The organism is Kitasatospora sp. NPDC002522 (assembly GCF_053595195.1).
Map to the genome: position 1 here is coordinate 56079 of NZ_JBSFXE010000009.1, position 56193 is coordinate 112271.

Genomic DNA, 56193 nt, shown 5'->3' on the forward strand with positions numbered 1-56193 from the left:
GTGGTCCACGTACCGCCGCACGGTGCGCCCGTCGACGCCGAGCCGGTCGGCGAGTTCGGCCGCCGTCCTGGTGCCGCCGGACTGCAGGAGTTCCAGGAGGGTGAGCACGCGGCTGGTGGGTCGAGCCATGTCCACGAGCCTAGCGTCGATACCGGACCGATTCTGTCCACTATCTGCTCTAACGTCCGAGGTGCAACGACTCCACCAACCCGAGGAGAGCACCATGGACTTCGTTTCGACGCGGATCATCACCGGCGACATCGCGCGCCTCGTCGACTTCTACGAGCGAGCCACCGGAGTGCGGGCGGACTGGTCCACCGAGGACTTCGCCGAACTGCGGACCGCCGGCGCGACCCTCGCGATCGGCAGCACCCGCACCGTGGCCCTGTTCGCACCCGGCTCCGCCCGCCCGGCCGACAACCACTCCGTGATCATCGAGTTCCTCGTCGCCGACGTGGACGACGTCCACCGGAACCTGACCGGTCTCGTCGCCGACTTCGTCACCGAGCCCACCACCATGCCCTGGGGCAACCGCTCGCTCCTGCTCCGCGACCCCGACGGCAACCTCGTCAACTTCTTCACCCCCGTCACGCCGGAGGCCATCGAGAAATTCGCCCGCTGAACGATCAGCCGCACGGCCGAGCGGGCGGGGACGGGGTCGTGCTTGGCGGGATCTTGGCGGTCTCAGGCGGTTACGCCACTCGCCGGGGTGGGGTCGGTGATCAGAGGATGAGGTCATCGGCGGCGGCCGGGGGAACCCGGGGCCGTTCGCCGGATTCCGTTCCGCCCAGTACGAACGCGAGGCCTCCGCATGTCTGTTGCCGCTTCCACCGAGATCACCAGCGCCGTCCTGAGCGTGCCCGCCGCCGCCCCGGCCGAGGCCGCTGCGCACTACGCCGCCCGGCTCGCCTTCGAGGCTGACGTCTCGGACGTGCACACCGACCTCGCGTCCGGCGTGCCCGGCATCGTGGTGGTCGACACCCGCAGTGAGGTCGCCTGGGAGCAGGGTCGCATCCCCGGAGCGCTGCACATCCCGACTGCGCGGATCGCCGAGCTGGCACCGGAGTTGATCGAGCCGAGCCAGACGGTGGTCACCTACTGCTGGGGCCCCGGCTGCAACGGTGCCACCCGTGCGGCGCTGGTCTTCGCCCGGCTCGGCTACCAGGTCAAGGAGATGCTCGGCGGCTTCGAGTACTGGGTCCGCGAGGGCTTCGCGTACGACTCGGCCGCCGGCACCCAGCAGCGTCCGATCGACGACCTGACCGCGCCGCGCTCGGGCATCTCCTGCGCCTGCTGAACTCGCCCGGGGATAAGGGGCGTGGGCCGCGGCCGAGGGGACCCGGAGTGATCCGGCCCGCTCGCGTCCTCGTATCGTGGGCGCCATGGCGCAGGAACCAGGCGTGGATCTCGCTGCGCGTCGCCACCGACGTCCTGCCGCTCCTGGTCAACGCCTGCTCGGCGGCCTGCCTGCAGGCCCTGCCCCGGCCGCCCGAGGGCTACGTCCCGTCACCGCACGCCGGTGGCCCGGGACTCGCCCAGCCCGTCGCGGACTACGCCTAGAGTCCAGTCCGCACGGGTCGTCAGGGGTGGAAGCTGATCTCCGGGTTGCTCGCGGTCGGGCCGTCGAGGATCGGTTGCGGAATGCCCTTCAGGTGCAGGTCGAAGAAGGCCGCGACGTACGTGCGGGTGAGCTGCACCGAGCGCTGGGCGGTGAGCGTGCTGCCGGGAGGGACGGGGAGGTCGAACTTCTCCGCGAACACCGGGATGTCGGTGAAGGTCCCGTGGTTGGAGCCGGCGACCGTCAACCAGCGCTTCCAGCCGTCGAGGTGGGCCCAGCTGTCCGTCCAGGTGGGGTCCTCGTCGCCGCCCAGCGGGTGGCCGATCATCATGAACGGCTTGCCGTCGAGCCCGGAGGCGGGCACCTCGTAGTCCATGGTGCCGTCCAGGTCCACACCGGCCAGGATCCGGTCGTCGGTGAGCATGGCCGGGACGGCCGCCGCGCCGCCGAGCGAGTGCCCGGCCATGCCGATCCGGTCGTCGTCGATCATCCGGGAATAGCGCCAGGCGGGGTGGGGGTGGGCGGTCAGCCGGTCGAGGACGAAGGACATGTCCTTCGCGCGGCTCGCGGACACGGCCGCGGGACCGCCCTCGGGGAACCGGCCGCAGATGACGCAGGGGAGCGTCGTCCCGTCGGGGAAGGTGGTCCCGGTGTTCTCGTAGGTGTGGTCGACGAGCGCGACGACGTACCCCCGGCTGGCCAGGTCCTCGGCGAGGCTGGTCAGTTCGGTGCGCGGCATGGTGAAGCCGGGGGAGAGCAGCACGAGCGGGAACCGGCCGTGCTCCGGGCGCGCGCCGGACTCCGACCAGGTCCGGGTCGCGGTGACCGCCTCGGTGGGGATGGTGTTGCCCGGCAGCTTTCCGTCCAGCATGAGGCGGGCGGCCTCGGGGGTCATGTACGGGGCCGGCCCGCCCGTCCCGGCCTTCGCGGGGTAGTACATCGACACCATCAGCTGGCGCGGGCCCGCCGACGGGACCCACGGGTCGGGCCGGTCCTGGTCGACGAGGTGGAGGATCTCCCGGCCGACGGCGTAGCGGCCGGTCGGGCGCGGCAGGTCGGCGTGGTCGACCTCCGGCGCGGTGGCCGTGCTCGATGCGGTGGCCGTGCTCGGCGCGGTGGCGACGGCGCCGGGCGAAGGCGCGGCCAGCGCCGGAGTGGTGGCGACGACGGACAGGGGCAGGGCCAGCAGCAGGGCTGCGGCGGCGGCAGTGCGACGCATACCGGTCATGCCCACGACGGTAGGTCGGGAGAACGGGAGTTGACGTCGCCTCAGGGGTGTAGGGGCTTCGCCGGAGCGGGCGGCGTTGCCGCCTCCGGGACGCCATCGGGTTCACCCCTACTGGGCCTCCGCAAATCGCCGGACCCGGCTCGACGGGCTCCGGTGGGAAGGGGGTTGCCGATGCGGGAGCGGGCGGGGCGGTTTCGGGTGGGGGGTGGGTGGATAGACTCCGTGCCATGACTGTGCGTCAGCTGGAGCCGGTGGTGATGGAGGCCGGCCTTGCGGCCTGGGTCGAGGCCACCGCCGCGAAGGCGGGCATGAGCACGGCCGAGTACCTGGCCGCGCTGGCCGAGGCGGACCGGCGGAGCAGCGCGGCGGAGCGGGCCGGGCGGCTGGCTGCGCCCGTGTACCAGCAGTGGGTGGCCGAGGGGCGGCCGATGGACGGCGGGCTGGGCCTGGACGAGGTCTTCGGCCGGTGAGCGTCCGGTACGAGGTGCGGATCGCCAAACAGGTGGCCGAGGTGATCGCCGAACTGCCGGTCGCGGCGCGCGAGGAACTGCGGGCCGCCCTGCTGCGGGCCCAGGACAACCCGGCGGCGTGGCCGCAGGCGGACCGGTACGACCTGGACGACACGGTGCGGGTGGTCACCACGGAGACGGTGATCGCGCACTACGCGGTGGTCCAACCGGCCCGCCACCTCTGGGTGTTCGCGGTCACCACGCTCTGACGCTCGCCGCGCGCCCGCCGTCCGTCGTCCGTCGTCCGACCCGAGCCCGGACGGCGACCGCACGGCGACCGCACGGCTACCGGACGTCGGCTCAGACGCTCGGCTTGCGGACCTCGAACAGGGTGCGGGACATGGTGGAGACGAAGGCGCCGTCGCGCTCGATGAGTTCGTGCAGGTCGCGCAGGCGGTCGCGGTAGGCGTCGACGGTGAAGCCCGGTACCGACCAGATCACCTTGCGCAGGAAGTAGACCATCGCGCCGACGTCGAAGAACTCCAGGCGCAGCCGCTCGTTGCGGCACTGCACCACCTCCAGCCCCGCGGCGCGGGCGGCGGCCGCCTCCACCTCGTGGTCGCGGACGTCGGGGACGTCGAACGGGCCGAGGAAGAACTCACTGGTCTCGACGTTGGTGCGGTCGCCGACGTGCTGGGCGAAGTAGGTGCCGCCCGGGGCGAGGACGCGGGCGAGCTCCGGCCAGTCGACGATCGCGGGATGACGGCTGGTGACCAGGTCGAAGGCGCCGTCCGCGAAGGGGAGCGGCGCGTCCTCCGCGTTGGCGACCACGACCGCGCCGAGCGGGTGGAGCAGTGCGGTGGCCTTCGCGATGTTCGGCGGCCAGCCCTCGGTGGCGACCATCACCTGCGGGAAGCGCTCCGGGCGAGCGCCCGCCAGCACCTCGCCCCCGCCGGTCTGCACGTCCAGCGCGGCCGTGGCGCCGGCGAGGCGCTGACGCAGCAACCGCTGGTACCCCCAGGACGGGCGCTGCTCGGTGGCCCGGCCGTCGAGCCAGGAGAAGTCCCAGCCGTCCACCGAGACCGCCGCGGCCTCGTCCAGCAGTTCGTCGAAGGTGTGTCCCATGACCCGCATGAAAGCACGTCAGGACCGGGTGACACGAACGGTTTTACCGCCCCGCCCGCCGGTCAGGGGGCGCAGTGTCAGCTTCGTTCGGCGGCCCGCCGAGCGGGGGATTCGCGGTCCTGGAGGGTGATCCGGCGAGACGCGCGACATGGACGCCGTGCGCCCGGGAACGGCATCGGTGGGAACCGGACGATCTGCCCGATCAGGAGGAACGCGATGCACCTCACCATGGTTCTGCTGCTCACGCCCTTGGTGCTGGCCGCCGCCGTGGCCACTGCCCGGCCCAGCCCCCGCCGCGGCCGCCACCGCGCCGGGCCGCGCCGCGAGGAGAACTGACGCGGGTACGGTCGTCTGACCTGCGCGAGACGCATCCTGACGGGCCGTCAGTCGGCGTGGCCAGTGCTTTGCCTCCAGTAGCGGGATCAGCCGGAACGCCGCGTCCGAGACCCCGCCGAAGGTGTGGCGGTGCCGCCCGGACGGGGCGTGGCCGGTGGCGCAGCCGGACAGGTTCCAGGTGTGGACCGGGACGTGCTCGGGCACCACGGCGAACGCGTCCGGGCCCGGTGCGTCGTCAGATGGAAGTGACCGGAGAACCCCGCGCATCGGGAGGCGTCCGGGGACACCGTGGAGCCGGACCGTCGCGCCGTCGCGTGAGTGAGGGGACGGCGGGGGAGCGGCCGCCTCAGCCGGGGCGCAGTGCCGTGCAGACGCAGGCCCGGTTGCCGTCGGGGTCGGCCAGGACGGTGAAGGAGGGCGCGTGGGAGGCGTCCACCACGGTTCCGCCGGCGGCGATCGCCGCGGCGATGCGGGCGTCGGCGACTTCGGGGGCCAGCCACAGGTCGATGTGCCAGCGCTGGCGCGGTGGGTGGTGCGGTTCGGTGGCCTGGAACCAGACCGGGGGGACGCGATTGCCGGGGTCGAGCACGGCGTCGTCCGCGGGGTGGTGGTGTGCGGCGTCGCCGGTGAGCAGGGCGGCCCAGAACGGGCCGACGGTCGTCTGGTCGGCGGTGTCCAGGGCGAACTCCACCTGCGCCAACTCGCCCGGTACGGCGGTGAGTCGGTGGTCGGCGGCGATCCGGCTGACCTCGCGGGCCAGCGCCAGGTCGGCGGCGGTGACGGCCCGGACGCCGGTGGCCGCGTCCACGGTGGACAGCGCCACCTCCGCGTAGCCGGCGCCGAGCCGCAGCTCGGGCTGGAGTCCGGCGGCCTCGGCCGCCGCCGCGACGGCGGCGACGAACGCCGCCCCGGCCACCGCGCCGGGCACCCGGTACCGGGCGGCAAGGGGCTGGGCGAGCTTGCGCCAGTCGGCCAACCCGCCGTCGGCGATGGCCGCCAGGACCTCCTCGGTGCTGACCGTGCCGCTGACCTTCGTCACGCCGACCTCGTCCACGCCGACCTCGTCCACGCGCGCTCGACACCTTCCGTGCTCCGGGGCTCCGGCCTGCTGCACGGAGGGCCGTGCAGGCTCGTCGCCCAACGTACCGCCGGACCGGCTGCCGCCGCGGCACCACCGCGGGGATCGCCCGGCGCGGCGGCGCCGGACCCTCGTGGTGCGGTGGCCGGAGAGTCGGCGTTTCAGCGAGTCGGGCCGAGGTCCGGGGGGAGGGCGGCGAGGAGGCGGGCCACCGCCGTGGCGGCGTCGGCGACCTCCTCGGCCTCGTCCTCGGTGGAGCGCGAGTGGAGCCGGTAGCGGCCGTCGGGCAGCGGCTCGGCGGTGAGGCCGACGTGCCGGTAGGGGTGGTCGGCGGTGTTGGAGAACCAGAGCGAGAAGTGGCTGTGCACGGGTCTCAGTTGACGCAGCGTCGGCTCGGCGAAGGCGGCCTCCAGCAGGGCGCGGGCGGCCGGGAAGCGGTCCCAGCCGCTGCCGACCACCTCGCAGCGGGTGAGGTCCTGGCGCCAGGCCAGTTCGACCGGGTCGAGCCGTTCGCGCTCGTGGGCCCGGGCCCAGTCGGGGATGCGCAGGAACGGGGCGGCCCGGCCGGTCCGGTCGAGGTCGGCGCCCGAGGTCCAGGCGGCCACCGCGGCGGTGATCGCGGCCAGATCGGGGGTGGTGCCGTGGGCGAGCATCGCGCCGTGCCGGGAGAGCCGGACGTGGTAACTGCCGGTGCGGTGACGGCCGATCACCACGGCCCGGGAGCGGTCGGTGTCGTGTTCGGCGGGGGCGTCGCCGAAGGTGTCGGCGGGGTCGTCGCCGAAGGTGACGATCCGGTCCGCCGCCGCCGAGGACGGTTCGGGCAGGCGCAGGCCCGAAGCGGCGGCGGTGGCGGCGAGTTCGGCGGCGAGCGAGCTTGCGGCGACGGCCTCGGGATCGGCGGGCATGACGGTCAGTCTGCCGTACGGGGAGCGGCTCGAGCCGGGCGCGGTGGACCTTCGCCCCGGCAGCGGGCACGGGCTGCCGGCGGGATCCGAACGGAGCCGGTCGGTGACGGAGCGTTAGGGAATGGAAACGCAAAGAACTGGTATAGGTCCGTGATCGAACAGGTGAAGGAAGGGGAAATTCCGCATGAGAGCATGTGTCGGTCCGGGCACGCACCAGTGCCGGATCCAGGGAGGACTCGCACAGCATGGCGCTCAGTGACGACATGGCGGCCGACGTCCGGCCGCGCCGCCGCCGGGGCAGGAAGATCCTGCTGACCGGTGTGGCCGTGGTGGCGGCGCTCGGGCTGGCCGGCGGCGGCGCCGCGCTGTGGACGTACCGGCACCTGGAGGGCAACCTCGACACCGTCGACCTGCACCAGGCGCTGGGCGAGGACCGGCCGGCGCCGCTGCCGGCCGGGGCGCAGGACATCCTGGTGCTCGGCTCGGACTCCCGCTCCGGCGACAACGGCGACCTGGCCGGCGGCGACGTCGGCGGCACCGCGCGCTCGGACACCGCGATGGTGGTGCACATACCCCAGGGCCGGGCCGAGGCCACCGTGGTGAGCATCCCGCGCGACACCATGGTCGCCCGCCCGGCCTGCACCTCCGGCACCGGCAGGCAACTGCCGGCCGCGCCCCGGGTGATGTTCAACTCGATCTACACCGGCGGCGGCCCCGCCTGCGTGGTGAAGACCGTCGAGTCGATGACCGGGCTGCGGATGAACCACTACGTGGAGATCGACTTCGCCGGGTTCAAGGAACTCGTCGACGCGATGGGTGGGGTGGACGTCACCGTCGACAAGCCGATCGACGACAAGTACAGCGGGCTGCACCTGGCGGCCGGCACCCACACCCTGGACGGCACCCAGGCGCTCGCGTTCGTGCGCACCCGCCACGGCATAGGCGACGGCAGCGACCTGGGCCGGATCGGGCTGCAGCAGAAGTTCCTGCTCGCGGTGCTCTCCCAACTCCAGCGGCAGGGCACCCTGTCCAGCCCGACCAAGCTCTACGGGGTGGTGGACGCCGCCACCAAGGCGCTGACCACCGACTCCGACCTGGGCTCGCTGCCGAGCCTGGCGACCTTCGCACAGAGCATGAAGGGCCTTCGCGCGGACCGCATGCAGACCCTGATGCTGCCCGTGGTCGCCGACCGGATCGACCCGAACCGGGTGGTGGCCGACGAGCCCGCCGCCAGACGGCTGTGGCAGGCGCTGCGGGAGAACGGGCCGATCCCGGCGGCGGCGAAGCGCGGCTGACGCACCTTCACGCCGCGTTCACACCAGGCCGAACCAAGCAGGCCGGACCAAGTAGGCCGGACCAAGCAGGGAGGATCCGTTGCAGGCGCACCGTCCGCGGCTCAGCGTCGTCGTGCCGTTCCAGGACGTCGAGACCTATCTCGAGGAATGCCTGGAGTCCATCGCCCGGCAGTCCTTCCGCGACTTCGAGGTGATCCTGGTCGACGACGGCTCGACCGACCGGTCCACCGAGATCGCCCGCGCCCGGTGCGAACGCGACCCGCGGTTCCGGCTGATCCGCCAGCAGCCCCACGGCCCCGGCCACGCCCGCAACACCGGGCTGCGCGCCATGCACCCGCGGGGCGAGTTCCTGGCGTTCGTCGACGGCGACGACGTCCTCCCGGAGCACGCCTACGAGATCCTGCTGCAGAGCCTGGAGGAGTCCGGCTCGGACTTCGTCTCCGGCAACGTGCAGATGATGAACTCCACCAAGAAGTGGCAGTCCCCGCTGCACCGGGGGCCGATGCGGGCCAACCGGCGCGGCACCCACATCACCGACTTCGCGGAACTCATCTACGACCGCACGGTGTGGAACAAGCTGTTCCGGCGCACCTTCTGGGACCACCACTACATCGAGTTCCCGGAAGGCGTCCTCTACGAGGACTCCTGGGTCAACATGTTCGCGCACTTCCGGGCCGCCAAGGTCGATGTCCTCACCGACGTCGTCTACTACTGGCGGCGCCGCGAGGCCGGCGCCGCGCCCTCCATCACCCAGCGCCACCACGAACTCGAAAACCTGCGCGACCGGGTCGCCGCCGTGCAGTCGGTCAGCCGCTTCCTCGGCTCGCACCGCTCCAAGCGCTTCGCCGACTCCAAGCGCCAGTACGACCTGGCCTGCCTCAAGTCCGACCTGATGCTCCACCTGAAGGTGCTGCCCGACGCCGAGGAGGAGTACCACCACGCCTTCCTGGAGTGGGCCAACGACTTCCTCGACGAGGCCGGCGACGACCTGATCGGCGAACTGCCCGCCGAAGCCCGGGTCAAGTGGCTGCTGGTGCGGGGCCGGCGGCTCAAGGAACTCCTCGAAGTGCTCGAGTTCGAACGCCGCGGCGGCCCGATCCCGGTCCAGCGCCGACTGCGCCGGTACCTCAAGTACCCGCACCTCGGCGACCGCGCCGTCGGCATCGGCCGCAAGGCGTACCGGCTCGGCAAGGAGCTGTCCCTGCACGGCTCGGTCGGCGAAGTGCACTGGGACGGCGAGCAGTTGACGATCAGCGGGAACGCCTACATCCGGTTCATCAACGTCCACAAGCGGCACATGTCGGTCAAGGCGCTGGCCCTGCGCAACAAGAAGCAGGACCGGATGCTGCTGGTCCCCGCCCGGACCGTCTACGCCCCGCACGCCACCGAGCACTCCAACCAGAACCGGTACTGCTACGACTGGGCCGGCTTCACCGCCGCCATCGACACCAACCGCCTCAAGCAGAAGGGCGAATGGGTCGAGGGCACCTGGGACGTCGCGGCCGGCGTGCTCAGCCGCGGCCTGTTCCGCTACCGCGGCCTCGACCGCGGCAGCGTCGGCACCGCCGCCAACCCGCCCTACCGGTACGTCGCCAAGAACACCCGGGTGCTGCCGCTGTTCGTGCAGAACCGGCTCAAGCTGCGGGTCGAGGTGGTCCGCTGCCGGATCACCGGACACCGCGTCACCGGCGGCCACCTCGAACTGCGCGGCGTCTACCTCGGGCCCACCGTCCCCGAATCCGGCCGGCTGCAACTGGTCAGCCTCGGCGGCGGCGGCCGACAGCAGGCCCCCGTCCAGTTCACCGCGGGCGGCGAGGGCTGGTGCACCTTCACCAGCCGGGTGCCGCTGCGCGCCCTCGTCCCCGCCCACCGGGCCGCGCCAGCCGACGACCCCGACGGCGCGGTGCCCAGCTCCTGGGAACTCGGCGCCAACGGCTGGAAGACCACCTTCCACGTCGCCGGACGCAGCATGACGATGTACCCGGTGATGGCCGAGGACACCCCCGACGGCCACCACCGGATGCCCGACGCGCTGCAGACCGCCGACGGCGACCGCGAACTCGTGGTCCACCGCAACGGCTCCGGCTACCTGGTGCTGTTCGAACGCGCCGCGCTCCCGCTGGTCACCCGCTCCGGCTGGGACGAGGACGGCACCCTGGAGATCGTCGGCCGCCACCCCGCCGTCCGCCTGATGCCGCCCGCCCAGCGCCGCGAAGCCCACCTGATGCTGCGCTCCCGTGCCCAGGGCGCCGAGCGCGCCGTCCCGCTGGAGTGGCGCGGCGAGTACTTCCGTGCCGCGTTCGCCCCCGCCCGGATCCGCACCCTGGCCGGCACCGTCCCGCTCGCCGCCGGACGCTGGGACCTCTACCTGCGCCGCCAGGACCCCGCCCCGGTCGCCCCCGCCGACCGGCTCCCCGACCTGATGCTCAAACTCGACCAGGCCGCCGTCCCGACCCTGCCGCAGGACCACGAAGCCGACCAACGGCGCTATGAACTCCAGGCCGAGAGCTACGACCGGCTCTCCCTCCAGGTGCACTCCGCGATGCCCGATCACGCCCGCGGCCCCTACCGGCAGAAGCTGCTGCGCACCAAGGCGTACCCCGCCGCCCGGCAGCGCCCGGTCCGCCCCACCGTGCTGTTCGACGCCTTCAAGGGCACCCAGTACTCGGACAGCCCGCGCGCCGTCCACGAGGAACTGATCCGGCGTCAACTCCCGCTGGAACACCTGTGGGTGGTCAAGGACGACCAGGTCGACGTGCCGCCCACCGCGCGCGCCGTGCGGATGTGGTCGCCCGAGTGGTACGAGGCGCTCGCCACCTCCCGCTACGTCGTCGCCAACAACCACCTGCCCGACTGGTTCCGCAAGCGCCCCGGCCAGGTCGTCGTGCAGACCTGGCACGGCACTCCGCTGAAGAAGATCGGCCACGACATCGAGGCCGTCCACTTCGCCGACCAGCGCTACCTGGAACGGCTGGAGACCGAGGTCGAGAACTGGGACCTGCTGGTCTCCCCGAACAGCTTCTCCACGCCCATCCTCAAGCGCGCCTTCCGCTTCCCCGGCGAACTCGTCGAGTGCGGCTACCCCCGTAACGACGTGCTGCGCCGCCCCGACACCGCCCGCCGCGCCGCCGAGATCCGCCGCCGGATCGGCGTTCCCGACGGCAAGCGCGTCGTGCTGTACGCCCCCACCTGGCGCGACGACCAGTACTACGCCCCCGGCCGGTACAAGTTCGACTTCCGGATCGACCTCGACGACGCCCGCGCCCGGCTCGGCGAGGACCACGTCCTGCTGGTCCGCCGCCACCCCAACGTGGTCGACCCCGTCCCGCGGGCCGGCGACGGCTTCGTCCACGACGTCTCCGACTACCCCGACATGGCCGACCTGTCGCTGATCACCGACGTGATGGTCACCGACTACTCGTCCCTGATGTTCGACTACGTCAACACCGGCCGCCCGATCCTGTTCTTCACCTACGACCTGGCGCACTACCGGGACACCCTGCGCGGCTTCTACTTCGACTTCGAACGCAGCGCCCCCGGCCCGCTGCTGCACGACTCCGCCGACCTGGTCACCGCGATCCGCGAGGTCGACCTGGTCCGGCGCAGCTACGCCGAGCGCTACCGCCGCTTCCAGGACGCCTTCTGCGACCTCGACGACGGCTACGCCTCCGCCCGGCTGGTCGACACCACGCTCACCGCCGGCGGCGACCTCGATCCCGTCGGACCCGTCCCCGCCCCGGCCGCGCCCGCCGCCCCGGAACCCCTCGACACCTTCGAGGGCATCCCGTGGCCGCTGCCCGCCGAACTGACCACCCCCCGCGAGTCCGACGCAGCCGCCGCCCGGCTGCGCGACCTGCAACTGATGCGCCGAGGAACGGACTGACACCATGGCCGAAGCGGCCCGCCCCGCCCGCCCCGCCCGTCCCGCCCGGACCGTGCTGGAAGGCGTCGACACCAGCGGCCCGGTCCCCGTCGAGTACCGGTTCAGCCACGCCAGGCACGGCACCCGCCACCTGGTCGTGGTGTTCGCGAACTTCTCCGCCCCGGAGGAGTACGGCTTCTCCAACGGCGTGCTCGACCGGGTCCGCGCCAACATCCTGTGGATCCGCGACCTGTTCGACGGCGGCAACGCCTACTACCTGTGCAAGGACATGGACTTCGCCGTCGAGCAGGCCGTCGCCGCGCTGATCGCCAAGGTCGCCGGGGCGCTCGGCCTCGGCCCCGAGCAGTGCACCATGTTCGGCGGCTCCAAGGGCGGCACCGCGGCGCTCCACTTCGGCCTGCGCCACGGCTACGGCAACGTGCTGTCGATCGTCCCGCAGTTCCGGATCGGTACCGCGCTGCACGAACGCCGCCCCGAGGCCGCCCAGCTGATGATGGGTCAGCCCACGCCCGAGAAGGTCGCCGTGCTCGACGCGCTGATGCCGCAGCTGGTCGCCACCAGCCCGCACCGGCAGACCCGGATCTACCTGGTCACCTCCCCGCAGGACGAGCACTACACCACCCAGGTCGCCCCATACCTCGCCGGGTTCCGCGACTACCCGCACTTCAACGTCCTCTACAACGACTCCCCGCAGATCACCGGCCACGACAAGGTCACCGCCCACACCCTGCCCGCCGTCCTCGGCCTGCTCAACCTGCTGGTGGCCGGCCTCACCCCGCAGTTCGGCCTGGCCCGGGCCGGCGGCGAGCAGCCCGACCGCGACACCGCCGGCATCGACGCCTTCCTCGCCGCCACCGAGCGCTTCCCCCGCCCGCAGGTCGTCCACCCCGCCCCCGGCCGGACCGTCCCCGGCGACGCCGTCGCGCTCGCTGGCCGGGCCCCCGGCGCGGTCCGGGTCAGCATGTGGCTGAACGGCAAGTACATGGGCTCCCCGCCGGTCGCCGCCGACGGCAGCTGGACCCGGCGGTTCAGCCAGCCCTGGGAGGCCGGCGAGTACACCTTCAAGATCTTCGGCGTCGACGCCGACGGCAACCAGAGCCCGCGCACCCAGGTCACCCTCACCGTCACCCCGCCCCGGCCGCCGCTGCCCGCCCCCGCCATCGCCGAACCCGCCGACCAGAGCCTGGTCGCCGGACCCGCGGTCGCCCTCACCGGCGCCGCGCCCGGCGCCGCCCGGGTCGAGTTCGCCGTCCAGGGCCGCTCCCTCGGCGCCACCCCCGTCACCCCCGAAGGCCACTGGACCTGGCAGCCCGCCTGGGAGTGGCGCGGCGGCGAACACACCGTCGAGGCCTACGCCGTCACCGCCGACGACCGCGCCTCCGAACCCGCCCGGGTCACCTTCACCGTCGCCGGTGTCCTCGCCCGCGACGAGCGCCTCCGCGCCCGGTACGGCACCTGACGGCCCGTCGGGAGGACGGCCCGTCAGAGCGCGGCGGATACCTCGAGCACCAGCGCCCGGTGGTCCGACACCCCGGTGTCGGCGAGCCGGCAGCCGTGCCGGGGGAGGGCCGTGAAGAGGTAGTCGAGCTTCAGTCCGTTGTCGTGGGTGGCCCGCCCGCCCGGCTGCGCCGGGTGCTGCTGGTCGCACTCCTGGACGCGGTCGAAGTAGGCGGCGGGCCAGATCCAGGCGTCCTTGTTGCCCGGCTTCGGCGGTGAGGCGTTGAAGTCCCCGCCGAAGACCGCCGGACCGTCGCCCGCCGCGGTCAGCAGGGCCGCCAACTGGTCGTCCCGGAACTCCAGGTCGCGGCGCGAGCGGTCGGACGGCGGCAGCGACAGGTGCGCCGCACACACCCGCAGGTCCGCGCCCGCCGTCGCGCACAGGACGCCGCGCTGAAGACCGGACGTCGGCTGCGCGGCCGGCACCACGACCTGACCGGACAGCTCCGCGTTCGCCAGGATCCCGAACCCGGCGTCCCCGCGCTCCGCCCCGCCGCCGCACGCCACCGGCGAGCGCCGACCGTCCGCGCCCACCTGCTCGTACGGCTGGAAGGCCAGCTGCCACGCGGTCGCGCCGAGCGCCTGCCGGGCCGCCTCCACGTCGCCCGCGCAGGCCTCCTGCAGAAGCACCACCCGTGCGCCGCGCCCGTGCACCAGCCCCACCAGGGCGGACGTCTTCGCCGCGCCGTCGCCGAACTCCGCGCAGCCCCAGTCGAGCACCCCGCACATGTTCCAGGTCGCCACCGTCAACCGCGGGCCGTCCGCCGCGTCCCGCCCGCCCGCGCGGAAGACCGGCAGCAGGGCGAGCAACAGCACCACCGCCACGACAGCCACCCACCAACGGCGCCGGCCCGGCCAGGGCAGGCGGAACGAGCGGCGTGGCAAGGGTCCCCCCGGAAGCGGCTGAGCTGTGACGACGCCCAGCATAACTTCGCCTGCGATCCGATCCGGCGGCGCCTGCGGCCCGCCCCGGGACGCCGACGGGGCGGGGGTGGCCGCCCCCCCCGCTTCGCGAGCCGCCCGCCGGTCCTGATGGACCATCAAATCTCTTCCCATTCAGGCCAGTTGACCAATCCGCGGGGCGCACGGTGCGCGACACCCGGCTGTCCGGCTGTGCGGTGTCCGGTACGCGCTGCCGGTGCGCCGGTCGGATACCGGACACCGGGCTCCCGGCCGGAAGCTCGGCCCGCACCCTGTGCGCTCCGCCAAGAGTGCGAGGCCGACCGGGTGAGCGACGGAGCCGAGCGGCCCCTGTGGTGTGCCGGTACCGCCCGCAGCGATCACCAGGAGTGATCTTCCCAGGTGAACGGCCTGATCGGGCATGCGACCGCTGTGCGCCCGCCGATTCCGGACAACCGCTCCGAATGCCCTGGCACCCCGCGCGCCGCCCACCGCAGACTCTCGGTGGGCAGCCAACCAGGCCCGGCCGGCACTCCCGGCCGCAGGCCAGGGGCACCGTCCTCCCTTCCGCGACACGCCATGGAGCGATCCGATGGACATGCGCTACGAGGCGTACTCCTACGCCGATCCGGTCTTCTACGACTCCCCGGTCCAGTGGGCGGCCCGCGACGAGTACCCCGCGGTCGCCGAACCCGTACCGGACGGCTGGACCCGCAGCCTGCGCGAGGTGTGGGCCGGATACCAGCCGACCGCCCCGCTGCCCGACCAGGGCTGGAAGATCCACGTCAGCGCCGGGCTGCACAACGCGTCGCAGATCCTCGACACAGTGCGCGCCTACTGCTTCGAACACGGCGTGCCGTTCAAGTTCCTGCGCAGCCCGGCCCTGGTGCAGACGCAGAACGCCAAGTACGCCTCGCGCGGCTCCAGCGGCAAGTTCATGACGCTCTACCCCCTCGACGACACGCAGCTGGAACGATGTCTCACCGACCTCGACACCGCCCTCGACGGCGCGCCGGGCCCGTACATCCTCAGCGACCTGCGCTGGCGCAACGGCCCGCTCCACCTGCGGTACGGCGCGTTCACCGAGCAGTTCTGCCGCAACGAGGAGGGCGAACTGGTCCTCGCCTTCCGCGAACCCACCGGACGGCTGCGCCCCGACGTGCGCCGCGCCGTGTTCGAGGTGCCGGACTGGGCACCGCGGCCCGCCGTGCTCGCCGAGGCCCTGGCCGGGGCGGGCGGGAACAGCGTCGACGCGTTCCCGTACACGGTGGAGCGCGCCCTGCACTTCTCCAACGGCGGCGGGATCTACCTGGCCCGGCCGTCCGGCGGCGGTGCGCAGGTGGTGCTCAAGGAAGCCCGCCCGTACGCCGGCCTCGACCAGCGCGGCGAGGACGCCGTGCAGCGGCTCGGCCGCGAGCGGCAGGTGCTGGAGGCGCTGGCCGGAGTCGACGCGGTGCCCGCGGTGCTCGGCGACCTGACGGCGTGGGAACACCGGTTCCTGGTGCAGGAGTACGTCGAGGGCGAGGGCCTGCACCACTGGTTCGGCCGCCGCTACCCGCTGATCCACCCCGACGTCGACGACGACGCCGTCGCGGCGTACCGCGAGGAGGCCCTCGCGGTGCTGGACGCCGTCGAACGCGGACTGCGCGCCATCCACGAGCGCGGGATCGTCTTCGGCGACCTCCACCCGCGCAACCTGATCGTCCGGCCGGACGGCACCGTCGCCTTCGTCGACTTCGAACTCTCCTCTCCCGTCACGGACTTCGTCCGCCCGGCGCTGGGCGCCGCGGGCTTCGCGGCACCCGCCGGACTGACCGGGTTCGCGGTCGACGAGCACGCGCTCGACGCCCTGCGCCTGTGGGCCTTCATGCCGCTGCTGCCACTGACCTCGCTGCACCCCGGCAAGGGCCGGAGCCTGGTCCGTGCGGCCCGCGCCCGCTTCGCCCTGCCCGCGACCTACCTGCCCGCGACCCGCCTGCCCGGCCGGACCGCGCCACTCGCCGCCACCAACGGCACGGCAGGTGCCGAGGGGAGCGGCGAGACCGCGCCGTCGGCCGTCGAGGCGCTGTTCGACGGCGACCCCGACAGCTGGCCGCGGCTGCGCGACGGGTTGGTCGGCGCGATCACCTCGACCGCCACCCCCGAACGCGCCGACCGGCTGTTCCCCGGCGACCCCGCGCAGTTCACCCACGACGGCCTCGGCCTGTCCTACGGCGCGGCCGGCGTCCTCTGGGCCCTGCACACCGTCGGCGCGACGCCCGACCCGGCGCACGTGCGCTGGCTGCTGGACGCCGTCGAACGCCAACCCTGCCGGCCCGGACTGTTCGTGGGAGCGCACGGCACCGCCGTCGTCCTGGACCGCCTCGGACACCGCCCGGCCGCCCTCGACCTGCTGGAACGGCTGGGCAAGGACGAGCAGGACGGGTACGGGGCCGACCTGTCCGCGGGACTGGCGGGCATCGGCCTGGCCCAGCTGCACTTCGCCCGGGCCACCGGCGACCGCACCCTGCTCGCCGCGGCCGCCGAGAGCGCCGACCGCGCCGTCACCCGGCTCGACCTGTACGGGACCGGCCCGGCGGGCGCCCGCACCGGACTCCTGCACGGCGCCAGCGGAACCGCCCTGCTGCTGCTCGACCTGTTCGAGCAGACCGCCGAGCCCGCGCTGCTCGACCTCGCCCGCACCGCCCTCGAACGTGACCTGGCCCGCTGCGTGGTCGCCGAGGACGGCACCCTGCAGGTCGACGACGGCACCCGGGTGCTGCCCTACCTGGAGTCCGGCAGCGCGGGCATCGCCGTCGTCCTGGCCGCCTACCTGCGCCACCGGCCCGACCCCGAACTCGCCGAACAGCTGGCCCTGATCCGCGCCGCCGCCGCACCGGAGTTCATCGTCCAGCCGGGCCTGTTCAACGGCCGCGCCGGACTGATCGCCCTGCTCGCCAGGGACTCCCGCCCCGCCGAGCACGATGCGCAGCTGATCCGCCGTCACATCCGGCGACTGGCCTGGCACGTGCTGCCCCACCACGGGCGGCCGGCCTTCCCCGGCGAACAACTGCTCCGGCTCTCCATGGACCTGGCGACCGGCACCGCCGGAGTGCTCACCGCACTCGCCGCGGTCTTCGACGGCACCTCGCCACTGCCGTTCTGGCCCGCAGGCCCGGCCTGAGCCCACCACCCCGCCCCGGCACCGAGGAGCCTCGCCGCTCCCCGACCCCCAGGGCGCCCACCGCGGCCGGGACCACCCGCCGCCCCCGAGTTCCGGCGACCGCCGGGAAACCCACCGCACCACCCGGGAAGAGAAGGAGAAAGCCATGGCGATCCTCAGCCTGCAGGCGCTGGAGACCCCCGAGGAGACCACCGAGTTCCGCTCGGTCCTCAGCTCCCTGAGCGCGGTCAACTGCACCAACAGCACCGTCAGCACCCTGCTCTGCCTCTGAGCACCCCGCCGGCCGTGCGGTCCGCCGCACGGCCGGCACCCTCATGCCCGCCCGCCGTCCGCGCCGCCGCGCATCGGCGACCGTGCCGCACCACACCTGGGAGCGCCCGTGCCCGCCGACCGTCCCGTCCCCGGCCGCCGCCCGCTGCGCGCCGTCCTCGTCCGGGGGCGGCGCTGGACCGTCGCGCTGGCCCTCGCCGTCGCGGCGAGCACCACGGCCACCCTGCTGCTGCCCGCCGTGCTCGCCCGGGCGGTCGACCGGATGCTGACCGGCGGCGGGGCGGCCGGCGTGACGCCCCTGCTGGCACTGGTCGGCCTGCTCGCCGTCGCCGAAGCCGGGGCGCAGTACGCCGGGCCGCGCGGCGCGGCCGACACGACGGCCCGGCTGCGCTCCGACCTGGTCCGCCGGGTCGTCGCCGCGGGCCCGGGCGCACCCGCCCGCCCGGCCGGAGACCTCGCCGCCCGGCTGACCGCCAGCGCCCCGCAGGCCGCGCTGGCCGGCCCCGCACTCGTCTACACCGCCGCCCAACTCGTCACGGCCGCCGCCGCGGTGACCGGGCTGGCCCTGCTGTCACCGCTGCCCGCGCTGGCCTTCGTCCTCGCCGCGCCCGCCGGATGGCTGCTGATCCGCCGTCAGAGCGCCCGGACCGCCGGCCACGGCGAGGCCTACCAGGTCGCGCAGGCGGCGATCACCACCCGGCTGGTGGAGGCGATGACCGGCGGCCGCAGCATCGCCGCCGCCGGGACCGAACGCGCCGAACTCGCCCGGATCCTGCACCCGCTGCCCGAACTGGCCCGCCACGGCCACGGACTGTGGCGCAGTCAGCGCGATGCGGCCTGGTCCGTCGGCCTGCTCGCCCCCGCCACCCAGCTGGCGGTCCTGACCGCCGCGGGCGCCGAACTCGCCGCGGGCCGGCTCAGCCCCGGCGGACTCGCCGCTGCCGCCGCGTACGCCACCCTCGGCCTGGGCGGCTTCGGTGCGGCCCAGAGCCTGCTCGACCTGGCCCGGGCACGGTCCGGCGCGGCGCGGACCGCCGCGCTGCTCGATCTGGCTGTTGCCGCGCCGGGCACGCTGCCGCTGCCGGACGGCCACGGCGGCCTGCGGTTCCACGGTGTCGGCAAGCGGACCGGCGACCGCCCGCTGCTCGACGGGCTCGACCTGACGATCCCGGCGGGCCGCTGGACGGCGGTGGTCGGCGCGGACGATGCCGCGACCGCCGCGGTGGCATCCCTCGCCGCCGGACTGGACCGCCCCGACACCGGGGAGGTGGCCCTGGACGGCGCCGACCTCGCCACGCTCCACCCGGAAGCCCTGCGAGCCGCCGTCGCCACCGCCTTCGGCGATCCCGTGCTGTTCGGCGCCACCGTCGCCGAGGCGCTGACGGCCGGTCAGGACGGCATCCCCGACGCGCGGATCGCCGACGCGGCCCGCGCCGCGGGCGCCGATACCCACCTGCGACGGCTGCCCGCCGGGTACCGCACACCGCTGGACGACGCGCCGATGTCCGGGGGAGAGCGCCAACGCGTCGGCTTGGCCCGCGCGTTGTGCCGCGACTTCCGCCTCCTGGTGCTCGACGACGCCACCGCCGCCCTCGACCGGGCCACCGAGACCGCCGTCCTGGACACCCTCGCCGCCCACACCGCCGGCCGGACCCGCCTCAGCACCACCCGCAGCGCCGCCGTCGCCGCCCACGCCGACCTGGTCGCCTGGCTCGACGGCGGACGCCTGCGCGCCGCGGCCCCGCACCACCGCCTCTGGCGTGACCCGGCCTACCGGGCGCTGTTCACCGGCGGTGCCGAATCCGGTAACGGCTGTACGGAGAGCAAGGAATGACGGCCAGTCACCCCGAACCGTCGGATGCTGCCGGGGGGCGGGCGGACGGACGCGACGGGGCAAGGACTCGGATGCGCAGGCTGGACGGTGGACGGGAGCAGGGGAGTGGCTGCGACTGTTGGGCGCCTCGGGTGAGCGGGCGCCGGTCCGGACTGCGCCTGGTGCGCTCCGCGCTCGCCGACAGCGGCCCCGCGTTGCTCGCGCTCGGCGGCTGGACCGTGCTCGCGGCCGCGCCCGCCGTCGCGTCCGGCAAGGCGCTGGCCCTGGCCGTCGACCACGGCTTCCTGGCCCACCGCCCGGACGCCGCTTGGCGCTGGCTCGTCCTGTTCGCCGCGGCGGCGGTGCTGTCCGCCTGGGCGACCCGCCGCTCGTACGGCCCGCTGGCGCGGATCGTCGAACCGGCCCGCGACCGCCTGCTCGTCGCCTCCGCTGCGGGTCTGCTGCACCGGGCCACCGCCTCCCGCGGCCGCGCCACCGGGGCGACGGCCCTCGCGGTCGCTCAGGTGACCCGCCAGGTGGAGGCGGTCCGCGACACCCTCGCGGGCCAACTCCTGCTCGTCGCCCACCTGGTGCTGACCGTCGCGGCCGTGGTCACCGGCACCGCCGTCCTCGCGCCCGCTGCCGTCCTGCCGGTGGCGGGGCCGCTGCTGCTCGCGCTGGCCGCCTTCGCGACGCTCACCCCGCGCACGGCCCGACGGCAACGCGAACTCTTCGCTACCGAGGAGGACATCGCGCGGTCCGCCCTGCACACCGTCACAGCCCTGCGCGACCTGGTCGCCTGCGGAGCCGAGCGGACGGCCCTCGCCCGCGTCCTCGCCGACGTCGCCGCCAACGAGGCGGCCGGCCGGGCCCTCGCACGCCTGGCCGCCACCCGGCACCTGCTGGTCGCCCTCGGCGTCCACGGTCCGCTCGTCGCCGTGGTGCTGGCCGCCCCGACCCTGATCGCCCACGGAATGACCACCGGAGCCCTCCTCGGCGTCCTCGCCTACCTCCTGGGCACCCTCGAACCCGCGCTCCGCCTCCTCGTCCAGGGCCTCGGCCCGTCCTGGATCCGGCTGACCGAGGCCGCCACCCGACTCGCCGCCACCGCATCCATGCCTGAAGGTCCGTCAGGAAACCGCTCGGCCAAGCCGCCACCGCCCCGCGAGCCGCACCCGGGGGAGGCGCGACCGGGGGAGTCCCGCGAGAAGTGGCAGCCCGCTGCCGCCGTCCCGCAGGTCGACCTGCGACTGCTCGGCGTGCGCTTCTCGTACGGACCGGCGGCCGAGCCCGTCCTGCGGGACTTCGACCTGGACCTCGGCGACGGCGAGAGCGTCGCCGTGGTGGGCCCGTCCGGCATCGGGAAGTCCACCCTGGCGGACCTGGCGGCGGGCGTGTTGCCGCCAGACCAGGGCCGGGTCCTGCTCGCGGGAGTCCGCGCCGACCGCCTGCCCGCCGCCGAGCTGGCCCGGCTCCGGGTGCTGCTGCCGCAGGAGCCGTACGTCTTCACCGGACCGCTGGCGGACAACCTCCGCTGGCTCGCCCCGCACCACTCGCCCGCCGCCGTCACCGACGCCCTCCACCGACTCGGCGCGGAGCACCTGACGGACCGTCGGGGCGGGCTCGACGGCGAGATCTCGGCCGCGACGCTCTCACCCGGCGAGCGCCAACTTGTCGCCCTGGTCCGCGCCTACCTCAGCCCGGCCCGGCTGGTGATCCTCGACGAGGCGACCAGTCACCTGGACGCCGTCGCCGAACGCCGGGTCGACCACGCGTTCCGGCACCGCCCCGGCTCCCTCCTCACCGTCACCCACCGCGCCGGCCCCGCCGAACACGCCGACCGGGTGGTCTACCTCGACGGCACGAGCTGGCACGTGGCCACCCACCGCGACCTGCTCGCCGAGCGCCCCGACTACCGCAGACTGCTGGGCGTCCACCCCGAGACCGCACCGAACCGCACCGGGTCGACGCGAAACCGCCGCTGACGGTCCGTCGGGGGGCGTTGGCACGGCCCGCGAGCCGCCCGTCGTGCCACGGCAGTCACCGTGACGGGGCTGCTCACGCCGGGTCCGGCAGGTTCAACTGCGCGAGCTTGGCCGGGTCGACCACTCCCGTGATGGCGGTGATCCGGCCGTCGGTGACGGTGAACGCGAGGACCGAGAGCGGAGTGCCGTCCTCGCGCCAGGAGACGACTCCGGGACGGCCGCCCACGAGCGCTGCCCGGGCCGGGGTGGCCGCGCCGGCGGCCACCGCGAGGACTACCCGTTCGGCATCCGCATCGAAGCCGTCGACCCGGACGGCAACCGCATCGCGCTGCGCCAGCGCGCAGCCTGGCAGAGCCACGGCGACAGCTGACCGTTCGTAGACCCGGCAGGGTCGACCGGCCCCGACCCGCCGCTGACGGCTCCGTCCCGGGGGTCAGACCCCGGGGCGGAGCATCAGGTCGCTGAGCGTTCCCGCCTCGCCGTGGTCCAGCGCCGTCGCGACGACCGCCGCCACCGACTCCGCGGACAGGCACACCGACGGGTCGTAGGCGAGCCCGAAGCGTTCGTGCAGGCGGCGTTGCATCGGCGTGTCGACCTCGCCGGGGAAGACCGTGGTGACCCGGACCCGGTTCGCGTGCTCCTCGGCGCGCAGCGCCTCCGCCAGTGCCTTCAGCGCGAACTTCGAGGCGGCGTACGCGGACAGTCCCGGGGGCGCGTGCAGGCCCGCGCCGGAGTTGAGGAAGACGACGTGGCCCTGCGCCGCGCGGAGGGCGGGCAGGAGCAGGCGGGTCAGTTCCGCCGGGGCGAGCAGGTTCACCGCGACGGTCTCCGCCCACACCGCGGCCGCGGTCTCCCCGACCATCCCGTACTCGGCGACTCCTGCGACGTGCACCAGCGAGTCGATCCGGGCCGGGAGCCCCTGGCCGTCCAGCACCTCGGACAGGCGGCCGGGCACCGCGAGGTCGGCGACCACCGTGCGGCTGCCCGGGAAGCGCTCGCGCAGCCGCGTCGCCGCGGCATCACTGCGCGCCAGCAGCCAGAGGCGTTCCCCCCGTCCGGCCAGCAGGCCGGCCACCGCCGCCCCGATTCCGGACCCGGCACCCGTCACGAAATGTGCTCCCATACCCGACAGATACCCCGCCGCCGGGTCCGTGGAGCGCCCGAACCGGCCAAAGCCCGTGGTCACAAGGGGGGTTGGTGGGAACGGAGGCCGCGCGAGTGACGGGGCGTGGGCGCCCACCGCCGAGGTCGTGGACGGCGGACCGGCAGCGAAGCCGTGGCTGCGGCCCGCGCGGGCTCAGCCGATGAAACGTTCAAGCCCGCCTCACGCGGCGGTGCGCGGACGTGTGCCCACCTCGGCGCGGTAGTTGACGCCATGTCAGGCCACCCGTGGCGTGTTCCGTTCCCGCAGGGCCCCTGCCGATCCGGCGAAGCGGCCGCTAGCATCGGCCGCGGCCGGTGCGGGAGCGCTCCCACGACGCCCCGGCCACCGACCCTCTCCCACCCGAGAGCCCCCACGGAGGACCCCGTGCACACCCCCACCACCCGGCGCCGCGCCGCCGTGCCGCCCGCCCGGAGCCGTTCGGCCGCCGTCCCGCTGCTGGCCGCGGCCGCCGCCGTCGCCCTGGTCACCGTCGCGCAGAGCGGTGCCGGTGCGGCCGTCCAGGGCAGCCTGCCCGCGGGCACCCAGTTCTACAAGGACCCCGCCTCCCAGGTGGTCAAGTGGGTGGCCGCCAACCCGAACGACTCCCGCACGCCGGTGATCTCCAAGCGGGTCGCCAGCCAGCCGCAGGGCATCTGGTTCGCCAACTACCGCCCTGACACCATCACTTCCGACGTCCGCACGGTCACCGGCGCCGCCGCCACGGCCGGCCAGGTGCCGGTGCTGGTGGTCTACGAGATCCCGAACCGGGACTGCGGCGGCGCCTCCGCCGGCGGCGCGCCGGACCTCGCCTCCTACGACGCCTGGGTGGGCAAGTTCGCCGCCGGGCTGGGCAGTTCGCGTTCCCTCGTGGTCCTCGAACCCGACTCGATCTCGCTCACCACCTGCCTCAGCGCCCAGCAGCAGAACGACCGCTTCGCCTCGCTGTCCCGCGCCGTCGGCACCATCCGGGCCGCCGCGCCCAACGCCAAGGTGTACCTCGACGGCGGCCACTCCGCGTGGAACGCCGCAGGCGAGCAGGCCAACCGGCTGCGCAGCGCCGGCGTCCTCGGAGCGGACGGCTTCTTCACCAACGTCTCGAACTTCAACGCCACCGGCAACGAGACCTCCTACGCCCACGCCGTCCTCTCCTCTCTGGGCAACCCCGGCAACCTGCACGCCGTCGTCGACACCAGTCGCAACGGCAACGGTGCACCAGGCGGCGGCGCCTGGTGCGACCCGTCCGGCCGGGCGATCGGCAACTACCCGACGGCCGCCACCGGCGACACCGCGATCGACGCCTTCCTGTGGATCAAGCCGCCGGGCGAGGCCGACGGCTGCGCGGGCGCGGCGGGCACCTTCCTGCCCGACATCGCCTACCAGTTGGCCGTGAACGCGGCCGACCCGAGCGCCCCGCCGTCCTCGCAGCCGCCGACGTCCCAGCCGCCCACCTCGCAGCCGCCCACCTCCAAGCCGCCGACGTCGCAGCCCCCGACCGGGAACGCCGCGTGCTCGATCGCGTACCGCGCCAACTCCTGGACGGGAGGCTTCACCGCCGACGTCACGGTGAAGAACACCGGTAGCGCCGCGATCTCCGGCTGGACGGTCGGCTGGACGTACCCCGGCGACCAGAAGATCACCAGCGGCTGGAACGCCAAGGTCACCCAGAACGGCGCCGCCGTGACCGCCGCCGACCTCGGCTACAACGGTCCGCTCGCCCCCGGCGCGTCCACCAACTTCGGCGTCCAGGGCACCTTCAGCGCCAACAACACCGCCCCGAACACCTTCACCCTGAACGGCACCGCCTGCACCACCGCCTGACCACCCTTCCCCAGCCCCGTCGGCCACCCCCACCCAGCGGCCGGCGGGGCAACCCTTCTCGGTGCCCGCGTGCACTCAGCGGCGGCCGGGTGGCGCGGGAATCCGGAGCAGCAGCTCGTGGGCGGCCCGCACGATGGCGGCCGTGATCTCGGCGTGGGGGGCCAGCGGGTCCTGAAGGGCGACCACCTGCGCGACCATGGGGGCCAACTCCGCGGTCTCGCCGAACTGTTCGGCGACCTGTTCGACGATGAGGCAGGCCCCCTCCACGGGGTCGAGCCAGCCGTCGGCGATCTCGCCGGCCCACCACCGGGCGAGGGCCAGCCGCCCGTCCCAGAAGTCCTCGGGCGGATGGAACCCGAAGCCCAGCTCGTCGGCCACCCGACCGAACAACTCCGAGGCCTGCGCCTCCTCCCCGCGGAACAGCCCGGCGAGCAGCGGCAGCGAGGGAGCGTCCACCCCGGCCACGACGGCCTCGACGGCGGCCCGTATCAACAGGCGCGGGTCGTACCGATGCCCGTCCGCCCAACTGTGGGCGATCTCCCGCAAGGCCCGCGCCGCGTCGTCCGCCGTCCCCGGGTACTCGCTTTTCGTCATGCGCGGCATGCTGCCACGCAGACGCGGGCCCTCGAGCAGCAGGTGTCCGTCGATCAACGGCGGCCGCCGCGGGGGCCCCGAATATCGGCTACCGCAGCGGCGGCTGACGGCCGATCATGGCCCGGTGGACAACGACGCGTTCAGCAGCGACCTCGACGCCCTCGCCGAGCGGTGGGAGCGGCAGTGGCCCGACGACGACGAGCACCTCCCGGGCCGGTACGCGCTCCGCGACCGGTGGGTGCGCTTCCACAGCCTCCCCGGCTCGAAGCGGTACGCCGACAACGACGCTGAGTACGCCGTGCTGCTCGGCCGGCACCACACGATCCTCGACCAACTGGGTCCGCACGAAACGGAGTTGTACGTGGTGACCCGGCACTGGGACGGCCACCCCGCGCCGGTCGACCGGCCGGCCGAACTCCGTCGGGCCGACCCGGGTGCCCGCCACTGGACGAGCCGGGTGTACGACGACTACGACCCCGCCGACGTCTGCTACGAGCACCAGTACGTCAGCCGCCTCCCGCGCACCCGCCAAGCGCTCGACCCGCTGCTGCGCCTCGTCGCGGACGACGTGATCTCCGGCGTCACCCTGGCCCCGGCCGACCTCCGCTGGCTCTACCACCCCTACGACGGCGGCGGCGACGTCTTCGCCCCCAGCACCGAGATCAGGGACGCCCTCCGCGCCGCCCACGCCGACTGGCTCTCCGCGCGCGCCGACGGCATGTGACGCCAGGAGGTTCCGGGACGGCCCGGGGGTGAGGAGGCGGAGGCCGAGTCCCGGCGACGGCCGGTCAACGCGCAGACGTGTGCTGGGCCGACCGGAGCGATGTCCCACGTCGAGAGCCGGGAAGCCGGACGCCGTGGGGTCGGCGGTGGTGCGAGCACGGGGAGGCGATGGCGGGGGGCGAGTCGGTAGCGACGGCCGGCCGATCCGCGCTGGGCTGACCGGGGCGGGGGCCTCTGTCGAGACCTGCATTCCCGGCGGAGCCGAACGCCGTGGCGCACGCGCGGGTAGGCGGTGGCGAGGAATCCGCCGAGGTCGATAGCACCTGACGGGCCTTCACATCGCTTGCACCGAGGGTCATGTGAAGGTCATGAGTTCTTCACGGGATGGTATCTACTCGCATAGACCCCTGGCTGCCACGCTGGCTCGGCACCGCTGCCCGCCCCTTCGCCGAGCCCAGGAGCGCCCTCGTGCAGAACCGATTCTTCCGTCGTCTCGCCGCCGTCGCCGTCACCTCGATACTCGCGGCCGGCGCCGTCACCGCCGGCACCGGCACCGCCCAGGCCGCGTTGCCCACTCCGGTCTCGGCCGCCACGGCTCGGACCTACCTCGCCTCGCTGACCGTGAAGGCGGAGAACCGCACCGGCTACAGCCGCTCGCTGTTCCCGCTGTGGATCACCATCTCCGGCAGCTGCAACACCCGGGGGACCGTGCTCAAGCGCGACGGCTCCAACGTGGTGACCGACGCCTCCTGCGCCGCCACCTCCGGCACCTGGTTCTCGCCGTACGACGGCGCCACCTGGCACGCCGCCTCCGACCTGGACATCGACCACCTGGTGCCGCTCGCCGAGGCCTGGGACTCCGGGGCCTCCGCCTGGACCACCGCGCAGCGCCAGGCGTTCGCCAACGACCTGGTCCGCCCGCAGCTGATCGCGGTCACCGACAACGTGAACCAGGCCAAGGGCGACAAGGACCCGGCCGAGTGGCTGCCCTCGGTGATCGGCTACCGCTGCACCTACGTCCGGGCCTGGGTCCAGGTGAAGTACTACTACAACCTGTCCGTCGACTCCGCCGAGAAGACCGCACTGACCAACGTGCTCAACGGCTGCTGACACCCCCACGCCCAGCCCGTCGTGCCCGGCCCCCGCGCGGGACCGGGTGTGGCGGCTGACGGGCCTTCACCGTGCCTGCACCGGCTGTCATGTGACGGCCATGCAGTCTTCACGGCCCAGTGTCTACCCGCATAGATCGAGGGCTGCCACGCTGACTCGGCACCGCCACCCGCCCCTTCGCCGAGCCCAGGAGCGCCCCCGTGCAGAATCGTTCCCTCCGCCGTCTCGCCGCCGTCGCCGCCAGCCCGATACTCGTGGCCGGCGCACTCACCCTCGGCGCCGGCAGCGCCCACGCCGCCGGTTGCTCGCAGTCGTACCTGCCGCTTCCCGACCCGGTGTGCACGCCCGGCGTGTACAACCCGGACGTCACCCAGTCGACGATCCACTCGACGATCTGCGTGTCCGGCTGGACGGCCACCATCCGTCCGTCGACCTCCTACACCAACGCGCTCAAGGTGCAGGGCATCGCGGACTACGGCTACGCCAACACCTCGCTGTCCGCCTACGAGGAGGACCACTTCATCCCGCTCGAGCTCGGCGGCGCCCCGCGCGACCCGAAGAACCTGTGGCCGGAGCCGTACTCGGGCACCAAGACCGCCACCACCAAGGACGGCGTCGAGACCAAGCTCAAGAACGCGGTCTGCGACGGGCGGATCACCTTGTCCGCCGCGCGCAGTGCGATCAAGAACAACTGGACCACCGCGCTCAGCGTCACCGGCATCGGCTGACCACCCGGACCGGCCGGTGACCGCCCGCAGGCCACGGTCACCGGCCACCAGTGCACGCGTTCGCGCGCCGCGAGCCTCGCCGGAGCGTCGGGCCGGAGCATCGGGTCGGGGCGTCCGGTTGGGGCGTCGGCCACCGAGGTGAAGAGCCGACGAACAGTCAGGAGTCGCTCTGGACACGGGCATTACCCATGGGTAAGTGTCGGGTGGTGTGACTGAGATCTTCGAACCCGTGTCCCCCGTCCGTCCGGCGCGCCGCCGGGTGATCAAGGCCGCGGCGCTGACCGCCGGTGCGCTGGCCCTGCCGTTGGCGGGGGCGAGTGCCACCGCCGAGGCGGCCACCGTGCCGCAGTTCCTGCACGGTGTGGCGTCCGGTGACCCGCTCTCCGACGGTGTGCTGCTGTGGACCCGGGTCACCCCGGTCCCCGAGGCGGTGCCCGGCTCCGGCGTCGGCCCGGACACCGAGGTGGTGTGGCAGATCGCCGCCGACCGGAACTTCACCACCCTGGTGGCCTCCGGCAGCGTCACCGCGAGCGCCGCCGCCGACCACACCGTCAAGGCCGACGTCCGCGGCCTGCGCGCCGACACCGCCTACTGGTACCGCTTCCAGGCGGGCGGCGCGACCTCCGCCACCGGCCGGACCCGTACCGCGCCCGCCGCCGACGCCGCCGTCGCCCACCTGCGCCTGGGTGTGGCCTCCTGCGCCAACTGGGAGGCCGGCTACTTCTCCGCCTACCGCCACCTCGCGGCCCGCGGCGACCTGGACGCCTTCCTCTTCCTCGGCGACTACATCTACGAGTACGCCAGCGGCGCGTTCGCCGCCCGCGGCACGGTGGTGCGTCCGCACGCGCCCGCCCACGAGATCATCACGCTGGCCGACTACCGCACCCGGCACGGCAAGTACAAGACCGACGCGGACCTGCAGGCGCTGCACGCCGCGGTCCCGACCATCGCGATCTGGGACGACCACGAGTTCGCCAACGACGCCTGGTCCGGAGGCGCGGAGAACCACACCCCCGGCACCGAGGGCGACTGGGCGGCCCGGGTCGCCGCCGCGAAGCAGGCGTACTTCGAGTGGATGCCGGTCCGCCCGTCCATCGCCGGCACCACCTACCGGCGGCTGCGCTACGGCAAGTTGGCCGACCTGCACCTGCTCGACCTGCGCTCCTACCGGTCCAAGCAGGCCTCGATCGGCAGCGGCGACGTCGACTCCGCCGACCGCACCATGACCGGCCGCGCCCAGCTGGACTGGCTGAAGGCCGGGCTGTCCGCCTCCGACACCACCTGGCGGCTGATCGGCAACGAGGTGATGATCTCCCCGGTCGCCTTCCTGTCGCTCCCGGACTACCTGCTGCGACCGCTCGCCCAGCTGCTCGGCCTGCCCGGCGAGGGCCTGGCCGTCAACGTCGACCAGTGGGACGGCTACACCCACGACCGGCGCGAGCTGCTCGGCCACCTGAAGGCGAACGGCATCGGCAACACCGTCTTCCTGACCGGCGACATCCACTCCGCGTGGGCCTGCGACGTGCCGTTCGAGGCCGCCACCTACCCGGCCTCGGGCAGCGCCGCGACCGAGTTCGTGGTCACCTCGGTCTCCTCGGACAACATCGACGACTTCCTGAAGGTCGCCCCGCAGACGCTGTCGCTGGTCGCCGTCGCGGCGATCCAGGCCGCCAACCGGCACGTCAAGTGGACCGACCTGGACTCGCACGGCTACGGCGTCCTGGACATCACCCCCGAGCGGGCGCAGATGGACTACTACGTGCTGTCCGACCGCACCCGCCCGGACGCCACCACCAAGTGGGCGCGCTCCTACCGCACCCGCACCGGCACCCAGCAGGTCGAGCGGGTCTGGTCCCCGGCCGGCTGACCCGGCGTCAGCAGGAGCGGCCCGCCCGGTCGGAGAGCACCGGGCGGGCCGCCGCCGTTTCCGCGCCCGGGGCTAGAGAGTGGTGAAGTGGCCGCCGAGCAGGCGGGCGTCGACGCTGTCGGGCGGCAGTTCGCCGTGGGCGGCGAGGATGCGGGGGGCGTGGGCCTCGGCGTCGTCCTGGGGGGCGTAGCCGAGGGCGCGGGCGGGGGAGAGGTCCCACCAGGCGCGGGTGTTGGCGCTGATGCCGTTGACCACGGTGTGGCCGACGTCGGGTGCGGTGAGTGCGGCGTGCACCAGGCGGGCGCAGTCGCCGGGGCTGAGCCAGGTGGCGAGCATCCGGGGGGTGCGGGGCTCCGGGAAGCAGGAACCGATCCGGACGGAGACCGTCTCCACCCCGTACTTGTCGGCGTAGAGCGAGGCCAGGCCCTCGCCGAACACCTTGGACAGACCGTAGTAGGTGTCCGGGCGGGGCGGGATCGCGGTGCCGATCGGCAGCTCGCCGTCGAGCGGGGTGAAGCCGACGGCGTGGTTGGAGGAGGCGAAGACCACCCGGCGCACGCCCTCGGCGCGGACCGCCTCGTACAGGTGGAAGGTGCCCTCGATGTTGCTGCCGAGGATGTTGTCGAAGGTGTCCTCCAGCGAGATGCCGCCGAGGTGGACCACCGCGTCGACGCCCCGTACCGCCGCGCGGACCGCGTCCGCGTCGCGCAGGTCGAAGGCGAGGGAGTCCGGGGCGTCCGGGATCGGCTTCAGGTCGGCGAGGCGGAGCCGGTAGCCGAGCGGGGGCAGCAGCTCGCGCAGCATGGTGCCGACGCCGCCGGCCGCACCGGTGAGCAGGACCAGTGTCATGACATCCCCACAGTAGTGGACGTGGTTCACAGGTGTGGACACCCTAGGGAGGGTCTGACGGCCAGTCAACGGTATTGGCAACCGGGAATGCTGAATCGGCGTTCATGGATGTGTACCGCAGTCACGGTGATGTATAACGCTGGTGCGACCGCCCTCGTCACCCCCGCCACCTGGAGACCCCGTGCGCGCCTCCGCCTTCCTCTATCCGTGGGACGTCACCGGCGACCCCGCCGCCCCCGAGCTGCTGGCCGGGCTCGGCCTGCGGCAGGTCACGCTCGCCGCGGCGTACCACTCCACCCGCGCCCTGACGCCCCGTCACCCCGGGCGGCGGATCATCACCGCCCGGCACTCCGCCGTCTACTACCCGCCCGAGGAGGCGACCTGGCGCGGGCGCGCCCTGCGGCCCTTCGCGCAGCGCTGGTTGCCCGGCGCCGACCCGTTCGGCGAGGCCGCCGATGCGCTGGCCGCGGCCGGTCTGGAGGTGCACTCCTGGGTGGTGCTCGCCCACAACTCCCGCCTCGGCGAGGAGAATCCGCGCTGCACCGTGCGCAACGCGTACGGCGAGACGTATCCGTGGGCGCCGTGCATCGCCCAGGACGAGGTGGTCGAGTACTGCGCCGCGCTCGCCGCCGAGGCCGCCGCCCGGCCCGGTGCGCGCGGCGTCGAGCTGGAGTCCTGCGGCTGGTACGGCCTGTCCCACCTGCACGCCCACGACAAGATCGGCGGCGTCCCGCTCGGCCCGGCCGGGCAGTTCCTGATGTCGCTGTGCTTCTGCCCGGCCTGCCGCCGCGGCTACGGCGCGGCCGCCGAACCGCTGAGCGTGGCCGTCCGGGCGGCGCTCGACCCGCTGTGGCGCGGCGTCCCCGAACCCGCGGCGGACGGCGAGTGGCAGCGGATCGAGCGGCTGCTCGGCACCGAACTCGCCACCGCCGCCCGCACCCACCGCCTCGCCGCCGCCCGCCGCCTGCAGTCCGCCGCCGTCGCCGCGGTGCGCGCCGCCGCCGGGCCGGGCTTCCGGATCCTGCTGCACGCCGACCCCGTGCCGCACCACTGCGGCCCCAACGCGGGCGTCGACGCCGACTGGGTGCTCGGCCTGGTCGACGGCCTGGTGCTGCCGCACGCCCTGCTGCCGCAGGTCCTCGCGCACCGCCGCCCCGGCACCGTGCTGGCCGCCAACCAGCCCGTCGTCGCGGGCCTGGGCGGCCGCGCCCCGCAGGCGGTGCCCGGCGCCGACGAACTACGGCTCTACCACGCGGGACTGGCCTCCGACGCGGACCTGCGGGCCGTCAGGGAGCTGCTGCGCGGCGGGAGTTGACGCCTGTGGCGCACACGAAGCACGAGGGATCCGCCCCGGTTCACCACCCTGAACCGGGGTCGCATCCGTGGCCGGACCGTACGACGCCTGCCGTGCGCGCGTCGCGGTGCCGACGGTCCGTCAGAGGTGACGGGTCGCCAGGGTAAGGCGGTCGCGGGCGTCGAACAGGGCGTCGCGGATCGTCTCCTCCCGGCCCGGCGTCAGCCGCGCGACCGGGACCGACACCGACACCGCGTCCCGGGCCGGGGTGCGGTACGGGATCGCCACGCCGAAGCAGCGCACCCCGAGGGTGTTCTCCTCGCGGTCCACCGCGTAGCCGCGCTCGCGGACCTGCGCGAGTTCCCGGATCAGCTCCTCGCGGTCGGTGTGGGTGTGGTCGGTCAGCGGGTCCAGGCGCTCGGGCAGCAGGCGGCGGATCGCCTCGTCGTCCAGGCTCGCCAGCAGCGCCTTGCCGTGCGAGGTCGCGTACGCGGGCAGCCGGCGCCCGATCCGGGTGAACGGCCGCAGGCTGTGCTGCGACTGACGGGTCGCCAGGTACACCACGTTCGGACCGTCCAGTCGGGCCAGGTGGATGGTCTCCCCGGTGTCCTCGGCCAGCACGTCCAGCGCCGGGCGGGCCGCGGCGACCACCGCGTCGCCGTCGATGTACGAGCTGCCGACCAGCAGCGCCCGCACCCCGATGCCGTACCGGGTGCCGGTCGCGTCCGTCTCCACCCAGCCCAGCTCGGTCAGCGTGCGCAGCAGCATGTACAGGCTGGACTTCGGGTAGCCGGTCTGCTCCTGCACCTCCGCCAGGCTGTGCATGCCGGGCCGGCCGGCGAAGTACTCCAGGAGTTCCACGGTCCGGACGGCGGACTTGACCTGGGCGGCGCCGCCCGGTGCGAGGCCGCCCCGGTCGGCGGCGGCCCGCCCGGCGTTGGTCGGCGAAGGCATCCTTGACCCCTTCTGTCACGCGGCGTATCGTCCCGCGAGGTTCAATCAGTTGACTGGCGTTCAGCATACTGAACGAGGGAAGGTGGCGGACCGTGACCCCCGGCCGGTCCGCACGCCGCCCCGCAGCGGACGCTACCCGACCCCGCCGCCCCACGAGGAGCCCGCGACGATGACCACCGCCCCCCTGCCGTCCGCCGCCGTCCCCAGCCGCGACCCGCGCACCGGCCGCACCCGCGCCGAGGTCGCCCGCGAAGCCGGCCCGCAGGACGTGCACCACGCCGTCACCGCGGCCGCCGCCACCCTCCCCGCCCTCGCCGACCGCCCCCGCCGGGCCGCGCTGCTGCGCACCGCCGCCGACCTGCTCGACGCCGCACAGCCCGAACTCCTCGCCGCCGCCGACGCCGAGACCGCCCTCGGCGAGATCCGACTCACCGGCGAACTCGCCCGCACCACTGGCCAGTTGCGCGCCTTCGCGGCCATCGTCGAGGACGGCGGCTACCTCGACGTGCGGATCGACCGCGCCGACCCCGCGATCGGCCGCCCCGACCTGCGCCGGATCAAGACCCCGCTCGGCGTGGTCGCCGTCTTCGCCGCGAGCAACTTCCCGCTCGCCTTCAGCGTCCCCGGCGGCGACACCGCCAGCGCCCTCGCCGCCGGCTGCCCCGTCGTCGTCAAGGCCCACCCCGGCCACCCCGCGACCAGCGAGATCGCCGCCCGACTGCTGCGCCGGGCCGCCGTCGACTGCGGCCTGCCCGCCGACACCGTCCAGCTGCTGCACGGCTTCGACGCCGGCGCGGACCTGCTCCGCCACCCGCTGATCGCCGCGGCCGGGTTCACCGGCTCGCTGCGCGGCGGCCGCGCCCTGCACGACCTCGCCGCCGCCCGCCCGCACCCCATCCCGTTCCACGGCGAACTCGGCAGCCTCAACCCCGTCGTCGTCACCGCCCGCGCCGCCGCCACCCGCGGCGAGGAGATCGGCGCCGGCCTCGCCGCCTCCTACACCCTCGGCCAGGGCCAGTTCTGCACCAAGCCCGGCCTGGTCCTGATCCCCGCCGACCAGCCCGCCCTGGAGAAGGCCGCCCTCGCCGCCGCCACCCGGGCCGCGGCCGCCCCGCTGCTCGACCCGCGGATCCGCGACGCCTACCTCACCGGCGCCGCCCGCCGCGCCGAACTCCCCGACGTCGAGGTGCTGCTCGCCCCCGGCGCCCACCCCACCGACGACGCCCCGCTCGCGGTCCGCCCCGGCCTGCTCGCCGTCCCCGCCGACCGGCTGCACGACGACCTGCTCGACGAGTGCTTCGGCCCGCTCACCGTGCTCGCCCGCTACCGCGACCACACCGACCTCGCGGCCGCCCTCGACCGCCTCACCGGCAACCTCACCGCCACCCTCCACCTCGCCGACGAGCAGGACGAGGACGCCGACCAGGCCCGCGCCCTGCTCGACCGGCTGCGCCCGCTGGCCGGCCGGATCATCGTCAACGGCTGGCCCACCGGCGTCGCCGTCGCCCCCGCCATGCACCACGGCGGCCCCTACCCCGCCAGCACCGGCACCGGCACCTCCGTCGGCGCCACCGCCATCGAACGCTGGCTGCGACCCGTCAGCTACCAGAGCACCCCGCAGTGGCTGCTCCCGGCCGAGCTGCGCGACTGACGGCGGACGGCGGACGGCGGGGGCTGCGGCGACCGCGTCGGCCGCGCCGACCGTGCCGGAAGGACGGCGGCGGCGGTCGCGGCTACGTTGACAAGAAGGGGGAGCGGCGAAGGAGGAGCGATGACGACCGCAGAACTGGACCAGTCACGCCAGGAGGCGTTCGCCGGGCGGATGGTCCAGGTGCTCAACGATTCCTGCCTAGGGCTGATGGCGGGCCTGGGACACCAGGCGGGCCTGTTCGACGTGATGGCCGGCCTGGACGCCGCCACCAGCGAACAGGTGGCCCAGGCCGCGGGACTGAACGAGCGTTACGTCCGCGAGTGGCTCGGTGCCATGGTCACCGGCGGGATCGTCGAGTACGACGCCGCGGCCGGCACCTACCGGCTGCCCGCCGAACACGCCGCCTCGCTGACCCGCGCCGCCGGACCCGACAACCTGGCCCGGATCGCCCAGGACCTCGGCATGCTCGCCGAGGTCGAACAGGAGGTGCTCGGCGCCTTCCGCACCGGTGGCGGCGTCCCCTACTCCTCCTACCCCCGGTTCCAGGAGATCCAGGCCGAGGAGTCCGGCGAGGTGTTCGACCTCGCCCTGGTCAGCGGCATCGTCCCGCTGGTGCCCGGCCTCACCGAACGCCTGCGCGCCGGCATCGACACCCTCGACATCGGTACCGGACAGGGCCACGCCGTCAACGTCCTCGCCCGGGCGTTCCCCGCCAGCCGCTGCCGCGGGCTCGACCGCTCAGAGGAGGGCATCGCCGCCGCCCGCGCCGAAGCCGCCGCGCTCGGCCTCGACAACGCCGCCTTCGACGTCGGCGACAGCGCCGAACTCACCGGCTCCTACGACCTGATCACCGCCTTCGACGTGATCCACGACCTGGCCCGCCCGACCCGCACCCTCGCCGCCGTCGCCCGCGCGCTGCGCCCCGACGGCGTCTTCCTGATGGCAGACATCGCCGCCTCCAGCCACCTGGAGGAGAACGTCGAACACCCTCTGGGCCCGGCGCTGTACACCTTCTCCACCTTCTACTGCATGAGCGTCTCGCTCAGCGAGGGCGGCGAGGCGCTCGGCACCGTCTGGGGTGAGCAGACCGCCCGCAGGATGCTCGCCGAGGCCGGCTTCGGCCAGGTCGACACCCAGCGGGTCGAGGGCGACATCCTCAACGTGTACTACATCGCCCGCCACTGAACCGACGGACCGTCACGACTGCTTCGGCGCCGGCTCGGTACTGCGCGACGCGGCCTCAGGACTCCTTCGCCGCGGCCTTCGCGAAGTGCAGGTGCTCGTCGACCAGGGGACCCGAGCGCAGCACCTTGCGGTCGTCCAGGTAGTCGCTGGACATCACCCACGGCGCGGCCGGGCCCTGCCGCGGGAGGTCGGCCAGGGCGCGCTGGATGTAGCCCGCGCCGAAGTCCAGCAGCGGACGGGTCGGCATCGCGGGGTCGGCGACCGGCCAGGCCGCGTCGTGGCCGTGCTCGTCCAGGTGCCGCAGCAGGTTGACGAAGTACTCGCAGAGCAGGCCGATCTTGAGCGTCCAGGACGCCGTGGTGTAGCCGATCGCGACCGCGAAGTTCGGGACGCCGCTGAGCATCATCCCGCGGTAGACCACCGTGTCCGGGTAGGCCACCGCCTTGCCGTCCACGCTCAGCCGGATGCCGCCGGCGATCTGCACGGCCAGGCCGGTCGCCGTCACGACCACGTCGGCCGGTAGCTCCCGGCCGGAGGCCAGCAGGAGCCCCGTCTCGGTGAACTCCACGATCCGGTCGGTCGCCATCTCGGCCCGCCCGTCCGACAGCACCTCGAACAGGTCGCCGTCGGGGACGGCGCACAGCCGCTGGTCCCACGGCGCGTACGGCGGGTTGAAGTGCGTGTCGACCGGATAACCCTTCGGCAGCGCACGGCGGTTGACCCAGCGGATCACCCGGCGGGCGGCTCCCGGGAAGCGCTGGCAGAACCGCAGCAGCAGCCGCTGCTGACCGATGTTCTTCGCCCGGATCACCCCGTGCGCCCGCTCCGCGCCCAGCACCCGCTTCAGCAGGTTCGCCACCGCGTCCCGCCGCGGCACCGGCAGGATGTACGTGGGCGTCCGCTGAAGCAGCGTCACCTTCGCCGCGCTCTGCGCCAGCGCGGGCACCAGCGTCACCGCGGTCGCCCCGCTGCCGATCACCACCACCCGCTTGCCCGTGCAGTCCAGGTCCTCCGGCCAGTGCTGCGGGTGCACGAGCGTCCCGCCGAAGCGCTCACGGCCCGCGAACTCCGGGGTGTGGCCCGCGTCGTAGCGGTAGTAGCCGCTCGCGCAGAAGATCCACCGGGCGCTGATCCGGTGCCGCGCCCCGCCGGTCTCCTCGACCTCCACCAGCCAGCGGGCCTCGGCACTCGACCAGTCCGCGCCGATCACCCGCTGCCGGAACCGGATGTGCCGCTCCAGGTCGTTCTCCTGCGCGGTCTCGCGCAGGTAGGCGAGGATCCGCGGCGCCGTCGCGATCGACTCCCGGTCCCGCCACGGCTTGAAGTCGTACCCGAAGGTGTAGAGGTCCGAGTCCGAGCGGATCCCCGGGTACTTGAACAGGTCCCAGGTCCCGCCGATGCCCTCCCGGGCCTCCAGCACGGCGAAGCTCCGGCCCGGATGGCCGTGCTTCAGGTACCGCGCCGCCCCCAGCCCGGAGATCCCGGCTCCCACGATCAGGACGTCCAGCTGCTCGATCCCGGGCTCCGCCGCCATGGGCCACTCCTCCTGTTACCGGTCGGTACCCCCAAGTGTGCAGGTCCGCGACCCGGTTGGCGATGGCCCGGGCACGACAACCCGCGGATCAGGGCCCGGCGGGGGCGGACGGCGGCTTGCCGCGGTAGGCGTCCAGCGCGTCGGACCCGGTGCCGTACGGGCGCAGCGCCTGGCGGGTGACGGCCGTCCACATGGCGCGCTCGTCGGCCAGCTTGTCGGGCAGGGTGAGGCCGAGCGCCTCGGCGAGCGGCTTGCGGCCGACGTTCACCAGGGCGCGGACGGCCGCCGCCCAGCCGTCGGTGGCGGCGATCGCGCAGCGGTACCAGACCGGGGCGAGTCCCGACAGCAGGACGGTGGTGGCGAGCAGAGGAGCGGTGCGGGCCGCGGCGGCCGTCAGCGAGCCGAGGGCGGTCGCCGCGACCAGCAGGTGGCCGTAGAGCAGGGCGACGAAGAAGTCGACGTTGGTGCGGACGGTCTCCAGCTGGCGGCGGACCGGCTCGGGGGCGACCGCGCTCAGCTCCTCCCACAGCACCTGGCTGTCCAGCCGGAAGCGGTCGTGGCCGTACTCCTCGAAGCGGCGGATCGCGTTGCCCAGCCGGGTCGGCGTGACCTGCCCGTCGTCGACCGGGTAGCGCCCCAACCGCTCGCCCAGCAGGGCCCGTTGGACCGCGCTGCGGCGCTCGTCCGCCGCCCGGTGCCGGCGCAGTTCCGGGTCGGCGCGCAGGGCCGCGAGCCGGTCGGTCTGCCCGGTGGTGAGCGGCCCGCCGTCGCGTTCCCGGGTCGCGAGCAGGATCAGGTTGCGACGCTTCTTGAGCAGCTGCTTGGTGTGCACGTGGTGGGCGGCGCGTCGGGTCGCGAGCCGGTCCGGCCACAGCAGGTAGCCCTCCAGGAAGCGGTACAGCGGGGTGCGCAGTGCGAAGAGCACCAGCCCCGCCACGACCGAGCCGGTGAGCAGCATCAGCGAGGTGCTCGGCAGCGGCGACGGCGTGGTGCCGGCCGCCAGCCTGGTGGTGCTCAGGGTCGGCCAGACGGCGATCAGGAACACCCCGAGGTTGACCGCGGTCGGCAGGATCCAGCCGACGAGCAGGGCCCACGCCCCGCTGAACGCGCCCTTGGCGATGTCGCCCATCGGTCAGGCGTCCTCCTCGTCGTCCCCGAACGGCGGCCCGGGCGGCGCACCCGACGCGGGCTGGGCGTCGAGATGGACGTCGTGCTGGATGATCTGCCCGTGGAAGACGCCGCCGTTGATCGTGTTGTGGACGACGATCGGGCGTGGGGCGGTGGGGGCGACGGAGTGCGCCCGGTCGAGGGCGGCACGCAGCTCGGCGGCGAACTCCGGATCCTGTTCGGCCGCGTCCTCCAGCGCCAACGCCAGACGGTGCACGGTCCGCTCGCGGGGCCAGGGCGCACGCGCCACGGCCTCCTCGCGTAGCCGGGCCAGCGCCGGATCGTCCCCGAGTCGACCGGTCACCACCTCGTGCAGCCGCTCCAGCGCCTCGGGCCAGCCCTCAGGCTCCCCGGTCACCCCCCGCGCGCTGCGTGTCTCCCGGGCGAACAGGTACTCCGCCGCCGCCTCGAACCCCGCCATCGGCCACTCCCTCCCCTGGAGCCGACACCGTACCCTGCCGCCGAGTTGACCCGGGGTCAGACCTGGGCGCGGGCGTCGTACTCCCGTTGGGCGGTCTCCACGCGGGGCATCAGGCCCTCGACGGCTTCGACCAGGGCGTGCAGGCGGTCGGCGATCTCGCGGCCGAGGTCGGTGAGGCAGTACTCGACGCGGGGGGGGTTGGTGGGCTCGGCGCGGCGGTGGACCAGGCCGTCGCGCTCCAGGGCCTGGAGGGTCTGGGAGAGCATCTTCTCGCTCACGCCGTCGACCCGGCGGCGGAGCTCGTTGAAGCGGAAGGTTCCGTCCCGCAGAGCGGCCAGGGTGAGGGTGCCCCAGGCGTGGGTGACGTCCTTGAGGACGTGGCGCGAGGGACAGGCGCGCGCGAAGACGTCGTACGCGAGGTCCGTCTCGCAGTCGGTCGTCCGGGTCGGTGCAGTGGCCATACCACGCAGTGTACGGCGGCGCCCCCGAATCCCACAGCGCTATCCAGAGGTTTGCGCTTTCGAATAGTTAGTGCTTTCCTTTCATCAGCGCTCACCGAACGAAAGCACAGGAGCCCACGTGACCAGCCACAGCCCCGTCATCGCGATCGCCTACCACTCCGGCTACGGCCACACCGCCGTCCTCGCCGAAGCCGTCCGCAACGGCGCGGAGGCCGAAGGCGCCACCGTCCACCTGATCCCGGTGGACGCCATCACCGACGAGCAGTGGGAGCAGCTGGACGCCGCCGACGGCATCGTCTTCGGCTCGCCGACCTACATGGGCACCGCCTCCGGCGCGTTCCACGTCTTCGCGGAGGACTCCTCCAAGCGCTGGTTCACCCAGGCCTGGAAGGACAAGCTGGCCGCCGGGTTCACCAACTCCGCCAGCAAGAGCGGCGACAAGCTGCACACCCTGCAGTTCTTCAGCATCCTGGCCGCCCAGCACGGCATGACCTGGGTCAACCTCGGCCTGCACCCGGGCTGGAACTCCTCCACCGCCTCGGAGTTCGACCTCAACAGGCTCGGCATCTTCCTCGGCGCCGGCGCCCAGAGCAACAACGACCAGGGCCCCGAGGACGTGCACAAGGCCGACCTGGCCACCGCCGAGCACCTCGGCCGCCGGATCACCGGCCAGGCCAAGGTGCTGCGCGCCGGCCGCGCCGCCCTCGCCGCCTGACGCCCCGTCACCGGTCGCCCGTGACCTGCCGCCGCCCGCCCGCCGGATCCGTTCCGGCAGGCGGGCGGCCGCCGTTCCCGGTGGTCGTTCCGGTTAGGGTGGGGTGATGAGCGAGCAGCAGTGGACGCAGACCCGTGAGGGGGCCGCGACGAGCCACCCGTTGGTCCGGGTCGCGTTCGGCGTCGGCGGGGCCGTCCTGATCGTCGCCGGGGTGGCGCTGCTGGTGCTCCCCGGGCCGGGCATGCTGCTCCTGCTCGCCGGGATGATCCTCTTCTCGCGCGCCGTCCCCGCCGTCGCGCGCTACGTCGAACCGCTGCGGGTGCGGGCGATGCGCGGCGCCGAGGCCGGCGTCTCCTCGCCCTGGCGGATCGCCGGCACCGTGCTGGCCGGCCTCGCCCTGATCGGCGCGGGCGCCGCGTGGGCGCTGGTGCCCGCGCTGCCGCTGGCCGGCTGGGGTACCGGCCTCGGCCTCGCGGTCTCCGGCGTCATCCTGCTCGCCCTGATCGGCTGGAGCTACCGCCGGGTGCGGGCCGCCCGCGCCGCACAGTCCGCCGCCTGAGGGTCAGTCAGTACCGCGGGTCGCCTCCGACGGTCCGTCAGCTCGCGGCGGCCGGCGGGGCGGAGCCGCCCTCGGGGTCGATGTGGGGGAGGATCCGGTCCAGCCAGCGCGGCGTCCACCAGGCGGCCGGGCCGAGCAGGGTCATCGCGGCGGGCACCATCAGCAGGCGCACCACGGTGGCGTCGATCAGCACGCTGACCGCGAGGCCCAGGCCCATCATCTTGATCACCACGTTGTCGCTGACGATGAACGCCGCGAAGACGCTGACCATGATGAGCGCCGCACAGCCGATCACCCGCGCCGTGGTCTCCAGCGCGTGGGCGACCGCGCCGCGGCTGTCGCCGGTGCGGATCCAGTTCTCGTGCACCCGGGAGAGCAGGAAGACCTCGTAGTCCATGCTCAGGCCGAAGACGATCGCGAACATCATCATCGGCACGTAGCTCTCGATCGGGACCTTCCCCGCCACCCCGAGCGCCGGCCCGCCCCAGCCCCACTGGAAGACCGCGACCAGCACGCCGTACGAGGCGGCGATCGACACCAGGTTCAGGACCGCGGCCTTCAGCGCGACCAGCGGCGCCCGGAAGACCGCCAGGATGATCAGGAACGCCAGGCCGACGACCACCGCGATGATCGGCACCAGCCGGCTCGCCACGATGTCCAGGAAGTCGACCTGGGCCGCGGTGGTGCCGGTCACGTAGGTGGTCGCGCCGGTGCCCGCGACCGCGGCCGGCAGCACCGTGTCGGAGAGGTGGCCGACCAGGTCGGTGGTCTTCTGGTCCTGCGGCGCCTGCGCGGGGGTGACGGTGGTGAACAGGACGTCGCCGTCGCTGCTGGTCTGCAGGGGCAGGGTGCCGGCGGTGTTCGGCACCCCGGTCAGCGCCTGCTGGACCGAGGTGGCGAGTGCGGCCCGGTTCGCCTGGGGGACCGAGGTCTGGTCGACCACCACCGTGAGCGGGCCGTTGGAGCCGGGGCCGAAGGCCTCCGACATCAGGTCGAACGCGCGCCGGTCGGTGAACGAGGTCGGGTCCGCGCCGTCGTCGATGTGACCGAGCTGGATCGACGCCAGCGGGATGGCCAGCACGCCCACCACCACCAGGCCGGAGATCAGGAACCACCACGGCCGCCGCTCCACCCGGCGGGCGTAGCGGTGCCACATCCCGCCCGCGTCGTCGTCGGCGCCCTCCTGCTCGGAGTCGGCCGACGGCGAGTCGCCCTCGGCGACCGGCGTGCGGACCGTGAAGCGGTCCATGTTGCGGCCGATCAGGCCCATCATCGCGGGCAGCAGGGTCAGCGCGCCGCAGACCGCGCTGATCACCGTGACCGCGGCGGCCAGGCCCAGTTTCGCCATGAACGAGATGCCCGAGACCGACAGGCCGGCCAGTGCGACCACCACCGTGCAGCCGGAGATCAGCACCGCCCGTCCGCTGGTGGCCACCGCGTGCGCGGCCGCGGCGACCGGATCGGCGCCGTCCATCAGGTTCTGTCGATGACGGGTCAACAGGAAGAGGGCGTAGTCGATGCCGACGCCGAGGCCGATCATCGTGGCCAGCGTCGGCGCCACCGTCGCGAAGGTGGTGAGTGCCGACAACAACCCCAGCAGGCCGAGGCCGACGACCACCGACACCAGCGCGCTGACCAGCGGCAGCCCCGCCGCGATCACACTGCCGAAGCCCGCCAGCAGCACCAGGATCGCGACCGCGAAGCCGATCGCCTCGCTGCTGCGGTCGTCGGCCGGCGGCCGCGCCAACTCGCCCAGCGGACCGCCGTACTCCACCTGCACCCCGGCCTGCCGCATCGGCGCGACCGCGGCGTCCACCTGGTCCAGGTAGGCGGCCCCGAAGGAGCCGGGATCGGAGTCGAAGCGCACGGTGATGTACCCGGTCGTGCCGTCGGCGGTGAGCGGGCCGCTTGGCGGCACGGGCTGGCCCGGCGGGGGCAGCGGGTTCTGCGCGGAGAGCACGTGCGGGAGGTGCTGCAGCGAGCTGACCGCCTGGTCGACCTGGGACTGGAAGGCCGTGAGCGACTGGCCGTCGTGCAGCACGATCTGGGCGTTGGTCCCGCCCGCCGCCGGCTCGTGCGCCTGCAGCACGTCCCGGCCCTCCTGGGCCTGGGTGCCCGGCAACGAGAAGTCGTCCGAGTAGGTGCCGCCCACGGCCCGGTCGGCGATCTGCACGCCCGCCAGCGCCACCAGCCAGAGGACGATCACCAGCACCGGGCGCCGCGCGCACCACCGGCCGATCCGCCACAGTCTGCCGCGCTTGCGCGTGTCCGCGCCGCCGCCATCGACGACGCGGGCGGACCCGCCGGACGAAGACGAAGCCATCACCGCTCCAGGGGGCGCACAAACCGGAGCCACCCACGCTAGGGACGCCGCGCGCCGCCGACCGCGCACCACACCCCGCCGCCGAGCGAAACCCACCCGAACGCCGCACTCCGCCCGCCCCGCACCGGCCGGGTCGGTCCTGGACGGCCCGCGTTCAGGGCGAACCCACCGGCCGGTCACCCCTCGGCCCGAACATGGCGTCAACTCACCCACGGCAAAGTGGAGTTACCCATGCGACGGCACCTCCTCGGCGCCCTGGCGCTGGCCGGCCTGGCGCTCACCGCGACCGTCCCCGACGCCTCCGCGACGGAGACCTGGACGCAGGCGTCCCGGCAGACGTACTACCTCACCACCGCCTTCCAGCGCTCCCAGGGCATCGCCACCGACGGCACCTCCTGGTACTTCTCCTGGCAGTACGGCCTCAGCCGGGTGAGCCTCGACCAGCAGAGCGTCCAGGCGAACAACGCGGCCGCCGTTCCCGCCGCGCTGGCCGCCCAGGGCGACAACCACATCGGCGACATCGACTACTACAACGGCAAGCTGTACGTCCCGATCGAGGACGGCAGCGCCTACCAGCACCCCTACATCGCGCTCTACGACGCCGCCACGCTCGGCTACACCGGCACCGCCTACCCGCTGCCGCTCAGCGTGCAGCCCGACGGCGCGCCCTGGGTCGCCGTCGACGCGGCCCGCGGGTACGTCCACTCCTCGGCGTACAACCCGACCCCCGCGCTGAACGTCTACAGCCTGACCGACCTGCACCTGGTCAGGACCGTGCCGCTGAGCACCGTCATCGGCAGCATCCAGGGCGCGAAGATCTACCAGGGCAGCCTGTACGCCTCCTCCAACAACGCCGCCAAGTCGATCTACAGGATCGATCCCGACAGCGGCCAGGTCACCGACGTCTTCGACCGGGCCTCCTCGCTGCCGAGCGGCTCCGAGACCGAGGGGCTGGCCTTCCTGCCCACCTCCGACGGCGCCGTGATGCACGCGCTGGACGCGGTCTCCGGGCGGCTCGCCACCTATCTCTACAACTACCGGGTCACCACGTCCTGACCCTCCGTCACCCCGGCAGGCCGCGCCCGGTCCGACGCCGCGTCCGACGCTGCGTCAGGCGGGGTGTGGCTACGAACTGGTCACGTTCCGTTCTGTTAATAGAACTGTTTGCCTGTTCATCGTCAAGCTCTCACTCAGCTACCCAGCAGCTACCCGACTGGAGTACCGAGTGAGCCCCACCTCCTCCTCGCGCCGCCGCACCCTCACGGCCGGCGCGCTGGCTGCCACTGCCGCCCTCGTCGCCACCGCCGTCCAGTGCGGCACCGCCACCGCCGCCGTCGGCCGGGACGCGGCGATCGCCAAGGCCAAGGCCAACGTCTCCCACAACGCCGACCAGTTCGGCTACGGCGCCGGCCAGGACCTCAAGGTCAAGGACGTCGTCATCGACGCGGACGGCACCCAGCACGTCCGCTTCGACCGCACCTACCAGGGGCTGGCCGTCATCGGCGGCGACCTGGTGGTCCATCAGGACGCCCGCGGCAAGCTCAAGGACAGCTCCCGCGCCAAGGGCCACAACCCGGCCGTCAAGACCACCAGCCCCGCCGTGCCGGCCCAGACCAGCGCCGCCCGCGCGCTGAGCGAGGCCCCCGGCATAGCCGACGCCACCTCCACCCCCGAGCTCGTCATCTGGGCGGCCGACGGCACCGCCCGCCTGGCCTGGCAGACCACTGTCAGCGGCACCGGCAAGCAGGGCCAGCCCAGCGGCCGGGTCGTCGTCACCGACGCCACCACCGGCGAGGCCATCGACGCCTACGACTCCGAGCACCAGGCCACCGGCACCGGCCACTCCGAGTACACCGGCGACATCAGCATCGCCACCACCCTGCAGGCGAACGGCACCTACGCGCTGATCGACCCGGTCCGCGGCCACACCACCAAGGACGCCCACAACCTGTCGGCCAGCAGCATCAAGGCGACCTCGGGCACCCTCTACACCGACGCCGACAACGTCTGGGGCGACGGGAAGAAGTTCTCCACCGACCGCGCCACCGCCGCCGTCGACGCCCACGCCAACACCGCCTGGACGTACGACTACTACAAGAACACCTTCGGCCGCAGCGGCATCAAGAACGACGGCAAGGGCGCCACCGTCTTCGTGCACGTCGGCACCAACTGGGACAACGCCCAGTGGTCCGACACCTGCTTCTGCATGATGACCGGTGACGGCAACGGCACCACCGACCCCGAGCAGGTCGACCTCGACACCATGGGCCACGAGATGACCCACGGCGTCACCAGCGCCACCGCCAACCTCCGCTACAGCGGCGAGTCCGGCGGCCTCAACGAGTCCACCAGCGACATCTTCGGCACCATGGTCGAGTTCTACGCCAACAACGCCGTCGACAAGGGCGACTACCTGTTCTCCGACCAGTCCACCCCGCCGTGGCTGCGCCGCTTCGACAAGCCCTCGCTCGACGGCAGCTCCGCGGACTGCTGGAGCAAGTCGGTCGGCCGGCTGGACGTCCACAACTCCTCCGGCGTCGGCAACCACTGGTTCTACCTCGCCAGCGAGGGCAGCGGCGCCAAGACCCTCAACGGCGTCAGCTACAACTCGCCGACCTGCAACGGCTCCACCGTCGCCGGCATCGGCAACCAGAAGGTCGCCGCCATCTGGTACCGCGCCCTCACCGTCTACATGACCTCCACCACCGACTACAAGGGCGCCCGACTCGCCTCCCTGAACGCGGCCCGCGACCTCTACGGCAGCACCAGCACCGAGTACAAGGCCATCGCCGCCGCCTGGAGCGCGGTCAACGTCGCCTGACACTCCCTCACCTCCCCGTGGCGGTACGACCGGTGAACACACACCGGGCGTACCGCCACGCGGCGGTCGTCAGACCGCGGCGATGCGGGACCGGAGCAGGCAGAACTCGTTGCCCTCCGGGTCGGCGAGGACGTGCCAGGGTTCTTCGCCGGTCTGGCCCACGTCTGCGGGGCGGGCGCCGAGGGCGAGGAGGCGTTCCAGCTCGGCGTGCTGGTCACGGTCGGTGGGGCTCACGTCCAGGTGCAGGGGGAGCTTCCCGCGGCGCGGGTCACTGCTCGGACTCAGCACCAGGGTCGGCAACGGCCCGCCGAACCCGACGTCCGGCGGACCGATCTCGATGCTTCCGTCCGGCTCACGTCCGATCTCCACGTAGCCGAGCACCTCGCTCCAGAAGGCGGCGAGGCGCTCGGGGTCGGCGCAGTCCAGGACCAACTCACTGATGCGGCATGCCATACGGGCGAGTGTAGGTGTCAGGTGTCAGGTGTCAGGCGGGGGCGGGGCCGGTGGGGCGCGGCAGTTCGCCGACGAGGGCGGGGATGAAGATCAACGCGGCGGGGACGAAGAGCAGCACGATCGGAACCCCGATCGGGATCGGCGACACGGACAGGCCCGTCCGGTCCGGGGGCGCGGAAGCCTGCGCATGGGCCGTGGTCGGCGCGACCGAGAACAGCAGGGCGACGGCGGCCGCCACCGCAGAGCTTCGCAACACCTTGACTCCTCGTGACTTCCTCGGGCCGACCGGGACCGGCCGGCAACTGGCGACCAGTCAAATCGTCGGCGGTACCCGCAGCCAGCGGCGACGACCGGGCGAGTGACCTGCCCCGATGACCCGGGCGCGGCGGCGGAGGAGGCGGCCGCCGTTACAAGTAGCACGCGGTGGCGGCTATTGTGGCCGCGCCCAGAAAAGCACCAGAAAGGGGTGGACCCACATGGCGGACATCGACGAGGCCCGGCAGGCGTTCGCGCGACTCGACCTCGACGGCGACGGCCGGATCACCGCGGCCGAGCACAAGGCGGTCATGGCGCAGCTCGGCGACTTCAACGTCACCGAGACCGTCGCGCAGGCCATCATCGCCCGGCGGGACGCCAACGGCGACGGCAAGCTCTCCTTCGAGGAGTTCTACGCCTCCCTCGGGGACTGACCCCTCGACGACGGCCGGCCCGGCAGGATCCCGCGCACCCGCTGGTGCGCCTCCTTCCTGGCCGGCCGTCGTCATGTCGCCCCGCGACGCCGGTGCGCGAGGCGGATGGTGGGGGGCGGGGCCCGGGATTCCCCCCGGGGGAGAACGCGGTGCAGCCCCCCGTTAGCATCCACGCCGTGACTTTCTCCCCGGGCAGGAACACCGTGAACGCCTCCGCCGTGCCGGAGCCGAGCGTGGCCGACGCGTCGGCGTGCCAGGTGTGCGGCATCGAACTGGTCTGGGGCGGCCGCGGACGCCGGCCGAAGTACTGCTCGAAGGCGTGCTCGTCCAAGGCCGACCGGCAACGCGAGCGCGAGCGGCAGGGCGAGCGCGACCGCCGCTCCAAGGCCCTCACCCGCGCCGCCGACGCCTCCCGCCGGGAACCCCCGCTGCCCGGCGACTTCCCCGTGAGCGCCGACACCGAGGAACTGCTCGCCCTCGGCGGAAAGCTGCGCCAGCACGACCTGGTCTACCTGCTCCAGCTCGAACGCGCGGTCCGCAACGACGACCACGCCCTCGCCGAACAGGCCCTGGACGACCTCCGCCAAGCCGCCGAGCGCTACTTCGCCCGCCACCACGAACTCGCCGAACGCATCCTGACGGCCCACCACGAGAGCGACCGGCACCCGGCCGAGCCCGAGATTCCTCCCCGGGACGAAACGGCCCCGGCGGTGTCCGCCGTCACGACCGTGCTGCGCCGCGCGGTCGATCCTGCCGCCTCGCGTGCCGTTCCCCCGCGAGGCGAAGCTCAGACCCCGGTGGCTCGCCCGCTCCCGCACCAGGGGGACGGTGTGGACGGCCGGGTCGAGCCGCGCGGGGATTCCGGCACTGTTGCCGCCGGCCCCGAGGCGGAAGCCGTTCCGTCCCGGGCGGAAACCCAGGGCCTGGCCGACCATGTTCAGCCGCGGGTGGAAACGCAGGGCCTGGCCGACCGTTCGTTGTCCGGTGCCGTTCGACCGCGGGTGGAAACCCAGGCCCCGGTGACCGAGGCCGTTTCGTCCCGGGGAGGAGCGCCGAACCCCTCCGACGAGGGCGCCGGCCGGCTGCGCGACCTGGTCGACCAGCACCGGGCGCAGCAGGCCGACGCCCTCCCGTCCGCGGAGGACGAGCACGCGGCGGTGACGGTGCCTCAGCACCCGCAACTGCGCGGAGTCCCCGGCTCGGTCGAGCTCCGCATCCCGCTCGACCCGCGCGTCTTCGGCGACGGCTGGGCCCTCGAAGGCTGGTCCGGCCACCCGGACGTCTACCTGGTCACCGGCGACACCCGCGAACCCGGCTGGGTCGAACGCGGCCTGGCCGGCCTCGGCGAAGGCTGGGTCGCCGTCTACGAGGGCTACTTCATCGCCGACGCCGCCACCGACGACGTCCTCCTCCACCCGACCCCACGCGACGCCGCATACACCGTCCACCGCGCCTACCTGCAGAACCTCTGAGCCGATGCCAGCGCGGCCGGCCGTAGCCGCCGGGCGGCATTTCCCCGCGAGGACGGCTTATGAAGGCGTGGCCACACGCAAGCAAGGGGTCAACGGGCAGGTCCGCGTCGAACGTGAGCAGGTAGCGAACGCGGAGTGGCTCACGGTGTTCCAGCTGCCCACTTATGCTCCGGACCCAACCCGACCGATGGCGTCTGGTTGCTGGTCAAGCGTGACATCGGCAAACCTCGCCGCGGCCGACCTCGGCCTGCCCTGGACCTGTGAGGTCCGGGTCGACGGACCCGGAATTGGTCGAAGCTTAAAGCCGCTGGTCAGCTACGGTGGCGGTATGACTGACAGCCTGCCCGAGGATGTAGCCGACGTGCTTGACCTCGTCCTGAACCCGGACGAGCCCGCTCACGTCGCCCTCCGACGGCAGGTGCCCCGACTGAGGGTGCAATCGCGTTGTACGTGCGGGTGCGGCAGTGCCTACTTCGAGCTCGACGCCGACGCGGTGGAGCCCGCGCCGACGGGGCTCGGCACTGTCGTGGCTGCCGACATGCAGCTGTTCACCGAGACCGGCGAGTGCCCTGGTGAGGTCCTGGTCTTCGCGCAAGGCGGCTACCTCTCATGGCTGGAGGTCTGCTCCTGGAGCGATGACATCGAGGTGAATCTCGCTGCGGCACGGCGCTGGCTGCAGCCACCGTCCTGAAGCGGCAGGAACGGTTGTGGATCGCGGACTATCTGGACCACGGGCAGGTGGCCGCGTCCTGGATGGGAGCGTCGAGGTGCCGGCTGTGTTCGCGCTCCAACGGGTCCCGTGATCTCACCGATGGCTACTACCTCTGGCCGGAAGGGCTCGCTCACTACGTCCTCGACCACGGCGTCAGGCTGCCGGCCGAGTTCGTCGACCACGTCGAACAGAGGGCTCGAGATCTGGAGGAGCTGGAGCGGGACAGCTCGTGGTGGCGGCTGAACGCTGTCAGAACGTAGGCGCAGGCATCGGCCCGTTCAGTCGTGGTGTGCGCGCTTGTCATGTGCGAGGAGTTCGCGGCACCGGCGGTTGCGGTAGGTGTCGCTGGCGAGAGTAAGGACGTGGGCGTGGCGAACCAGGCGGTCGATCATCGCGGCGGCCACGACGTCAGCGGAGAACGTCTCTCCCGAGCGCCCGCAGGCCAGGTTCGAGGTGACCGTGAAGAGGCCTACCCGTACAGCCGTGGCCGGACAGGTATCTGAAGGAGTTTCAGGTGTGCGCTCGGCCAGGTGGGTCACGGGTGGGCCGGTGCTGTTTCCGGGCGTTGTCGGTGGGTGATGCCTTGCAGCCGGGGCGGCGATCGGTCGCGCCGCCGACTCGTCGTTCGGAGGGTTTCTGTGTCGCTGCGCTCGCGCCGTTCTCCGCTGACCCGTCGCGGTGGGCACGCGGTCACCGCGCTGCTCGCCGCCGCTGCCGCGCTGGCGCTGGTGCCCGCCGGGCCCGCCGCCGCGCGGTCGCACGGGGACGGCGACCGCGCGCTGCGGGCCCGCCTGCAGGAACTGGTGGACCGGCCGGACGGGCCGCCCGGGGCGATCGCGGTGCTCCGCGACGGTGAGCACCTGCGGGTGTACCGCGCCGGGGTGGCGGAGGTGGGTACCGGGCGGCCGCCGCAGCCGGGCGACCACATGCGGCTGGCGAGCGCCGCGAAGGCGTTCAGCGGCGCGGTCGCACTGCGCCTGGTCGACTGCGGCCTGCTCGGCCTGGACGACACCCTCGCCGACCGGCTGCCCTCGCTGCCCGCCGCCTGGGGCGCGGTGACGCTGCGTCAGCTGCTCAACCACACCAGCGGGCTGCCGGACTACAGCAACTCGCCCGACTTCGTCGAGCTGCTCCTCGCCGACCCGCACCGGGTGTTCGACTCCCGGCACCTGCTCGATTTCGTCGCGGAGAAGCCGCTGGAGTTCGACCCCGGTTCGCGGTACCACTACTCCAACTCCGACAACATCGCCGTCGCCCTGATGGCCGAGGCCGCGACCGGTCAGCGCTACGAGGACCTGCTGGACTCGGAGGTCTACCGGCAACTGGGCCTGACCCGGACCAGCCTGCCGTCCGGCTACCTGCTGCCCACGCCCTACCTGCACGGCTACGCCGTCCGTCCGAACACCGCGCCCGAGGACGTCAGCACCCAGTTCGGCGCCTCCGGCGCCTGGGCGTCCGGCGGCATCGTGTCCACGCCGAAGGACTTCAGCGCCTTCGCGGCCGGGTACGCGGGCGGGCCGCTGATCAGCGACGCCACCCGTGAGCAGCAGCGCGCCTTCGTCGCGGGCAGCTCCGAGCCCGCGGGTCCCGGGGCCAACCGCGCCGGGCTGGCGATCTTCGAGTACACCACCCGCTGCGGTGTGGTGTACGGCCACACGGGCAACACCGCCGGCTACACCCAGTTCGGCGCCGGCACCCCGGACGGCCGCCGCAGTGTCACCGTCTCCCTCACCGCGCAGGTCAACGAGCGGAGCAACCCCGACCTGCTGGCCCACCTGCGCGCCGTCGAGGAGGACTTCGTCTGCGCCCTGCTGGACCAGCCCCCCGCGTGAGCCCCGCGGGCGCGGTCGAACGGCTCGTGGCCGGATCGGGATCTGAGGGTGCTTCAGGAATTGACCATTTTGTGATATAGTGTCAGAAATTGCCGTTAATGTTCGGCGTCATGGCGAACAACGGACAGCCGAGCCGGACGGCTCTCATGGCGGCCGCCGCGCGTGCGGCGCACCTCCTCGTGGACGGCACCCCTTCGATCCTGGTCGACCCGCTGGCCCAGCCGCTGCTGGGGGAGCGGGCCGAGGAACTGCTCGGGTACCACCGGGCGTACGGTGCGCATCCCGTGCTGGCGGGGGCGCGGGCGACGGCCGTCACCCGGAGCCGGTACACCGAGGACCGGCTGGCGGAGGCGGTGGGGCGGGGCGTCGAGCAGTACGTGGTGCTCGGGGCGGGGCTGGACTCCTTCGGGTTCCGGTCACCGTGGGGGGATCGGGTCCGGGTGTTCGAGGTCGACCGGCCCGGGATGCAGGAGTGGAAGCGGGCGGCGCTGGCCGACGCGGGGGTTCAGGTGCCGTCGTCGGTGGGCTTCGTCCCCGTCGACTTCGAGCGGGAAGGCGCCGCGGTCCTGGGGGAGCGCCTGGTGGGGGCGGGCTTCGATCCGGAGCGGCCCGCGCTGGTGAGTTGGCTCGGCGTGACGATGTACCTGAGCCGGGAGGCGGTCGGGCGGACGCTGGCGGCCGTCGGCGGCTTCGCGCCCGGTACCGAGATCGTCGTGGAGCACCTGCTCCCGGAGGGGCAGCGCGACGAGGCCGGGCAGGCCTACGCGGAGCAGGTGATGGCGGCGGCCGCGGAGCAGGGCGAGCCGTGGCGGACCTTCCTCGGGGTCGAGGAGATGGACGGGCTGCTGCGTGCACACCGGCTGCAGCCCGTCGAGTACGTCGGCCAGCGGGAGGCGATCGCGCCCGCGGAGTGGGAACGCGGCGACGCGCTGCGGCCGTTCGAGCTGTCCGTCCTGGCGCGCGCGAGCGTCCCCACCCGGTGACGGGTTGTTAGCGGCGGGGCGTGCGGGCGCTCTGCCGGGCCAGGTCCAGGATGCTGAGGCCGAACATGGTGACGCCGAGCGGGACGTGGACCGACGGGACGTGGGCGATGCCCAGGACGACCTGGACGGACGCGAGGGTGAGGAAGCCGACGGCGTGGGCGATCGGGCGGGGGGAGCCGCCGCCCGGACGCCAGGCGAGGACGGCGGCGAGGACGTAGAGCATGGAGGCGCCGTACATCACGCGGGCGCCGATGCCGTGCAGGAGTTCGCCGTGGGAGGAGGCGAGCAGCACGCCGGCGGTGACGGCCTGGAAGAAGATGGCGAGGGTCTGCAGCGCGACCGACGTGCGCAGGAAGGTCGCGGCGCGGTCCGAGGTGCGGTACGAGGTGGTGGTCTGGGTGGTCACGGTGCAGTCCCCTTGTCCGCCCGGAGGCAGGTGATCGATAAGGTCTCACCCGTTCGACGACGTAGCCCCGCGAAGTGCAAGGCGGGGCCGGAGGGGGAGCGGTGTCGGGGAGCGGGACGGTCGGCGCGGGGCCGGGGGAACGGCGTCAACTGGTCAACGTGGCCTACCGGTTGCTGGGGTCGGTGACCGAGGCGGAGGATGCCGTGCAGGAGGCCTACACCCGGTGGTTCGCGCAGCCGGCGGGCAAGCGGGAGGCCGTCGCGTCGCCCGGCGCGTGGCTGACGACCGTGACCGGGCGGATCTGCCTGGACGTGCTCGGCTCGGCGCGGGTCCGGCGCGAGCGGTACGTGGGGGAGTGGCTGCCGGAGCCGGTGCCCGACCGCGGGGAGTGGGCCGGACGGCTCCCCGCGGCTGACCCGGCCGACCAGATCACCCTGGACGAGTCGGTGACGATGGCGTTCCTGGTGGTGCTGGAGACGATGACGCCCGCCGAGCGGGTGGCGTTCGTGCTGCACGACGTGTTCCGGTACTCGTTCCCCGAGATCTCCACCATCGTGGGCCGGACGCCGGGCGCCTGCCGGGAGCTGGCCAGCTCCGGCCGCCGCCGGGTGCGGGCCGCGAAGTCGGCTGCGGGGCAAGGGACTTCGGCGGCCGGGCAAGGGACTTCGACGGTCGGGCAGGCCGAGGTGGTGCGGCACGTCAAGGAGGCGTGGGAGGCCAGGAACATCGCGGCGCTGGTCGGCGTGCTGGACCCGGACGCGGTGATGACGGCGGACGGCGGCGGCCTGGTCGGCACCGTGCTGCGGCCGGTCGAGGGCGGCGCCCGGATCGCGCAGTACATGATCGCGATCGCCGACAAGGCACCCGGGCTGCGCCTGCTGGAGTGCACGGTGGCCGGTGCGCCCGGACTGGTGGCCCAACTCGGCGGCGTGACCGCCACGGTGGCCGCCTTCGCCACCGCGGGCGGCCGGGCGACCCGGATCTGGGTGGTCCGCAACCCCGAGAAGCTGCGGCTCTGGACGCCGGCCGACTAGCGGGGTGAGGGCGGCGGCCCGGCCGGGGGATGTCGGTGGCGGCTGCGAGGGTGGCCGGTATGGACGACGAGGAGCTGCTGAGGGGCCGGGTCTACGGCGCGGACCACGACGATCCGGGGCCGCGGCCGGGCCGGACCTACCGCGAGCTGTGCGGTGGACCGTTGGACGGGCTGCTGCTGGACGTCACCGGCTGGACCACCGAGCTGCTCGTCGGCGGCACCGCGCTCTCCACCGAACTCGGCCGCTTCGGCGCCGGCGGGCGCTCCCGCTACCGGCCCCGGCCCGGGAACCCGCTGCGGTGGGACTGGACCGGCGACACCCGGTAGGAGGGCGGGGGAGGGGACCGGGGAAACGGAGGCAAAGACTCCTCGAGCGAAGCGGCGTCGACTGACAAAGGGTCAGCGGGGCGGGGTAAAAGGCTGGTTCGGATTCCTGCGGACTTCTTGTTGGGCATGAGCATGCCCGGATAGCGTCGAACGCCAGTCCCGAGGTTCCACGGACCCGCCCGGCCCGGCGGCGGCCCCAGATCCCCGCCGTCGAGCCTGCCCCGCCGCGCGCCCGGACACCCATCCGCCCGCGCGGCTCGGCGTGCACCGCTTCCGGTCACCCCAGCCACAGGAGGCAATCCCCCATGCGCACTTCCGTCGCCGCAACCCGCCGCACGGCCCTCGCCGTCGCGGGGGCCGCCGCCCTCGCTCTGTCCGCCTTCGCCACCGCAGGACCGGCGGGCGCGGCCGCCGGGCCGGAGGTCCACTCCAAGGACGGCACGTCCTGGGTCAAGGCGTGCGACACGCTCGCCAAGGGCGACACCATGGCCTGTCACGCGCTGCGTGTGACCAGCACGGTGGAGACCGTCCAGCCGCTCGGAGTCACCCCGAACGCGACCCCGTCCGGCTACGGTCCGGCCGACCTGCGCAGCGCGTACAAGCTGGCCGCGAACGGCGGCGCGGGGATGACCATCGCGATCGTGGACGCCTACAACGACCCGAACGCCGAGTCGGACATGGCCACCTACCGCGCCCAGTACGGCCTGCCCGCCTGCACCAAGGCCAGCGGCTGCTTCAAGCAGGTCAACCAGACCGGCGGCAGCTCGCTCCCGGCGAACAACACCGGCTGGGCGGGCGAGATCTCGCTCGACCTCGACATGGTCTCCGCGATCGCCCCCAACGCGAAGATCATCCTGGTGGAGGCCAGCAGCGCCACCATGGCCAACCTCGGCACCTCCGTGAACACCGCGGTCAACCTCGGGGCCAAGTTCGTCTCCAACAGCTACGGCGGCTCCGAGTCCTCCGCCGACACCTCCTACGACAGCTCCTACTTCAACCACCCGGGCGTCGCCATCACCGTCTCCTCCGGCGACTCCGCCTACGGCGCCCAGTACCCGGCGGCCTCCCGGTACGTGACCGCGGTCGGCGGCACCGCGCTGAAGAAGGACTCCAGCACCCGCGGCTGGTCGGAGAGCGTCTGGCTCACCAACTCCACCGAGGGCACCGGCTCCGGCTGCTCCAAGTACGACGCCAAGCCGAGCTGGCAGAAGGACACCGGCTGCAGCAAGCGCACCATCGCCGACGTCTCCGCGGTCGCCGACCCGGCCACCGGCGTCGCCGTCTACCAGACCTACGGCGGCAGCGGCTGGGCCGTCTACGGCGGCACCAGCGCCTCCGCCCCGATCATCGCGGGCGTCTACGCCCTGGCCGGCACCCCGAGCAGCGGCTCCAGCCCGGCCTCGTTCCCCTACGCCCACACCACGTCGCTGTTCGACGTGACCACCGGCTCCAACGGCTCCTGCTCCCCGGCCTACCTGTGCAAGGCCGGCGCCGGCTACGACGGCCCCACCGGCCTCGGCACCCCGAACGGCACCACCGCGTTCAAGGGCTGACGATCCGGCACACGCTGAGAGGCCGCCACCCGCAGTGTGCGGGTGGCGGCCTCGGCCGTGCGGCCGCAACAGGTACGGCACGGCTACGGGTGCAGCGCGGCTACAGGTACGGCGCCGCTTCGAGTTCCGCGGAGCGGCGGGCCGCGCGGACCGGGACCCGCCAGGTCCAGAAGGCGAGCGGCAGCGCGGCGAGGAGGGTGAGCAGGGCGTTCGCCGGCCAGTCGTTGCCGAGGCCGCCTGGCGGGTACACGTAGTCGTGCGAGCCCGCGTCCCGCGCGCGGACCTGGAAGCCGGCCGGGTACAGCGAGTCGTCGCCGCGCAGGGCCAGGTCGGTGCGTACCACGCGGCCGTCGTCCGAGACGAAGTCCCCGTGGACGTGGCAGGCGCCCTTGGCGCAGTACTCAGGCTCCGCGGTCCAGACGCCCGGACGGCCCGCACCGAGGTGGGCCTCGAGGTCCGGCACCGTGGAGCCCAGCAGCGTCGCGGACAGCAGGAGCCAGCCGAACAGGCCGAATCCGTACCGCCAAAGGCCCAGCAGGAAACGCGGGTCGGCGGCGGTGGGCGACGCGTCGTCGCGGTCGGTCTGCCGGTTCTGCTCCGCCCGGGCGATCGCCGGCGGCACCGCCTCCGCGAACCGGATGCCCGGCTCGGCGAGACCCGCGATCCGCTCCAGCTCGGCCCGGTCCGGGAGCCAGCCGCGGACGGCGTGCCGGACGTACCCGGCAGCCGCGCCGCGGGCGAACGGCTCCGGCGCCGCCACGGCGTCGTTCCGGACGATCTCCAGGCAGGGCACCGGGACGGCGTCCTCGAACTGCTCGACCACCCGGATCTCCTCGATCCGGCTCCACTGGACGGTCAGGCGCCGCGGCCGCAGCAGGGACCCCGGGGCGATCAGCACCAGACCCGGCCCGGTGGCGTCGGCCCGCAGCGCGGGATGGATCCGCAGCGCCAGGTGGAGCGTCCAGGTGGCGAAAGCCGCGGCCGGCACGTCGAAGACCGCCTGCACCCAGAACGGCAGCGGCGCGAAGGCCGGGGTCAGGCAGGCCACGGTACCGACGATCGCCCCGGGAAGGTGCGGGCTCGGGCGGTACCACTCCCGGTACGACAACGACGACATGACGACTCCGAACCATGGCGACACACGCCCTCGTACGGCTGTGTGATGCCGTGGGCGGGCCTCATTCAGGCACTGCGTGATCGCCCGGTCAAGTGCCCTGGTCACGGGCCCTGCGGCCGGTCGGCGCGTACGGGGCCCGGGGAGTGTGACGGCGGGTCAGGCTTCGGGTGGTCGGTCGGCCTTGGCCGCCGGCTCGGGGCCAGTCGTCGGGCT

53 protein-coding genes and 1 pseudogene (1 of these 54 cut by a window edge) are annotated in these 56193 nt (G+C 73.5%); 33 read left to right on the forward strand and 21 right to left on the reverse strand.

Annotated features, from left to right (window positions below; genetic code table 11):
• On the reverse strand, positions 1–129 hold the beginning of the coding sequence (locus ACWD4U_RS09870) for a helix-turn-helix transcriptional regulator (RefSeq protein ID WP_363450589.1). The gene continues 873 nt to the left of window position 1, outside the view; only the first 129 of its 1002 coding nucleotides appear in the window; it begins with the start codon at positions 127–129; its stop codon lies off the left edge, out of view.
• A gap of 94 nt (positions 130–223) precedes the next feature.
• Here ACWD4U_RS09870 and ACWD4U_RS09875 point away from each other — a divergent pair, with 94 nt between their 5' ends.
• The 3 genes from ACWD4U_RS09875 (at position 224) to ACWD4U_RS09885 (ending at position 1560) form a co-directional block, all read left to right on the forward strand.
• Positions 224–622 (forward strand): VOC family protein, encoded by a 399-nt coding sequence (locus ACWD4U_RS09875; RefSeq protein WP_363450587.1) that lies wholly within the window; start codon positions 224–226, stop codon positions 620–622.
• 189 nt (positions 623–811) lie between these two features.
• Entirely contained in the window at positions 812–1297 is a 486-nt protein-coding gene (locus tag ACWD4U_RS09880; RefSeq protein ID WP_363450585.1) for a rhodanese-like domain-containing protein, read from the forward strand.
• Between the two features lie 47 nt (positions 1298–1344).
• Positions 1345–1560 carry a hypothetical protein gene (locus ACWD4U_RS09885; protein ID WP_363450583.1) on the forward strand — a complete coding sequence of 72 codons (216 nt, stop codon included), beginning with the start codon at positions 1345–1347 and terminating at the stop codon, positions 1558–1560.
• Between the two features lie 20 nt (positions 1561–1580).
• Here ACWD4U_RS09885 and ACWD4U_RS09890 read toward each other — a convergent pair whose 3' ends face one another.
• Positions 1581–2786: an alpha/beta hydrolase family protein gene (locus ACWD4U_RS09890; RefSeq protein WP_363450581.1), complete on the reverse strand. Its 1206-nt coding sequence runs from the start codon at positions 2784–2786 to the stop codon at positions 1581–1583.
• Positions 2787–3013: 227 nt separating this feature from the next.
• On the opposite strand from ACWD4U_RS09890, the gene ACWD4U_RS09895 reads away from it, so the two are divergent.
• Positions 3014–3256 carry a hypothetical protein gene (locus tag ACWD4U_RS09895; protein ID WP_363450579.1) on the forward strand — a complete coding sequence of 81 codons (243 nt, stop codon included), beginning with the start codon at positions 3014–3016 and terminating at the stop codon, positions 3254–3256.
• Entirely contained in the window at positions 3253–3504 is a 252-nt protein-coding gene (locus ACWD4U_RS09900) for a hypothetical protein (RefSeq protein WP_363450577.1), read from the forward strand. Before ACWD4U_RS09895 ends, ACWD4U_RS09900 begins: the two co-directional genes overlap by 4 nt.
• Positions 3505–3595: 91 nt before the next feature.
• Here ACWD4U_RS09900 and ACWD4U_RS09905 read toward each other — a convergent pair whose 3' ends face one another.
• The 3 genes from ACWD4U_RS09905 to ACWD4U_RS09915 all read right to left on the reverse strand — a co-directional run bounded on the left by ACWD4U_RS09905 (position 3596) and on the right by ACWD4U_RS09915 (position 6679).
• A complete protein-coding gene (locus ACWD4U_RS09905) occupies positions 3596–4360 on the reverse strand; it encodes a class I SAM-dependent methyltransferase (RefSeq protein ID WP_363450575.1) in 765 nt (254 codons plus the stop codon).
• Between the two features lie 682 nt (positions 4361–5042).
• Positions 5043–5765 (reverse strand): VOC family protein, encoded by a 723-nt coding sequence (locus tag ACWD4U_RS09910; RefSeq protein WP_363450573.1) that lies wholly within the window; start codon positions 5763–5765, stop codon positions 5043–5045.
• Between the two features lie 170 nt (positions 5766–5935).
• On the reverse strand, positions 5936–6679 hold the full coding sequence (locus tag ACWD4U_RS09915; RefSeq protein ID WP_363450571.1) for a DUF6193 family natural product biosynthesis protein: 744 nt from the start codon (positions 6677–6679) through the stop codon (positions 5936–5938).
• 245 nt (positions 6680–6924) lie between these two features.
• Between ACWD4U_RS09915 and ACWD4U_RS09920 the strand changes: the two genes are divergently transcribed.
• From ACWD4U_RS09920 to ACWD4U_RS09930, 3 genes are all read left to right on the forward strand, one after another.
• Positions 6925–7974 (forward strand): LCP family protein, encoded by a 1050-nt coding sequence (locus ACWD4U_RS09920; protein ID WP_363450569.1) that lies wholly within the window; start codon positions 6925–6927, stop codon positions 7972–7974.
• Between the two features lie 79 nt (positions 7975–8053).
• A complete protein-coding gene (locus tag ACWD4U_RS09925; RefSeq protein ID WP_363450567.1) occupies positions 8054–11857 on the forward strand; it encodes a bifunctional glycosyltransferase/CDP-glycerol:glycerophosphate glycerophosphotransferase in 3804 nt (1267 codons plus the stop codon).
• A gap of 4 nt (positions 11858–11861) precedes the next feature.
• Entirely contained in the window at positions 11862–13316 is a 1455-nt protein-coding gene (locus ACWD4U_RS09930) for an Ig-like domain-containing protein (protein WP_363450565.1), read from the forward strand.
• 23 nt (positions 13317–13339) lie between these two features.
• Here ACWD4U_RS09930 and ACWD4U_RS09935 read toward each other — a convergent pair whose 3' ends face one another.
• Positions 13340–14188 carry an endonuclease/exonuclease/phosphatase family protein gene (locus ACWD4U_RS09935; RefSeq protein WP_363450563.1) on the reverse strand — a complete coding sequence of 283 codons (849 nt, stop codon included), beginning with the start codon at positions 14186–14188 and terminating at the stop codon, positions 13340–13342.
• Between the two features lie 658 nt (positions 14189–14846).
• Between ACWD4U_RS09935 and lanKC the strand changes: the two genes are divergently transcribed.
• The 4 genes from lanKC to ACWD4U_RS09955 all read left to right on the forward strand — a co-directional run bounded on the left by lanKC (position 14847) and on the right by ACWD4U_RS09955 (position 21485).
• Positions 14847–17417 carry a class III lanthionine synthetase LanKC gene (lanKC, locus tag ACWD4U_RS09940; protein ID WP_363450561.1) on the forward strand — a complete coding sequence of 857 codons (2571 nt, stop codon included), beginning with the start codon at positions 14847–14849 and terminating at the stop codon, positions 17415–17417.
• A gap of 145 nt (positions 17418–17562) precedes the next feature.
• Positions 17563–17688, forward strand: coding sequence for a SapB/AmfS family lanthipeptide (locus ACWD4U_RS09945; protein WP_363450559.1), 126 nt, complete (start codon positions 17563–17565; stop codon positions 17686–17688).
• A 108-nt stretch (positions 17689–17796) separates the two neighbouring features.
• Positions 17797–19521, forward strand: a complete 1725-nt coding sequence (locus ACWD4U_RS09950; protein ID WP_363450557.1) for an ABC transporter ATP-binding protein — start codon at positions 17797–17799, stop codon at positions 19519–19521.
• Positions 19522–19652: 131 nt separating this feature from the next.
• Positions 19653–21485 (forward strand): ABC transporter ATP-binding protein, encoded by a 1833-nt coding sequence (locus ACWD4U_RS09955; protein ID WP_363450555.1) that lies wholly within the window; start codon positions 19653–19655, stop codon positions 21483–21485.
• Between the two features lie 73 nt (positions 21486–21558).
• Here ACWD4U_RS09955 and ACWD4U_RS09960 read toward each other — a convergent pair whose 3' ends face one another.
• Both ACWD4U_RS09960 and ACWD4U_RS09965 read right to left on the reverse strand, forming a co-directional pair.
• Complete coding sequence (locus ACWD4U_RS09960) at positions 21559–21843, reverse strand: hypothetical protein (protein WP_449787156.1); 285 nt, start codon at positions 21841–21843, stop codon at positions 21559–21561.
• Positions 21844–21918: 75 nt separating this feature from the next.
• Entirely contained in the window at positions 21919–22608 is a 690-nt protein-coding gene (locus ACWD4U_RS09965) for an SDR family oxidoreductase (protein WP_363450553.1), read from the reverse strand.
• A 405-nt stretch (positions 22609–23013) separates the two neighbouring features.
• On the opposite strand from ACWD4U_RS09965, the gene ACWD4U_RS09970 reads away from it, so the two are divergent.
• A complete protein-coding gene (locus tag ACWD4U_RS09970) occupies positions 23014–24447 on the forward strand; it encodes a glycoside hydrolase family 6 protein (protein WP_363450551.1) in 1434 nt (477 codons plus the stop codon).
• 75 nt (positions 24448–24522) lie between these two features.
• Here the strand turns inward: ACWD4U_RS09970 and ACWD4U_RS09975 are convergent, their stop codons facing one another.
• Positions 24523–25041: a hypothetical protein gene (locus ACWD4U_RS09975; RefSeq protein WP_363450549.1), complete on the reverse strand. Its 519-nt coding sequence runs from the start codon at positions 25039–25041 to the stop codon at positions 24523–24525.
• A gap of 124 nt (positions 25042–25165) precedes the next feature.
• Here ACWD4U_RS09975 and ACWD4U_RS09980 point away from each other — a divergent pair, with 124 nt between their 5' ends.
• The 4 genes from ACWD4U_RS09980 (at position 25166) to ACWD4U_RS09995 (ending at position 29469) form a co-directional block, all read left to right on the forward strand.
• Complete coding sequence (locus tag ACWD4U_RS09980; protein ID WP_363450547.1) at positions 25166–25765, forward strand: DUF3885 domain-containing protein; 600 nt, start codon at positions 25166–25168, stop codon at positions 25763–25765.
• Positions 25766–26280: 515 nt separating this feature from the next.
• Positions 26281–26874, forward strand: coding sequence for an HNH endonuclease family protein (locus ACWD4U_RS09985; protein ID WP_363450702.1), 594 nt, complete (start codon positions 26281–26283; stop codon positions 26872–26874).
• A 200-nt stretch (positions 26875–27074) separates the two neighbouring features.
• The gene (locus ACWD4U_RS09990; protein WP_363450545.1) at positions 27075–27602 is read left to right on the forward strand and encodes a hypothetical protein; all 528 of its coding nucleotides are present in this window, start codon (positions 27075–27077) and stop codon (positions 27600–27602) included.
• Between the two features lie 229 nt (positions 27603–27831).
• On the forward strand, positions 27832–29469 hold the full coding sequence (locus ACWD4U_RS09995; RefSeq protein WP_363450543.1) for an alkaline phosphatase D family protein: 1638 nt from the start codon (positions 27832–27834) through the stop codon (positions 29467–29469).
• Positions 29470–29541: 72 nt separating this feature from the next.
• On the opposite strand, the gene ACWD4U_RS10000 is transcribed toward ACWD4U_RS09995, so the two are convergent.
• On the reverse strand, positions 29542–30318 hold the full coding sequence (locus ACWD4U_RS10000; protein ID WP_363450541.1) for an NAD-dependent epimerase/dehydratase family protein: 777 nt from the start codon (positions 30316–30318) through the stop codon (positions 29542–29544).
• A 181-nt stretch (positions 30319–30499) separates the two neighbouring features.
• On the opposite strand from ACWD4U_RS10000, the gene ACWD4U_RS10005 reads away from it, so the two are divergent.
• A complete protein-coding gene (locus tag ACWD4U_RS10005; protein ID WP_363450539.1) occupies positions 30500–31633 on the forward strand; it encodes a hypothetical protein in 1134 nt (377 codons plus the stop codon).
• A gap of 120 nt (positions 31634–31753) precedes the next feature.
• Here the strand turns inward: ACWD4U_RS10005 and ACWD4U_RS10010 are convergent, their stop codons facing one another.
• A complete protein-coding gene (locus ACWD4U_RS10010; RefSeq protein WP_363450537.1) occupies positions 31754–32566 on the reverse strand; it encodes an IclR family transcriptional regulator in 813 nt (270 codons plus the stop codon).
• Positions 32567–32735: 169 nt separating this feature from the next.
• Here ACWD4U_RS10010 and ACWD4U_RS10015 point away from each other — a divergent pair, with 169 nt between their 5' ends.
• Entirely contained in the window at positions 32736–34217 is a 1482-nt protein-coding gene (locus ACWD4U_RS10015) for an aldehyde dehydrogenase (NADP(+)) (protein WP_363450534.1), read from the forward strand.
• Positions 34218–34337: 120 nt separating this feature from the next.
• A complete protein-coding gene (locus ACWD4U_RS10020; protein ID WP_363450531.1) occupies positions 34338–35402 on the forward strand; it encodes a class I SAM-dependent methyltransferase in 1065 nt (354 codons plus the stop codon).
• 55 nt (positions 35403–35457) lie between these two features.
• On the opposite strand, the gene ACWD4U_RS10025 is transcribed toward ACWD4U_RS10020, so the two are convergent.
• The 4 genes from ACWD4U_RS10025 to ACWD4U_RS10040 all read right to left on the reverse strand — a co-directional run bounded on the left by ACWD4U_RS10025 (position 35458) and on the right by ACWD4U_RS10040 (position 38985).
• The gene (locus tag ACWD4U_RS10025; protein ID WP_363450529.1) at positions 35458–36936 is read right to left on the reverse strand and encodes a flavin-containing monooxygenase; all 1479 of its coding nucleotides are present in this window, start codon (positions 36934–36936) and stop codon (positions 35458–35460) included.
• Positions 36937–37024: 88 nt separating this feature from the next.
• Positions 37025–38065, reverse strand: coding sequence for a hypothetical protein (locus ACWD4U_RS10030; RefSeq protein WP_363450527.1), 1041 nt, complete (start codon positions 38063–38065; stop codon positions 37025–37027).
• Positions 38066–38068: 3 nt separating this feature from the next.
• A complete protein-coding gene (locus ACWD4U_RS10035; RefSeq protein ID WP_363450525.1) occupies positions 38069–38524 on the reverse strand; it encodes a hypothetical protein in 456 nt (151 codons plus the stop codon).
• Between the two features lie 56 nt (positions 38525–38580).
• A complete protein-coding gene (locus ACWD4U_RS10040; RefSeq protein ID WP_363450523.1) occupies positions 38581–38985 on the reverse strand; it encodes a winged helix-turn-helix transcriptional regulator in 405 nt (134 codons plus the stop codon).
• 118 nt (positions 38986–39103) lie between these two features.
• Here ACWD4U_RS10040 and ACWD4U_RS10045 point away from each other — a divergent pair, with 118 nt between their 5' ends.
• Positions 39104–39700 (forward strand): flavodoxin family protein, encoded by a 597-nt coding sequence (locus ACWD4U_RS10045; RefSeq protein ID WP_363450521.1) that lies wholly within the window; start codon positions 39104–39106, stop codon positions 39698–39700.
• 106 nt (positions 39701–39806) lie between these two features.
• Entirely contained in the window at positions 39807–40259 is a 453-nt protein-coding gene (locus tag ACWD4U_RS10050; protein WP_363450519.1) for a PGPGW domain-containing protein, read from the forward strand.
• Between the two features lie 37 nt (positions 40260–40296).
• Here ACWD4U_RS10050 and ACWD4U_RS10055 read toward each other — a convergent pair whose 3' ends face one another.
• Complete coding sequence (locus ACWD4U_RS10055) at positions 40297–42582, reverse strand: MMPL family transporter (RefSeq protein WP_363450517.1); 2286 nt, start codon at positions 42580–42582, stop codon at positions 40297–40299.
• A gap of 231 nt (positions 42583–42813) precedes the next feature.
• On the opposite strand from ACWD4U_RS10055, the gene ACWD4U_RS10060 reads away from it, so the two are divergent.
• Positions 42814–43638 (forward strand): hypothetical protein, encoded by an 825-nt coding sequence (locus ACWD4U_RS10060; RefSeq protein WP_363450515.1) that lies wholly within the window; start codon positions 42814–42816, stop codon positions 43636–43638.
• A 169-nt stretch (positions 43639–43807) separates the two neighbouring features.
• Positions 43808–45403 (forward strand): M4 family metallopeptidase, encoded by a 1596-nt coding sequence (locus ACWD4U_RS10065; RefSeq protein WP_363450513.1) that lies wholly within the window; start codon positions 43808–43810, stop codon positions 45401–45403.
• A 69-nt stretch (positions 45404–45472) separates the two neighbouring features.
• On the opposite strand, the gene ACWD4U_RS10070 is transcribed toward ACWD4U_RS10065, so the two are convergent.
• Both ACWD4U_RS10070 and ACWD4U_RS10075 read right to left on the reverse strand, forming a co-directional pair.
• Positions 45473–45856: a VOC family protein gene (locus ACWD4U_RS10070; RefSeq protein WP_363450511.1), complete on the reverse strand. Its 384-nt coding sequence runs from the start codon at positions 45854–45856 to the stop codon at positions 45473–45475.
• Between the two features lie 31 nt (positions 45857–45887).
• Positions 45888–46112: a hypothetical protein gene (locus tag ACWD4U_RS10075; protein WP_363450509.1), complete on the reverse strand. Its 225-nt coding sequence runs from the start codon at positions 46110–46112 to the stop codon at positions 45888–45890.
• Between the two features lie 220 nt (positions 46113–46332).
• Here ACWD4U_RS10075 and ACWD4U_RS10080 point away from each other — a divergent pair, with 220 nt between their 5' ends.
• The 4 genes and pseudogenes from ACWD4U_RS10080 to ACWD4U_RS10095 all read left to right on the forward strand — a co-directional run bounded on the left by ACWD4U_RS10080 (position 46333) and on the right by ACWD4U_RS10095 (position 48989).
• Positions 46333–46545, forward strand: coding sequence for an EF-hand domain-containing protein (locus ACWD4U_RS10080; RefSeq protein WP_363450507.1), 213 nt, complete (start codon positions 46333–46335; stop codon positions 46543–46545).
• 176 nt (positions 46546–46721) lie between these two features.
• A complete protein-coding gene (locus ACWD4U_RS10085; RefSeq protein ID WP_363450505.1) occupies positions 46722–48017 on the forward strand; it encodes a hypothetical protein in 1296 nt (431 codons plus the stop codon).
• A gap of 124 nt (positions 48018–48141) precedes the next feature.
• A pseudogene (locus tag ACWD4U_RS10090) lies at positions 48142–48264 on the forward strand (IS630 family transposase); the annotation flags it as partial.
• 458 nt (positions 48265–48722) lie between these two features.
• Entirely contained in the window at positions 48723–48989 is a 267-nt protein-coding gene (locus ACWD4U_RS10095; RefSeq protein ID WP_363450501.1) for a hypothetical protein, read from the forward strand.
• Positions 48990–49007: 18 nt separating this feature from the next.
• Here ACWD4U_RS10095 and ACWD4U_RS10100 read toward each other — a convergent pair whose 3' ends face one another.
• Positions 49008–49268 carry an ATP-binding protein gene (locus tag ACWD4U_RS10100; RefSeq protein WP_363450498.1) on the reverse strand — a complete coding sequence of 87 codons (261 nt, stop codon included), beginning with the start codon at positions 49266–49268 and terminating at the stop codon, positions 49008–49010.
• Positions 49269–49367: 99 nt separating this feature from the next.
• On the opposite strand from ACWD4U_RS10100, the gene ACWD4U_RS10105 reads away from it, so the two are divergent.
• Positions 49368–50561, forward strand: a complete 1194-nt coding sequence (locus tag ACWD4U_RS10105) for a serine hydrolase domain-containing protein (protein ID WP_363450496.1) — start codon at positions 49368–49370, stop codon at positions 50559–50561.
• A gap of 110 nt (positions 50562–50671) precedes the next feature.
• On the forward strand, positions 50672–51544 hold the full coding sequence (locus ACWD4U_RS10110) for a class I SAM-dependent methyltransferase (protein ID WP_363450494.1): 873 nt from the start codon (positions 50672–50674) through the stop codon (positions 51542–51544).
• 7 nt (positions 51545–51551) lie between these two features.
• Here the strand turns inward: ACWD4U_RS10110 and ACWD4U_RS10115 are convergent, their stop codons facing one another.
• Complete coding sequence (locus ACWD4U_RS10115; protein ID WP_363450492.1) at positions 51552–51950, reverse strand: hypothetical protein; 399 nt, start codon at positions 51948–51950, stop codon at positions 51552–51554.
• A gap of 101 nt (positions 51951–52051) precedes the next feature.
• Between ACWD4U_RS10115 and ACWD4U_RS10120 the strand changes: the two genes are divergently transcribed.
• From ACWD4U_RS10120 to ACWD4U_RS10130, 3 genes are all read left to right on the forward strand, one after another.
• Complete coding sequence (locus ACWD4U_RS10120) at positions 52052–52984, forward strand: sigma-70 family RNA polymerase sigma factor (protein WP_363450490.1); 933 nt, start codon at positions 52052–52054, stop codon at positions 52982–52984.
• A 59-nt stretch (positions 52985–53043) separates the two neighbouring features.
• Positions 53044–53310: a hypothetical protein gene (locus ACWD4U_RS10125; RefSeq protein WP_363450488.1), complete on the forward strand. Its 267-nt coding sequence runs from the start codon at positions 53044–53046 to the stop codon at positions 53308–53310.
• 305 nt (positions 53311–53615) lie between these two features.
• Complete coding sequence (locus ACWD4U_RS10130; protein WP_363450486.1) at positions 53616–54863, forward strand: S53 family peptidase; 1248 nt, start codon at positions 53616–53618, stop codon at positions 54861–54863.
• Positions 54864–54963: 100 nt separating this feature from the next.
• Here ACWD4U_RS10130 and ACWD4U_RS10135 read toward each other — a convergent pair whose 3' ends face one another.
• Entirely contained in the window at positions 54964–55980 is a 1017-nt protein-coding gene (locus tag ACWD4U_RS10135) for a hypothetical protein (RefSeq protein ID WP_363450484.1), read from the reverse strand.
• Between the last annotated feature and the right edge of the window lie 213 nt (positions 55981–56193).

What these genes read in the sequence shown, in the direction of transcription:
- ACWD4U_RS09875 (WP_363450587.1), top strand. Translation starts at nt 224, where the DNA reads ATGGACTTCGTTTCGACGCGGATCATCACCGGCGACATCGCGCGCCTC.
- ACWD4U_RS09880 (WP_363450585.1), top strand. Translation starts at nt 812, where the DNA reads ATGTCTGTTGCCGCTTCCACCGAGATCACCAGCGCCGTCCTGAGCGTG.
- ACWD4U_RS09890 (WP_363450581.1), bottom strand. Translation starts at nt 2,786, where the DNA reads ATGACCGGTATGCGTCGCACTGCCGCCGCCGCAGCCCTGCTGCTGGCC.
- ACWD4U_RS09895 (WP_363450579.1), top strand. Translation starts at nt 3,014, where the DNA reads ATGACTGTGCGTCAGCTGGAGCCGGTGGTGATGGAGGCCGGCCTTGCG.
- ACWD4U_RS09905 (WP_363450575.1), bottom strand. Translation starts at nt 4,360, where the DNA reads ATGGGACACACCTTCGACGAACTGCTGGACGAGGCCGCGGCGGTCTCG.
- ACWD4U_RS09915 (WP_363450571.1), bottom strand. Translation starts at nt 6,679, where the DNA reads ATGCCCGCCGATCCCGAGGCCGTCGCCGCAAGCTCGCTCGCCGCCGAA.
- ACWD4U_RS09920 (WP_363450569.1), top strand. Translation starts at nt 6,925, where the DNA reads ATGGCGCTCAGTGACGACATGGCGGCCGACGTCCGGCCGCGCCGCCGC.
- ACWD4U_RS09930 (WP_363450565.1), top strand. Translation starts at nt 11,862, where the DNA reads ATGGCCGAAGCGGCCCGCCCCGCCCGCCCCGCCCGTCCCGCCCGGACC.
- lanKC (WP_363450561.1), top strand. Translation starts at nt 14,847, where the DNA reads ATGGACATGCGCTACGAGGCGTACTCCTACGCCGATCCGGTCTTCTAC.
- ACWD4U_RS09945 (WP_363450559.1), top strand. Translation starts at nt 17,563, where the DNA reads ATGGCGATCCTCAGCCTGCAGGCGCTGGAGACCCCCGAGGAGACCACC.
- ACWD4U_RS09965 (WP_363450553.1), bottom strand. Translation starts at nt 22,608, where the DNA reads ATGGGAGCACATTTCGTGACGGGTGCCGGGTCCGGAATCGGGGCGGCG.
- ACWD4U_RS09975 (WP_363450549.1), bottom strand. Translation starts at nt 25,041, where the DNA reads ATGACGAAAAGCGAGTACCCGGGGACGGCGGACGACGCGGCGCGGGCC.
- ACWD4U_RS10000 (WP_363450541.1), bottom strand. Translation starts at nt 30,318, where the DNA reads ATGACACTGGTCCTGCTCACCGGTGCGGCCGGCGGCGTCGGCACCATG.
- ACWD4U_RS10010 (WP_363450537.1), bottom strand. Translation starts at nt 32,566, where the DNA reads ATGCCTTCGCCGACCAACGCCGGGCGGGCCGCCGCCGACCGGGGCGGC.
- ACWD4U_RS10015 (WP_363450534.1), top strand. Translation starts at nt 32,736, where the DNA reads ATGACCACCGCCCCCCTGCCGTCCGCCGCCGTCCCCAGCCGCGACCCG.
- ACWD4U_RS10020 (WP_363450531.1), top strand. Translation starts at nt 34,338, where the DNA reads ATGACGACCGCAGAACTGGACCAGTCACGCCAGGAGGCGTTCGCCGGG.
- ACWD4U_RS10025 (WP_363450529.1), bottom strand. Translation starts at nt 36,936, where the DNA reads ATGGCGGCGGAGCCCGGGATCGAGCAGCTGGACGTCCTGATCGTGGGA.
- ACWD4U_RS10030 (WP_363450527.1), bottom strand. Translation starts at nt 38,065, where the DNA reads ATGGGCGACATCGCCAAGGGCGCGTTCAGCGGGGCGTGGGCCCTGCTC.
- ACWD4U_RS10035 (WP_363450525.1), bottom strand. Translation starts at nt 38,524, where the DNA reads ATGGCGGGGTTCGAGGCGGCGGCGGAGTACCTGTTCGCCCGGGAGACA.
- ACWD4U_RS10040 (WP_363450523.1), bottom strand. Translation starts at nt 38,985, where the DNA reads ATGGCCACTGCACCGACCCGGACGACCGACTGCGAGACGGACCTCGCG.
- ACWD4U_RS10050 (WP_363450519.1), top strand. Translation starts at nt 39,807, where the DNA reads ATGAGCGAGCAGCAGTGGACGCAGACCCGTGAGGGGGCCGCGACGAGC.
- ACWD4U_RS10055 (WP_363450517.1), bottom strand. Translation starts at nt 42,582, where the DNA reads ATGGCTTCGTCTTCGTCCGGCGGGTCCGCCCGCGTCGTCGATGGCGGC.
- ACWD4U_RS10060 (WP_363450515.1), top strand. Translation starts at nt 42,814, where the DNA reads ATGCGACGGCACCTCCTCGGCGCCCTGGCGCTGGCCGGCCTGGCGCTC.
- ACWD4U_RS10070 (WP_363450511.1), bottom strand. Translation starts at nt 45,856, where the DNA reads ATGGCATGCCGCATCAGTGAGTTGGTCCTGGACTGCGCCGACCCCGAG.
- ACWD4U_RS10080 (WP_363450507.1), top strand. Translation starts at nt 46,333, where the DNA reads ATGGCGGACATCGACGAGGCCCGGCAGGCGTTCGCGCGACTCGACCTC.
- ACWD4U_RS10110 (WP_363450494.1), top strand. Translation starts at nt 50,672, where the DNA reads ATGGCGAACAACGGACAGCCGAGCCGGACGGCTCTCATGGCGGCCGCC.
- ACWD4U_RS10125 (WP_363450488.1), top strand. Translation starts at nt 53,044, where the DNA reads ATGGACGACGAGGAGCTGCTGAGGGGCCGGGTCTACGGCGCGGACCAC.
- ACWD4U_RS10130 (WP_363450486.1), top strand. Translation starts at nt 53,616, where the DNA reads ATGCGCACTTCCGTCGCCGCAACCCGCCGCACGGCCCTCGCCGTCGCG.
- ACWD4U_RS10135 (WP_363450484.1), bottom strand. Translation starts at nt 55,980, where the DNA reads ATGTCGTCGTTGTCGTACCGGGAGTGGTACCGCCCGAGCCCGCACCTT.